Annotated in this window: 56 protein-coding genes (2 of these 56 cut by a window edge); 41 read left to right on the forward strand and 15 right to left on the reverse strand. The window is 54.6% G+C overall.

Annotation, left to right across the window (positions count from 1 at the left end):
- The 3 genes in view from glpA to glpC are tightly spaced (each overlapping or abutting the next) and all read left to right on the forward strand, a layout consistent with a single transcriptional unit that may run on beyond the window.
- A protein-coding gene (gene glpA / locus AC2FC2_RS10015; protein WP_404760592.1) for an anaerobic glycerol-3-phosphate dehydrogenase subunit A crosses the window boundary here: on the forward strand, positions 1-160 show its 3' portion. Its footprint begins 1,484 nt before the window's first position; the window shows 160 of its 1,644 coding nt (coding positions 1,485-1,644); the start codon falls outside the window, past its left edge; it ends in the stop codon at positions 158-160.
- Positions 150-1,421, forward strand: coding sequence for a glycerol-3-phosphate dehydrogenase subunit GlpB (gene glpB, locus AC2FC2_RS10020; RefSeq protein ID WP_490659176.1), 1,272 nt, complete (start codon positions 150-152; stop codon positions 1,419-1,421). The genes glpA and glpB overlap by 11 nt, the downstream gene beginning before the upstream one ends.
- Positions 1,418-2,617: an anaerobic glycerol-3-phosphate dehydrogenase subunit GlpC gene (gene glpC, locus AC2FC2_RS10025; protein WP_209637767.1), complete on the forward strand. Its 1,200-nt coding sequence runs from the start codon at positions 1,418-1,420 to the stop codon at positions 2,615-2,617. Before glpB ends, glpC begins: the two co-directional genes overlap by 4 nt.
- Before the next feature lie 52 nt (positions 2,618-2,669).
- Here the strand turns inward: glpC and AC2FC2_RS10030 are convergent, their stop codons facing one another.
- The 3 genes from AC2FC2_RS10030 to AC2FC2_RS10040 form a co-directional block, all read right to left on the reverse strand.
- Positions 2,670-3,233 (reverse strand): DcrB family lipoprotein, encoded by a 564-nt coding sequence (locus AC2FC2_RS10030; RefSeq protein WP_209637766.1) that lies wholly within the window; start codon positions 3,231-3,233, stop codon positions 2,670-2,672.
- Positions 3,234-3,313: 80 nt separating this feature from the next.
- Complete coding sequence (locus tag AC2FC2_RS10035; protein ID WP_490659161.1) at positions 3,314-3,748, reverse strand: GNAT family N-acetyltransferase; 435 nt, start codon at positions 3,746-3,748, stop codon at positions 3,314-3,316.
- Between the two features lie 43 nt (positions 3,749-3,791).
- Entirely contained in the window at positions 3,792-4,457 is a 666-nt protein-coding gene (locus AC2FC2_RS10040; RefSeq protein ID WP_490659162.1) for a 7-cyano-7-deazaguanine/7-aminomethyl-7-deazaguanine transporter, read from the reverse strand.
- A 399-nt stretch (positions 4,458-4,856) separates the two neighbouring features.
- Between AC2FC2_RS10040 and tusA the strand changes: the two genes are divergently transcribed.
- Positions 4,857-5,102: a sulfurtransferase TusA gene (gene tusA, locus AC2FC2_RS10045; RefSeq protein WP_209637759.1), complete on the forward strand. Its 246-nt coding sequence runs from the start codon at positions 4,857-4,859 to the stop codon at positions 5,100-5,102.
- A gap of 64 nt (positions 5,103-5,166) precedes the next feature.
- On the opposite strand, the gene AC2FC2_RS10050 is transcribed toward tusA, so the two are convergent.
- Positions 5,167-7,482 (reverse strand): zinc/cadmium/mercury/lead-transporting ATPase, encoded by a 2,316-nt coding sequence (locus tag AC2FC2_RS10050; RefSeq protein ID WP_490659163.1) that lies wholly within the window; start codon positions 7,480-7,482, stop codon positions 5,167-5,169.
- A gap of 670 nt (positions 7,483-8,152) precedes the next feature.
- Between AC2FC2_RS10050 and AC2FC2_RS10055 the strand changes: the two genes are divergently transcribed.
- Positions 8,153-9,616: a serralysin family metalloprotease gene (locus tag AC2FC2_RS10055; protein ID WP_209637755.1), complete on the forward strand. Its 1,464-nt coding sequence runs from the start codon at positions 8,153-8,155 to the stop codon at positions 9,614-9,616.
- Positions 9,617-9,671: 55 nt separating this feature from the next.
- The gene (locus tag AC2FC2_RS10060; protein WP_490659164.1) at positions 9,672-10,049 is read left to right on the forward strand and encodes an AprI/Inh family metalloprotease inhibitor; all 378 of its coding nucleotides are present in this window, start codon (positions 9,672-9,674) and stop codon (positions 10,047-10,049) included.
- A gap of 35 nt (positions 10,050-10,084) precedes the next feature.
- On the opposite strand, the gene AC2FC2_RS10065 is transcribed toward AC2FC2_RS10060, so the two are convergent.
- Complete coding sequence (locus AC2FC2_RS10065) at positions 10,085-10,711, reverse strand: lysoplasmalogenase (protein ID WP_209637751.1); 627 nt, start codon at positions 10,709-10,711, stop codon at positions 10,085-10,087.
- Positions 10,712-11,162: 451 nt separating this feature from the next.
- Between AC2FC2_RS10065 and AC2FC2_RS10070 the strand changes: the two genes are divergently transcribed.
- The 3 genes from AC2FC2_RS10070 to AC2FC2_RS10080 all read left to right on the forward strand — a co-directional run bounded on the left by AC2FC2_RS10070 (position 11,163) and on the right by AC2FC2_RS10080 (position 13,550).
- The gene (locus AC2FC2_RS10070) at positions 11,163-11,831 is read left to right on the forward strand and encodes a hypothetical protein (RefSeq protein ID WP_490659165.1); all 669 of its coding nucleotides are present in this window, start codon (positions 11,163-11,165) and stop codon (positions 11,829-11,831) included.
- A complete protein-coding gene (locus tag AC2FC2_RS10075) occupies positions 11,821-13,086 on the forward strand; it encodes an MFS transporter (protein WP_265556395.1) in 1,266 nt (421 codons plus the stop codon). Before AC2FC2_RS10070 ends, AC2FC2_RS10075 begins: the two co-directional genes overlap by 11 nt.
- Before the next feature lie 98 nt (positions 13,087-13,184).
- Positions 13,185-13,550: a DUF2500 domain-containing protein gene (locus AC2FC2_RS10080; RefSeq protein WP_209637745.1), complete on the forward strand. Its 366-nt coding sequence runs from the start codon at positions 13,185-13,187 to the stop codon at positions 13,548-13,550.
- Here AC2FC2_RS10080 and AC2FC2_RS10085 read toward each other — a convergent pair whose 3' ends face one another.
- Together AC2FC2_RS10085 and rsmD are read right to left on the reverse strand one after the other, a co-directional pair.
- Positions 13,551-13,823, reverse strand: a complete 273-nt coding sequence (locus AC2FC2_RS10085) for a DUF1145 family protein (RefSeq protein ID WP_006317223.1) — start codon at positions 13,821-13,823, stop codon at positions 13,551-13,553.
- Positions 13,813-14,433, reverse strand: a complete 621-nt coding sequence (rsmD, locus tag AC2FC2_RS10090; RefSeq protein WP_490659166.1) for a 16S rRNA (guanine(966)-N(2))-methyltransferase — start codon at positions 14,431-14,433, stop codon at positions 13,813-13,815. Before rsmD ends, AC2FC2_RS10085 begins: the two co-directional genes overlap by 11 nt.
- A 222-nt stretch (positions 14,434-14,655) precedes the next feature.
- Between rsmD and ftsY the strand changes: the two genes are divergently transcribed.
- The 4 genes from ftsY (at position 14,656) to rpoH (ending at position 19,065) form a co-directional block, all read left to right on the forward strand.
- Positions 14,656-16,272: a signal recognition particle-docking protein FtsY gene (gene ftsY / locus AC2FC2_RS10095; RefSeq protein WP_490659167.1), complete on the forward strand. Its 1,617-nt coding sequence runs from the start codon at positions 14,656-14,658 to the stop codon at positions 16,270-16,272.
- A gap of 5 nt (positions 16,273-16,277) precedes the next feature.
- Positions 16,278-16,949 carry a cell division ATP-binding protein FtsE gene (gene ftsE, locus AC2FC2_RS10100; protein WP_020824813.1) on the forward strand — a complete coding sequence of 224 codons (672 nt, stop codon included), beginning with the start codon at positions 16,278-16,280 and terminating at the stop codon, positions 16,947-16,949.
- Positions 16,939-17,892 (forward strand): permease-like cell division protein FtsX, encoded by a 954-nt coding sequence (ftsX, locus tag AC2FC2_RS10105; protein WP_209637738.1) that lies wholly within the window; start codon positions 16,939-16,941, stop codon positions 17,890-17,892. The genes ftsE and ftsX overlap by 11 nt, the downstream gene beginning before the upstream one ends.
- 315 nt (positions 17,893-18,207) lie before the next feature.
- Positions 18,208-19,065 carry an RNA polymerase sigma factor RpoH gene (gene rpoH, locus AC2FC2_RS10110; protein WP_020824815.1) on the forward strand — a complete coding sequence of 286 codons (858 nt, stop codon included), beginning with the start codon at positions 18,208-18,210 and terminating at the stop codon, positions 19,063-19,065.
- Positions 19,066-19,124: 59 nt separating this feature from the next.
- On the opposite strand, the gene AC2FC2_RS10115 is transcribed toward rpoH, so the two are convergent.
- The 3 genes from AC2FC2_RS10115 to panM are packed head-to-tail and all read right to left on the reverse strand — an operon-like array spanning position 19,125 to position 22,799.
- On the reverse strand, positions 19,125-21,206 hold the full coding sequence (locus tag AC2FC2_RS10115) for a hypothetical protein (protein ID WP_490659168.1): 2,082 nt from the start codon (positions 21,204-21,206) through the stop codon (positions 19,125-19,127).
- Positions 21,193-22,410: a DUF3142 domain-containing protein gene (locus AC2FC2_RS10120; protein WP_265556390.1), complete on the reverse strand. Its 1,218-nt coding sequence runs from the start codon at positions 22,408-22,410 to the stop codon at positions 21,193-21,195. The genes AC2FC2_RS10115 and AC2FC2_RS10120 overlap by 14 nt, the downstream gene beginning before the upstream one ends.
- The gene (gene panM, locus AC2FC2_RS10125; protein WP_209637732.1) at positions 22,407-22,799 is read right to left on the reverse strand and encodes an aspartate 1-decarboxylase autocleavage activator PanM; all 393 of its coding nucleotides are present in this window, start codon (positions 22,797-22,799) and stop codon (positions 22,407-22,409) included. Before panM ends, AC2FC2_RS10120 begins: the two co-directional genes overlap by 4 nt.
- 406 nt (positions 22,800-23,205) lie before the next feature.
- Between panM and AC2FC2_RS10130 the strand changes: the two genes are divergently transcribed.
- The 11 genes from AC2FC2_RS10130 to ugpQ all read left to right on the forward strand — a co-directional run bounded on the left by AC2FC2_RS10130 (position 23,206) and on the right by ugpQ (position 34,958).
- Complete coding sequence (locus AC2FC2_RS10130; RefSeq protein WP_209637724.1) at positions 23,206-24,321, forward strand: branched-chain amino acid ABC transporter substrate-binding protein; 1,116 nt, start codon at positions 23,206-23,208, stop codon at positions 24,319-24,321.
- Between the two features lie 309 nt (positions 24,322-24,630).
- Complete coding sequence (gene livH, locus AC2FC2_RS10135; protein ID WP_209637722.1) at positions 24,631-25,557, forward strand: high-affinity branched-chain amino acid ABC transporter permease LivH; 927 nt, start codon at positions 24,631-24,633, stop codon at positions 25,555-25,557.
- The gene (locus AC2FC2_RS10140; protein ID WP_209637720.1) at positions 25,554-26,837 is read left to right on the forward strand and encodes a high-affinity branched-chain amino acid ABC transporter permease LivM; all 1,284 of its coding nucleotides are present in this window, start codon (positions 25,554-25,556) and stop codon (positions 26,835-26,837) included. The genes livH and AC2FC2_RS10140 overlap by 4 nt, the downstream gene beginning before the upstream one ends.
- The gene (gene livG / locus AC2FC2_RS10145) at positions 26,834-27,604 is read left to right on the forward strand and encodes a high-affinity branched-chain amino acid ABC transporter ATP-binding protein LivG (protein WP_209637718.1); all 771 of its coding nucleotides are present in this window, start codon (positions 26,834-26,836) and stop codon (positions 27,602-27,604) included. Before AC2FC2_RS10140 ends, livG begins: the two co-directional genes overlap by 4 nt.
- Positions 27,604-28,305 carry a high-affinity branched-chain amino acid ABC transporter ATP-binding protein LivF gene (gene livF / locus AC2FC2_RS10150; protein ID WP_209637716.1) on the forward strand — a complete coding sequence of 234 codons (702 nt, stop codon included), beginning with the start codon at positions 27,604-27,606 and terminating at the stop codon, positions 28,303-28,305. The genes livG and livF overlap by 1 nt, the downstream gene beginning before the upstream one ends.
- 102 nt (positions 28,306-28,407) lie before the next feature.
- Positions 28,408-29,595 (forward strand): aminotransferase-like domain-containing protein, encoded by a 1,188-nt coding sequence (locus tag AC2FC2_RS10155; RefSeq protein WP_265556388.1) that lies wholly within the window; start codon positions 28,408-28,410, stop codon positions 29,593-29,595.
- Between the two features lie 315 nt (positions 29,596-29,910).
- A complete protein-coding gene (gene ugpB / locus AC2FC2_RS10160) occupies positions 29,911-31,230 on the forward strand; it encodes a sn-glycerol-3-phosphate ABC transporter substrate-binding protein UgpB (RefSeq protein WP_209637712.1) in 1,320 nt (439 codons plus the stop codon).
- A gap of 162 nt (positions 31,231-31,392) precedes the next feature.
- Positions 31,393-32,280 carry a sn-glycerol-3-phosphate ABC transporter permease UgpA gene (ugpA, locus tag AC2FC2_RS10165; protein ID WP_209637710.1) on the forward strand — a complete coding sequence of 296 codons (888 nt, stop codon included), beginning with the start codon at positions 31,393-31,395 and terminating at the stop codon, positions 32,278-32,280.
- A complete protein-coding gene (ugpE, locus tag AC2FC2_RS10170) occupies positions 32,277-33,122 on the forward strand; it encodes a sn-glycerol-3-phosphate ABC transporter permease UgpE (protein WP_209637709.1) in 846 nt (281 codons plus the stop codon). The genes ugpA and ugpE overlap by 4 nt, the downstream gene beginning before the upstream one ends.
- 16 nt (positions 33,123-33,138) lie before the next feature.
- A complete protein-coding gene (locus AC2FC2_RS10175; protein ID WP_490659169.1) occupies positions 33,139-34,215 on the forward strand; it encodes a sn-glycerol-3-phosphate import ATP-binding protein UgpC in 1,077 nt (358 codons plus the stop codon).
- The gene (gene ugpQ, locus AC2FC2_RS10180; RefSeq protein WP_490659170.1) at positions 34,212-34,958 is read left to right on the forward strand and encodes a glycerophosphodiester phosphodiesterase; all 747 of its coding nucleotides are present in this window, start codon (positions 34,212-34,214) and stop codon (positions 34,956-34,958) included. The genes AC2FC2_RS10175 and ugpQ overlap by 4 nt, the downstream gene beginning before the upstream one ends.
- Here ugpQ and AC2FC2_RS10185 read toward each other — a convergent pair.
- Positions 34,955-35,284, reverse strand: a complete 330-nt coding sequence (locus AC2FC2_RS10185; RefSeq protein WP_265556386.1) for a hypothetical protein — start codon at positions 35,282-35,284, stop codon at positions 34,955-34,957. The two genes, ugpQ and AC2FC2_RS10185, sit on opposite strands and share 4 nt — an antisense overlap.
- A gap of 155 nt (positions 35,285-35,439) precedes the next feature.
- Here AC2FC2_RS10185 and AC2FC2_RS10190 point away from each other — a divergent pair, with 155 nt between their 5' ends.
- Positions 35,440-36,303, forward strand: a complete 864-nt coding sequence (locus AC2FC2_RS10190) for a carboxylate/amino acid/amine transporter (protein WP_490659171.1) — start codon at positions 35,440-35,442, stop codon at positions 36,301-36,303.
- A 33-nt stretch (positions 36,304-36,336) separates the two neighbouring features.
- On the opposite strand, the gene metR is transcribed toward AC2FC2_RS10190, so the two are convergent.
- A complete protein-coding gene (gene metR / locus AC2FC2_RS10195; RefSeq protein WP_209637700.1) occupies positions 36,337-37,287 on the reverse strand; it encodes an HTH-type transcriptional regulator MetR in 951 nt (316 codons plus the stop codon).
- A 90-nt stretch (positions 37,288-37,377) separates the two neighbouring features.
- On the opposite strand from metR, the gene metE reads away from it, so the two are divergent.
- A complete protein-coding gene (gene metE, locus AC2FC2_RS10200) occupies positions 37,378-39,669 on the forward strand; it encodes a 5-methyltetrahydropteroyltriglutamate--homocysteine S-methyltransferase (RefSeq protein WP_265556384.1) in 2,292 nt (763 codons plus the stop codon).
- A gap of 94 nt (positions 39,670-39,763) precedes the next feature.
- Here metE and AC2FC2_RS10205 read toward each other — a convergent pair whose 3' ends face one another.
- Positions 39,764-40,600, reverse strand: a complete 837-nt coding sequence (locus AC2FC2_RS10205; protein ID WP_490659172.1) for a dienelactone hydrolase family protein — start codon at positions 40,598-40,600, stop codon at positions 39,764-39,766.
- 508 nt (positions 40,601-41,108) lie between these two features.
- On the opposite strand from AC2FC2_RS10205, the gene udp reads away from it, so the two are divergent.
- From udp to hemB, 12 genes are all read left to right on the forward strand, one after another.
- The gene (gene udp, locus AC2FC2_RS10210; RefSeq protein ID WP_209637694.1) at positions 41,109-41,870 is read left to right on the forward strand and encodes a uridine phosphorylase; all 762 of its coding nucleotides are present in this window, start codon (positions 41,109-41,111) and stop codon (positions 41,868-41,870) included.
- 318 nt (positions 41,871-42,188) lie between these two features.
- Positions 42,189-42,971: a tyrosine-protein phosphatase gene (locus tag AC2FC2_RS10215; RefSeq protein WP_490659173.1), complete on the forward strand. Its 783-nt coding sequence runs from the start codon at positions 42,189-42,191 to the stop codon at positions 42,969-42,971.
- Positions 42,972-43,057: 86 nt separating this feature from the next.
- Positions 43,058-43,588, forward strand: a complete 531-nt coding sequence (locus AC2FC2_RS10220; protein WP_209637691.1) for a DedA family protein — start codon at positions 43,058-43,060, stop codon at positions 43,586-43,588.
- Positions 43,589-43,728: 140 nt separating this feature from the next.
- Complete coding sequence (gene rmuC / locus AC2FC2_RS10225; RefSeq protein WP_209637688.1) at positions 43,729-45,276, forward strand: DNA recombination protein RmuC; 1,548 nt, start codon at positions 43,729-43,731, stop codon at positions 45,274-45,276.
- Between the two features lie 79 nt (positions 45,277-45,355).
- Positions 45,356-46,111: a bifunctional demethylmenaquinone methyltransferase/2-methoxy-6-polyprenyl-1,4-benzoquinol methylase UbiE gene (gene ubiE, locus AC2FC2_RS10230; RefSeq protein ID WP_209637686.1), complete on the forward strand. Its 756-nt coding sequence runs from the start codon at positions 45,356-45,358 to the stop codon at positions 46,109-46,111.
- A gap of 13 nt (positions 46,112-46,124) precedes the next feature.
- Positions 46,125-46,733: a ubiquinone biosynthesis protein UbiJ gene (ubiJ, locus tag AC2FC2_RS10235; protein ID WP_209638124.1), complete on the forward strand. Its 609-nt coding sequence runs from the start codon at positions 46,125-46,127 to the stop codon at positions 46,731-46,733.
- Complete coding sequence (gene ubiB / locus AC2FC2_RS10240) at positions 46,730-48,361, forward strand: ubiquinone biosynthesis regulatory protein kinase UbiB (RefSeq protein WP_037423531.1); 1,632 nt, start codon at positions 46,730-46,732, stop codon at positions 48,359-48,361. Before ubiJ ends, ubiB begins: the two co-directional genes overlap by 4 nt.
- An 80-nt stretch (positions 48,362-48,441) precedes the next feature.
- Complete coding sequence (gene tatA / locus AC2FC2_RS10245) at positions 48,442-48,705, forward strand: Sec-independent protein translocase subunit TatA (RefSeq protein WP_020824842.1); 264 nt, start codon at positions 48,442-48,444, stop codon at positions 48,703-48,705.
- A 3-nt stretch (positions 48,706-48,708) separates the two neighbouring features.
- Complete coding sequence (tatB, locus tag AC2FC2_RS10250) at positions 48,709-49,269, forward strand: Sec-independent protein translocase protein TatB (protein WP_209637684.1); 561 nt, start codon at positions 48,709-48,711, stop codon at positions 49,267-49,269.
- A 3-nt stretch (positions 49,270-49,272) separates the two neighbouring features.
- Positions 49,273-50,043: a Sec-independent protein translocase subunit TatC gene (tatC, locus tag AC2FC2_RS10255; RefSeq protein ID WP_404760575.1), complete on the forward strand. Its 771-nt coding sequence runs from the start codon at positions 49,273-49,275 to the stop codon at positions 50,041-50,043.
- Between the two features lie 51 nt (positions 50,044-50,094).
- Positions 50,095-50,877, forward strand: coding sequence for a 3'-5' ssDNA/RNA exonuclease TatD (gene tatD / locus AC2FC2_RS10260; protein WP_490659174.1), 783 nt, complete (start codon positions 50,095-50,097; stop codon positions 50,875-50,877).
- Between the two features lie 14 nt (positions 50,878-50,891).
- Entirely contained in the window at positions 50,892-51,914 is a 1,023-nt protein-coding gene (hemB, locus tag AC2FC2_RS10265) for a porphobilinogen synthase (RefSeq protein ID WP_209637678.1), read from the forward strand.
- A gap of 46 nt (positions 51,915-51,960) precedes the next feature.
- Here the strand turns inward: hemB and rfaH are convergent, their stop codons facing one another.
- On the reverse strand, positions 51,961-52,449 hold the full coding sequence (rfaH, locus tag AC2FC2_RS10270) for a transcription/translation regulatory transformer protein RfaH (RefSeq protein WP_209637676.1): 489 nt from the start codon (positions 52,447-52,449) through the stop codon (positions 51,961-51,963).
- Between the two features lie 244 nt (positions 52,450-52,693).
- Here rfaH and pepE point away from each other — a divergent pair, with 244 nt between their 5' ends.
- The 3 genes from pepE to fre all read left to right on the forward strand — a co-directional run bounded on the left by pepE (position 52,694) and on the right by fre (position 55,756).
- The gene (gene pepE, locus AC2FC2_RS10275) at positions 52,694-53,419 is read left to right on the forward strand and encodes a dipeptidase PepE (RefSeq protein WP_404760573.1); all 726 of its coding nucleotides are present in this window, start codon (positions 52,694-52,696) and stop codon (positions 53,417-53,419) included.
- Positions 53,420-53,483: 64 nt separating this feature from the next.
- Positions 53,484-55,004 (forward strand): 4-hydroxy-3-polyprenylbenzoate decarboxylase, encoded by a 1,521-nt coding sequence (ubiD, locus tag AC2FC2_RS10280; protein WP_209637672.1) that lies wholly within the window; start codon positions 53,484-53,486, stop codon positions 55,002-55,004.
- 50 nt (positions 55,005-55,054) lie between these two features.
- A complete protein-coding gene (gene fre, locus AC2FC2_RS10285; RefSeq protein WP_209637670.1) occupies positions 55,055-55,756 on the forward strand; it encodes an NAD(P)H-flavin reductase in 702 nt (233 codons plus the stop codon).
- Positions 55,757-55,927: 171 nt separating this feature from the next.
- Here fre and fadA read toward each other — a convergent pair whose 3' ends face one another.
- On the reverse strand, positions 55,928-56,622 hold the 3' portion of the coding sequence (fadA, locus tag AC2FC2_RS10290) for an acetyl-CoA C-acyltransferase FadA (protein ID WP_209637668.1). It continues 469 nt past the right edge of the window; the window shows 695 of its 1,164 coding nt (coding positions 470-1,164); the start codon falls outside the window, past its right edge — the gene reads right to left on this strand; the stop codon is at positions 55,928-55,930.

A 56,622-nucleotide genomic window follows, 5' to 3' on the forward strand; every position in this document is an offset into this window, starting at 1 on the left:
TATCGATCAGTTATCACATTTCCTCAATGAGCGTTGGAAAGGGGTACGACCTATCGCTTGGGGGGATGCGCTACGCGAAAGCGAATTTACCAGTTGGGTTTACCAGGGATTGTGCGGGCTTGATGCCCGGGAGGAACAGGAGGCCGATGATGCGATTTGACGTAGTGGTGATTGGCGGCGGGTTGGCGGGCATGACCTGTGCGATTCGCTTGTCGGAGCAAGGCAAGCGTTGTGCCGTCGTCAGTTCAGGCCAGAGTGCCCTCTATTTCTCCTCCGGCTCGCTTGATCTGCTGGCACAGTTACCCGACGGCACGCCGGTAGAGGCTCCCCTGGCAGCGTTGCCTGCGCTTGCCATACAAGCCCCTCAGCACCCCTATTCATTGATGGGGGCGGAACGGGTAGCCACGTTGTCTGACGAAGCAGCACGGTTGCTGCATCGCTGCGGCCTCAGTTTACAGGGGGGCAGCGAACGTAATCATCTGCGCGTTACGCCGCTTGGCACGCGCCGAGCCACTTGGCTAAGCCCGCAGGCGATACCCGTCACGCCGCTGGAAGGGGAGCTTCCATGGCAAAACATCGCGGTAATTGGTATCGAAGGATTTTTAGATTTTCAGCCCCAACTGGTTGCCAGTTCCTTGACGCAGGCGTTGGGGATCAAGGCCGAAGTGGCTCATATGCACCTGCCTGTGCTGGACCGGTTGCGTAACAACCCCAGTGAGTTTCGGGCTGTGAATATTGCCAGAGTGCTGGATCTTGCTGAGAACCTGACATTGATGGCGGATGAAGTGCGTCGACTTGCCGGGGATGCCGAGGCGATTTTCTTGCCCGCCTGCTTGGGGTTGGAAGACGATAAGCCGCTGGCGGCGCTGCAGGCGGCGGTGGGGAAACCTATCCGCGTGTTGCCGACGCTCCCCCCTTCGGTGTTGGGCATGCGCTTGCACCAGGCTCTGCGATCGCGTTTACAGCAGCTGGGCGGCGTTTTTATGCCAGGTGACAGCGTACTGCGGGCAGATATCGACGCTGGGCGTGTGACGGGTCTCTATACCCGCAACCACACCGATATTCCGCTCATTGCGCAACACGTGGTGCTGGCCAGCGGCAGCTTTTTCAGTAATGGGCTGGTGGCGGACTTCGACGGTATACGTGAACCGGTATTGGGGTTGGATGTCGACAGCCGAACCGATCGCGCAGATTGGTGCCATAGCGATCTGTTTGCTCCGCAACCCTATCTGCAATTTGGGGTGCGTACCGATAGCCAGTTACGGGCAATAAGACACGGGGAGCCAGTGAGCAACCTGTTCGCGATTGGTGCGGTGACTGGTGGCTACGATCCGCTGCAGCAGGGTTGCGGCGCGGGTGTTTCGCTGATTGGAGCGCTGCATGTCGCGCAACAGATTGCAGCGCAGGAGGAGCAACCATGAGCCTACAGAAAGACAATAGTTTCGAAAATTGCATCAAGTGTACGGTGTGCACCACCTATTGTCCCGTTGCCAAAGTCAACCCACTCTATCCGGGGCCAAAGCAGGCGGGGCCTGACGGTGAACGTCTGAGGCTCAAGGATCCGGCGTTGTACGACGAAGCGCTTAAGTATTGCACTAACTGCAAACGCTGTGAGGTGGCTTGCCCGTCAGATGTCAAAATCGGCGATATCATTCAACGGGCTCGCGCCGACTATGCCCAAAGCAAACCCACGTTGCGCGATGCCATCCTGAGCCACACCGATATTATGGGCTCGCTATCGACGCCGTTTGCACCGATCGTTAATGCAGCTACCGGGTTGAAACCGGTACGCGCTTTACTGGATAAAGCGTTAAAAATTGACCATCGTCGCGAACTGCCTAAATATTCGTTTGGCACCTTCCGTCGCTGGTACCGCCAGCAAGCGCAGGTCCAGCAGCGTTACGCTGAGCAGGTGGCGTTTTTCCACGGCTGCTTCGTCAATTACAACCATCCGCAACTGGGTAAGGATCTGATCAAGGTCTTTAATGCGATGGATATCGGCGTGCAGCTGCTAAAGCGTGAAAAATGCTGCGGCGTGCCGCTAATCGCCAACGGCTTTATCGCCCAGGCCAAAAAGCAGGCCAAGGTGAATGCAGAGTCGCTGCATGAAGCGGTGCTGGAGCGCGGTATTCCTGTCGTGGCAACGTCGTCGAGCTGTACTTTTACTCTGCGCGATGAATATCCGCATTTGCTGGAGGTGGATACCTCGGCAGTGCGTGAACGGGTAGAGCTGGCGACACGTTATCTGTATCGTCTGATCAATCAAGGACGTCAGTTGCCATTGAAAAACACGCCATTACGGGTGGCTTACCATACGCCTTGCCATATGGAGAAAATGGGCTGGACTGCTTATACGCTGGAATTGTTGCGGCAAATCCCGGGGCTGGAGCTGATCGTGCTGGACTCGCAGTGTTGTGGGATTGCCGGCACCTACGGTTTTAAATCGGAAAACTATGCGACCTCACAGGGGATCGGTGCATCGCTGTTCCGCCAGATAGAGGAAAGTGGCGTAGATGTCGTGGTCACCGACTGCGAAACCTGCAAATGGCAAATCGAAATGTCGACCAGCAAGCGCTGCGAACATCCGATCACTCTGCTGGCGCAGGCATTGGCGTAAGGCACCGCAGGCTGTGTCCCTCCAGGTTCAATGGAGGGACACAGTCGCGTATTTATTTTTTCAGCTTCAGCGTTTTGATGATGCCTTCGGCTTCAGCCTGAGCCTGCTGTTGGTTATCCGCCGGCAGGGTCACCTGAATAGTCAGCATGTTGTTGTTCAGCGTGCCAATCAAGATAGAAGAGTAGGCTTTCTCGCCGCTGCTGGTGATGATGCTGTCTAACTGACGCAGTGGCACGCCGTCAACGTCGATGGCTTTGTTGGTGACCACCTGCAGGTTGGCATCACGCGCACGTTGGGTATCTTCCAGACGTTTGCTCAGCGTTTCCAGGCTGTCGGGGGTTTTGTCGCCGAGGATCACGATCAGCGCACGTTGACCGGTGCTATCGGCGTAGACATGCATGTTGTTTGCCTGATTGCCCAGTTTGCCACTTTGGTCCGCCATGCCAACGGGCAGGGTGAAGGCCAGCGTACCCTCCAGCAAGCTTACCTGTTGCCCCGCGGGGGCGCTGGCAGCAGCATCAGCCGCTGATGCTTTGGTGTCTTTGGTGTCGCCGTCACAGGCCGCCAGGCCAAGCACTAACAGGCTGATACCCATCAATTTTGCTACTTTACGCATTGGGCTTCCTTTTTCCTTTCAGGTAGGGTTTCACTGCCTTATCGCACCCTATTCCAGGGTGAAATGCAAGGCAGATGTTGTCACAAGATTTTCTCAAGTAATAGCCGATAATCAGCCACTTCGCCTTTCTTTTCCAGCTGAACAATCTGATAGTGATGACTGATGAGCATCATCAGCATTGCACGGAACTGATTGCGCGTTTTTACCGCCAACAGTCGATAACCCTGAGCCCGTGCCCACTGCTCTTGCTCCACGAGTAAAGCCTGCGCGACACCATAACGGCGAAACCTCGGCAATACGCCGCCCAGCCAACTGTAGAACACTTTTTCCTGCTGTTGATAACCGAGTTTGAACCCTGCGGGTTGGCCGTCGATCTCGGCGATCAGTGCGTTAGCCGAGGCAGATCCAATACGTTGCTGCAAATCAGCCAGACTGTGTAAGTTACCGAACTCAGGGATGCCTTGGTACAGGCGATGAATTTCTTCGAGGGTGGCGTGGCGGGTGGTCACTGTCATTGGCGGCCTCCGGGTAAGTGCAGGCCGCCAATGATAACACGGGTTAACTCGGTTGCAGGCTACCGTCGTTTTGACGTACAGCGATGCGCTTAAGCAGCATGTTCAACAGCACGCCGTACATTGGCAGGAAGAACAGCATGCAGATCAGCACTTTGAAGCTGTAATCCACCAGGGCAATTTCAACCCAGTTATTGGCCATAAAGGCGTCGCTGCTCTTGTAGAAAGCAATAAAGAAGAACGACAGGGTATCACTGATATTGCCGAGGAACATGGCCGCAGCGGGAGCAACCCACCAGGCGCTGCGTTGACGCAGGCGGTTGAATACGTGGACGTCAAGGATCTGACCGAGTACGTAAGCCATAAAGCTGGCGACGGCGATACGCGCAACAAACAGATTAAAGCTGCCCAACGCGGCAAAACCCTGCCACTCGCCCTGATAGGTCACCGTGGAGATCACGTACGAAATAAACAGCGCCGGCACCATCACCGAAAGAATGATACGCCGCGCCAGTGATGCGCCAAAAATACGTACTGTCAGATCGGTAGCCAGGAAAATAAACGGGAAGGTGAATGCACCCCAGGTGGTATGAAAGCCGAAAATGGACATCGGCAACTGCACCAGGTAGTTGCTGGAGGTAATGATGACAATATGGAACAGCGATAGCCAGACCAACGCGGTAAAGCGCTGCTGAGCAGTAAACGAATACATGTTGTAGCCTTTTTAATAATGGGGTGAGGGAACCCAAAAATGTCTTGTCTGTGCAACGAAATAAGCTGCGCGGGCGCATGATACGCGTTTGCGCAACCAATGCAACGGTTAGTGGGCCAAATAAGCGGCGAATAATGCAGCAGCACTGTGATTCGGCCCCAGCCTGAAAGGTCACGCCTCCAACAACCGTTCTCTGTGTTGTCAGGTGCCCACTATGGGCTGCACCCTCCGCCGTGATAACGGCAGTTGGGGGCAGTGACGGCACCACATTTCATCGGGAGACGCAGCCTCTTTAACGCAAACGTTAACGCATCTTGCGCAGAAAAACTACCGGCGTAAACTAGGCGCTAATGAGATGCGGCGAGCGTTCGCCGATCGTTTTTGAACGAGAAAAAATGCATGACTGACTTATTTTCCCAGGCTGACCAGACGCTTGATGCGCTGGGATTGCGCTGTCCAGAACCGGTAATGATGGTGCGCAAAACCGTGCGCCATATGGATAACGGTGAAACCTTGTTGATTATTGCTGACGATCCGGCGACAACCCGCGACATTCCGGGGTTCTGCCGTTTTATGGAACATACGCTGGTGGCGCAGGAAACCGATAAGGCACCGTACCGCTACCTGTTACGTAAGGGCGTCTAACCTCTGCCCGGGGAATAGATGGCGTGGCCCATTCCTGGGCCACGTGGTTACAGTGTGTTATTGCCTAGTCGCGTTTCTTCAGTAGCCGCAGCGCGTTGGCGGTGACCAGCGCGGTGGCGCCAGAGTCTGCCAGTACGGCCAGCCACAGCCCGGTCAGGCCCAGCAGCGTGGTGATCAGAAATACCCCTTTCAGTCCCAATGCAATGGTGATGTTCTGCCGGATATTGGCATGCGTGGCGCGTGAGATGCGGATCATTTCCGCCACACCCAGCAGGCGATTATGAGTCAGCGCGGCATCGGCTGTTTCCAGGGCCACATCGGTACCGCTGCCCATCGCGATGCCAATGCTGGAGGCTTTCATCGCCGGGGCATCGTTGATGCCGTCGCCGATCATCGCTGTTGGACGCAATTCGCTCAGTTCCGTCACTACCTTCACTTTATCTTCCGGCAACAATCCAGCCCGGTAATCCAGCCCAAGCTCAGAGGCAATTGCCGCCGCCGCACGTGGATTATCGCCGGTTAACATGACCCCGTTGATCCCCAATGCATTCAGTTCGGCAATCGCCTGTTTGGCGTCGCTGCGCAAGGTGTCGCGTAGCGCCAACAGGCCGATAGGGACACCCTCTTCCAGTACCACCACCGCTGTCTTACCGGCATTTTCCAGCCGCTCCACCTGCTGGATACCCTGTTGTTGCAGCAAACCTGCGGCCAGCTTGGCAGGTGCGCTGATCAGCAGGGTTTTACCGTCGACAATACCTTCTACCCCTACGCCAGCCAATGCTCGACGGCCTTGTGCCAGTGGCAGAGGTGCACCGTATTGCTCGGCGCGTTTGATAATTGCTTGCGCCAACGGGTGATGGGAACCTGCTTCAACCGCAGCGGCAAGGGTCAGTAATTGTTGTTCACTGATGCCGTTGAGCGGGAGTACATCGGTGACTGTGGGTTTGCCTTCAGTCAGCGTGCCGGTTTTATCGAAAGCAATGGTTTGTACCTGGCCCAATTGTTCCAACGCCGCACCGCCTTTAATCAGCGCACCACGGCGGGTGGCGGCGGCCAGCCCGGATGTGATCGCCGCCGGGGTGGAGATCACCAGTGCACAAGGACAACCGATCAGCAGCAGGGTCAGGCCACGATAAATCCAGGTATCCCAGGGTTGTGAATACATTAACGGTGGTACCAGGATCACTGCGATAGCCAGCAGCATGATAGCTGGGGTGTAGTACCGGCTGAAACGATCGAGGAAACGCTCGATCGGTGCTCGGCGTTCTTCAGCTTCTTCAATCAGTTGCAGAATGCGGTCGATGGCGTTTTTGCCAGGTTCAGAAACCACTTTCATCTGCGCGGCCTGATCGACCGACAAACTGCCCGCAGCGACTTTTTGACCCTGCTGGCGTTCGACGGGCACCGACTCGCCGGTCAGGGCGCTTTCGTCGAAGCTGGCGAACGCATTGATCAGTTCGGCATCTGCCGGCAGGCGGCCACCGGGGGCAATTTCAATCACATCGCCAGGGCGTAGGCTGGATACCGGTACCCGTTTGCGCTGCGTGCCTTGAAGCAGCAGGGCGTCTTCCGGTACCAATTCCATCAGTGCTTTCACGCCGCGGCGCGCGCGGTTAGCGGCATAGGACTCCAGCATTTCACCGACCATAAACAGCAGCAGCACCATCGCCGCTTCGGCCGTTGCACCGATAAACAGTGCTCCGATGGCGGCCACGCTCATCAGCGTTTCAATGGCAAATGGCGTACCGGAGCGGATCAGTCGAACCGCTTTGGTCGCGACCGGTGCCAGACCTACCAATGTGGTGGCGATAAAAGCAATGCGGCTCAGTTCAGGGTTGACCATGCTGAGCGCCCAACTGACGATCATCAGCGTGGTAAGCAACAGTAGCGGACCGAACTCGCCAAGGCGCGACGATTTTGGCTGTTCGGCTTGGGCTGTTTGCGCCCCGAGCAGGGTAAATCCGGCTTGTTTTACCGCGTCCTGAATACGCAGGCTAATATCGGATTGCGCGTCGACAACCAATTTTTCTGTGGCGAACAGCACGCGAGCGTTGTCGACGCCGGGGATGGCGGTCACCGCGTTTTCAATTTTTTTGGCGCAGCTTGGGCAGTCCATACCTGTAACTTTCCAGCTATAGCGCTGACTTCCGGAGAGAGGGGCGGCAGCTAGCCTGTCACTTTCCTCATCCGGATCCTCATGATCTTCCGTGCTGCAACTTCCAGCGCCATGATCATGTGCGTGCGTATGTCCGCTGTGGCTGTCGCCACTCTGTTTTTCACTGCTGCAACCGTGCTGGGTTTTACTGTGGCTGTGATTGCACCCACAACCGCCTTCCGCATGATGGTGTTCTTGATGATTATGGTTTTCATGGTGAGTCATAGCGTCCCCCTCCGGGCCGTTAATGAAGTTCATTGGGCAGACTCTACACCCTGGAGCCAACTCCAGAGTCAAGCAGGGGATGAGAATTATTGCTAACTGTGAGACGGAGGGGGTTTTTACGTCAGTGACGTACGTTTCAACGTATTGACTGGCTTAATAAGCACATTTCGGTCTGGTGAAACACGGCCGTTAGTCAAAATAAGAAAATGTTATTCCTATACAAACTAAAAAGTCCCGTCGGCTAATAATAAAGAGTTATTAATCTATAACTCTTTAGCTAAATTTAACTTTATGTCACTTAAATGCCAGCACGATCCGCTTGCACCTACAGGCCGCATTTTTGTTGAAGTTTGTTGCCAACTTATGAAGTTTAAGTTTCATTTACATTGTAAATAACGGCAAAAACCAGCATAACTCTCCTTCGCTACATGAATATATAGCTGATTATTTTATGTTCAGTTTCCAACCCCTGCCTATAATTGGAATCGATTACCATTTATGGCGGTAATCTTATTTGCTGATATATATGCATTAATTCTGTCTAACACACTGCCGGTAACGGCGCATAAGTCCCTTCCCGCTAGTTGCCGGATCGTTCTCCGTCGCTGACGGGCAGGTTATGTCTATCTGTCTGATTGATAACGATCAGCTAATGAGTGGAATCGAACCAATGCAATCTACTAAAAAGGCAATTGAAGTTACTGAATCGGCTCTTGCGGCGACCGGCTCCGGCTATAATGCTGTAGACGATCTGTTGCATTACCACGAACGTGGCAACGGGATTCAGGTTAATGGCAAGGACTCATTTTCTACCGAACAAGCTGGGCTGTTTATTACCCGCACCAATCAAACCTGGAACGGTTATAAAGTTTTTGACCAGTCGGTTAAATTAACTTTCTCTTTCCCGGACTATAAATTCTCTTCCACCAACGTTGCCGGCGATACCGGGCTGAGCAAGTTCAGCGCGGAACAGCAGCAGCAGGCCAAACTGTCGCTGCAGTCGTGGTCTGACGTGGCCAATATTACTTTTACTGAAGTTGCCGCCGGCCAAAAGGCCAATATCACTTTTGGCAACTACAGCCAGGATCGCCCTGGTCATTACGACTACGGCACGCAGGCGTATGCGTTCTTGCCGAACACGATCTACCAAGGGCAGGATCTGGGTGGTCAGACTTGGTACAACGTCAACCAGTCCAACGTTAAGCATCCCGCCAGCGAAGATTATGGCCGCCAGACGTTTACTCACGAGATTGGCCATGCATTGGGCCTGAGCCATCCGGGTGATTACAACGCCGGAGAAGGCAATCCAACCTATAACAACGCCAGTTATGCCGAGGATACTCGCGGGTTCAGTCTGATGAGCTACTGGAGTGAAACCAATACCGGCGGTGATAACGGCGGTCACTACGCTGCGGCACCGTTGCTGGATGACATTTCAGCCATTCAGCACCTGTATGGCGCTAACCTGTCGACCCGTACCGGTGACACGGTGTATGGCTTCAACTCCAATACCGGCCGTGATTTCCTCAGTACGACCAGTAATTCGCAAAAAGTGATCTTTGCGGCCTGGGATGCGGGTGGTAATGACACCTTCGATTTCTCCGGTTACACCGCCAATCAGCGCATTAACCTGAACGAAAAGTCCTTCTCCGACGTGGGCGGGCTGAAAGGTAACGTGTCTATCGCCGCCGGCGTGACGATTGAAAATGCGATTGGTGGTTCGGGCAATGATGTGATCGTCGGGAATGCGGCCAATAACGTGCTGAAAGGCGGCGCGGGCAACGACATTCTGTTCGGCGGTGGTGGGGCCGATGAGCTGTGGGGCGGTGCAGGCAAGGATATTTTTGTCTTCTCTGCGGTCAGCGACTCTACGCCAGGTGCGTCTGACTGGATCAAGGACTTCCAGAAAGGCATCGATAAGATCGATCTGTCATTCTTCAATCAGGGTGTATCGAGCAGCGATCAGATCCACTTTGTTGATCATTTCAGCGGCGCAGCGGGCGAAGCTTTACTGTCCTACAATGCGTCAAATAACGTCAGCGATCTGGCATTGAACATCGGTGGCCATCAGGCACCGGACTTCCTGGTGAAGATCGTGGGCCAGGTAGACGTTGCCACTGACTTTATCGTGTAACAGTGAAGATAATAGCGCCCGGCGCACTCTGGCCGGGCGTTATGCAGGAGTCGATATGAAAGGCCGCTTAGCCTGTGCCGCCGCGATGGCGGGGGGCATGATTGTTACGGGGACCGTTATGGCCAGCAGTTTAGTTCTTCCCACCGCGCAGTCTCTGGCGGGGCAGTGGCAAGTCGCCGATGCTGAACACCAGTGTCAGATCGCGTTTTTAGCCAGCGAGCAGAGTGAAACCAACGGCTACCAATTAGTGGATCGGCAGGGGTGTTTGAAAAAGGTGCTTACGGCTGAGGTTGTAGGTTGGCGCCCTGCGCCCGATGGTATCGCTTTGCTGCAGGCGGACGGCAGCACATTGGTCTTCTTCTCGCGAGACGGGGATATTTATCGTAATCAACTTGGTGCAGATGACGGTTTGACGCTGAAGGCGTTGGCATAATACAGCGGGTTCGATAGCCGAACCCGCCCTGAGCATTACAGGTACAACGAACGTACGATCAGGAAATGGCCGGAAAAGTAGCAGAACGCCACGAGCGCATCCGCTGCACGGAAGGTAAAGCGATAGCGATTAATCAACCACACGATGTTGGCAAGCAGCAGGAGAGAGGTTCCGGCCAGCAGAGAGAAACCGAAATCTGTGCTGCGCATAAAGTATTGTTCACCTGCCAACCACACCATCAGCAGCGTCATTGCGACCAACGTGGCGATAGGCCAGCGCATTTCTTCCAGTCGGGTCCAGATGGTTGCCAATAACAGCATGCCGATTACCAGCAATGCCAACGGCAGCGGCCAAAACAGACTGAAGGTCATCTGACTCGCGAAACTCAGGGTATAGAGTAAGTTAGACAGGAAAAAAGCCCCGATGGCGTAAAGCACGCGCTCTCGCGGCAACAACAACAGGGCGTCGCCGATCAGTGTTGCCACCAGACCCAGGACAATCAGATAACCTGCGGCACCCAGTACTGGCGCTTGCCAGGCCAAAAGCAGCAGTAATAGCAGGGTAACCGGTTTAAACACCCAGCGTTGCCAGCGCGGCCCGCGGTAGGAGGCATCGACGAACAGCCAACCGGAAAAGAATACGGCAAGGAACGGCCAACTCATTATGTCTTCCTTATTCATTATGGGAGCCGCAGCATCCGGCTCTAAATTGTCACCAGTGTCACTTCCTGATTGCAGTGTAGGCAGCACGGCTGCAATCGACAATGCTTTCTTGCGAGTGAAGGGTAACTCATCTGGCGTGATCAGGAATGATCTATAGCGAAGGTGCATCAGGAAAATGGCACCTATTGCGCGTATTTGTCCCCTTGGAAAGTGGTGCTTTATAACAAGACCTCAGATGACTCGACCGAATCATAAGAAAATAGAATATATCAGTGATGGCGCTGCTCGCGGAAGGGTTCCGAGGTGTTGGGAACTAAAACAAAAAAATAAATCAAACGTGGATATTGCTTAAAACTTATTAAATTAATAAACATTGTTTACATTTTTAATGCTTAATTAACATTCTTTTTGCCCCGTTACGACGGAGATTGAACAGGAGGTTAATAGGCTAATGGGTCGGGAGCGGCTGGTATTGGCCGACTCGCCCGAGAGTTATCAGCGTTCGCATATCGATTGGCCCTTGGTACCGCATTATGCTCAGTTATTATTGCCTGGCTGCGGGGGCAGTGTGGCCGCTGAAAAACGTTATCCCGTGGGGCGTGCCCGCTTACATTGCAAGGCTGGTCGCCTGACGGTAGAGGACATGGAGGGTGCTTTTCACGAGGACTTGCTTTGTGTCAACAGCACTGCGCTGCATCAATTGCTGTTTCAACTGGCGGGAGATATGTTGCCACGCCACGAGCCACGCCGCATTCGCGTGAACCGTACCCTGTACAAGCGGCGTACCTGGGCGTTTAACATCGGTGGGTGGCCTGAAGCAGTTTCCGATGAGTTTCTGGCGTTTATCCAGTGGCGTGAATGGCAGCAGCAACAGGCACTACCGCGTTGGGTATTTATCAAGTGTGACAGCGAACCTAAACCTTTATTTATCGATTTCGATAATCCGCTTTCTTTAGACACGCTGACGACGGCGCTGAAAAAAGCACGGGTGATTCACGTATCGGAAATGCTGCCGACACCTGATGAGCTATGGCTCAATGATGCTCGTGGCCGCGTCTGTTGCGAGATACGTACCACATTCTCCCCCATTAAGCAGGAGGCTTCTGAGAATGCCAAATGAACAGGTTTCTAGCGTAGCGGTACAGGAAGCGAAAAAAAGCTTCGCCATGCTGTTCTTAACGATTTTTATCCCCTTCGGTATGGGCCATTTTATCTCTTACCTGTACCGTACCGTGAACGCCGTGATTTATAACGACCTTGCCAATGAGTTACACCTGCCGGCGGAAAGTTTGGGGGTGTTGACCGGGGTCTATTTCCTCACGTTCGCCGCGGCTCAATTGCCCCTTGGTGTGATGCTGGATCGCTATGGTCCCCGGTCGGTGCAAAGCCCGATGCTGTTGATCGCGGCTGCCGGCTCAGTGATTTTTGCAATGTCACATAGCGAGGCGGGGTTGCTGATTGGGCGTGGTTTGATCGGCTTGGGTGTTGCCGGTTCCCTGATGAGTGCCATCAAGGCATGCTCAATCTGGCTGCCGGTAGACAGGCTGCCACTCAGTACCGCCTGTCTACTTTCTGTTGGCGGTTTGGGAGCCATGGCGTCGACGACGCCGTTGCATGCAGCGTTAACGTGGATTACCTGGAGAGAAGCATTCCTGCTGTTGGCTGTATTAACCGTATTGGTGAGTGCGGTGATTCATTTTTCGGTACGTGGTGCCTTTACCCCGAAAAATACGCGTTTTAGCGATATGTGTCGCGAAGTGGGACGCTTATATCGCTCATGGACTTTCTGGCGATTAGGGCTCTATTCGGTGTTTGCCCACGCGACTTACATGGCGATCTTGGCGCTTTGGATGGGCCCTTGGCTACACGATGTTGCTGGCCTGAGCAATGCACAAATGGCCAATGCATTGATGCTAGGTACGGTCGCTATGGTTGCAGGATCACTCAGTTTTGGCTGGTTGACGGATTACCTGCGTAAATATGCCGTGCAGCCGATTATGATTTGTGGCTGCGGCGTAGCGATTTTTGTGCTGTTTCAGGTGCTGATGTTAAGCGGGATTTCCGTATCACCTTATGTAATCACGATGGGATTCAGTTTCTTTGGTACGGCAGCGACCATGAACTATGCCATTGTGGCTCAGTCCGTCGAACCTGCGCTAGCTGGCCGGGTAAGCGCTTCATTTAATCTGGTTGTCTTCGTGTTGGCATTTGTCGTGCAATGGCTGGTGGGCGCGGTGATCGGCAATTGGGCTACGGTGGCTGGTAGCTACCCGGTGGTCGCTTACCAGTGGTCGTTGGCCTTATTGATCGCGCTGCAATTGCCCGGTTTGCTGCTGTGGCTAACCTTTAAACCCTGGAAACTCACGCGCGCTTAATGTGTCTGGTGAGGTAATGACAAAAAACGGGTGGCACTCCAACGTGAAAGTTGTTGTTATGGTTATGCTGATACAGCCAACAGGGAATAGAAATTAGGATGAGCAAACCGCCACTGTTTTTTATTGCTGTGATTGCATTGATCGCTGTGCTGGCGACACAGCGCTATTTTCATCAGCGCCGGCTGGAAGCGGAGAACGATCGCGCATCGGTGCGCAATCTGCAGGTCATCGTGAGCGATAAGCACGAATTTCCCGTCGCCAAGACCCGCTCGCCACAGCGTGAAACCATGGTCAACGAACCAATGCACTATGAGGTTGTGTTCAGCCCATTGGATGGCGGTGAGGCGATTCGGCTACGGTTGAAACAGTGGCAATACAATCCGATCGAAAAGGGCACTCAGGGCATGCTGAGCATGCAAGGAACGCGTTACCTCTCCTTTACCGCCCAGCCTGCGCCGCAATAACTATTTTCTTTTGATGGGGGGCTGTTTTTTCTGCCAGGCCAGAAGCTCGAAAACGCCAAAAATGAAGATCTTGGCTTCCTGCCAGTAGCTTATCGGTTGATCTTTCGGTTGAGTGGACTTCAACAAAACTAATTGCAGCCCGTGCATCACCACCATAAAGAACAGCGCCACGTCGATGAAGTACTTCAGCGGCTTGGGAAAAGGGTGGAACAGATTGGAGAGCAGAAAGCCCCACACGCACAGCATCAGCAGGCGACCCAGATTAATCAGCATTGTCGGTTTTCTCTTGCGAACGGATATAAAGACGGTAAGCCACCTGACCGGCGACTTTTTCACGGTGTAGCTGCCAATTGGCCGGGACGTCAGTTGCGGCGCTTTCGGCTTCGGCTTCTACGTAAATCCAGGCCTCATCGGCCAGCCAGCCTTGGTGCTCCAGCAGCGCAATAGTTTCAGCCAACAGCCCTTTGCGAAACGGCGGATCGAGGAACACCACGTCAAAGGGTTGGGCATTGCGTGCCAGCCAGGTCAGGGCGTTAGTGTTGACCACATCGCCTTTCCCTTGCAGCAGCGCCAGATTTTTCTCCAGCTGTTGTGCCACTGGGCGTTCGAACTCCAACAAGGTGACGCTGCCGGCATAGCGCGATAAGGCTTCCAGCCCGAGTGCACCGCTACCGGCAAAACAATCCAGGCAGCGTGCGCCCTGGATCACCGGTGCCAGCCAGTTGAACAGAGTTTCACGAACGCGATCGGTCGTCGGGCGCAGCCCCGGGCTGTTCGGTACGGGCAGTTTTCGTCCGCGCCATTGGCCACCGATAATACGGATCTGCCCGGCCGCAGCCTGGGACGGTTTTTTTGCCGATACCCGTGGCGATATTCTTGTCATAGGTTTGCTTTATTTCTTTCTATGGCCGTGAGGCCGCATGATTTAACGAAAAGTTGTCTCTATTCTACCGGTGAGACGCGCCGGGGGAAACGGTAAAACTTTGTTGCCTGATTTCACAGCGGAAAGCATACCGGATGCGTGTTGCTGCGCGAGGGAAAGTGATAGACTCGGCGGAATAATTATCAGTATAAGCAAGCCTTCGGTACGGAGTAGAGTCATAACATGGCAAAAGATAAGAAACGCGGATTTTTCTCCTGGCTGGGCTTTGGCCAGAAGGAAGAAGAGCAACAGCAACCTGAGACGTCGGTAGAACCGGCGGATAATCAGGCCGTGGAGACGCCGGCTGAACCGGTTGCCCCCAAGCTGGATGACCAGCTCCCCGCCCAGGAATCTGAACCTGCCGCTTCCGTAGATACCCCAGGAGAATGGGACGGTAGCCTGACCGGTGAACATATAGCAGAAAGCGTGCCGGTTGTTGCCGAGCACCCTGCACCGGCAGACACGTTGGCGGAAGACATTGTTACCGTTACTGAACAGGTGGCCTTAGAACAGAAGCCGGCAGCAGTAGAAGAGACCGCAGAGCCGATTACTGACGTTGAGCCAGAACCGGTTGCAGTGGTTGTACCTGAGCCGGTGATTGTGTCTGAACCCGAAGTGGTTGAGCCTGAGCCGGTTATCGAGGTTGCGCCGGACGTGGTCGAGCCTGAGCCGGTTATCGAGATTGCGCCGGACGTGGTTGAACCGGAGCCCGTTGTTGAGGTTAAGCCGGAAGTGACTGCATCGGAGCCAGAGCCTTTACCGGCTAAGGTGGCTTTGGAGCCGATTATCGCCGCCCCTGTCGTTGCAGAAGACGTTGAAGAAGAAAAAGAACCTGAGCTGCAGGCACCTGTAGTGACTCAGGAGCAAGAACGCCCGACCAAAGAAGGCTTCTTTGCCCGCCTGAAACGCAGCCTGGTAAAAACCAAGCAAAATTTGGGTTCAGGCTTCATCGGCCTGTTCCGCGGCAAGAAAATCGACGACGATCTCTTTGAAGAATTGGAAGAGCAATTGTTGGTTGCCGACGTTGGCGTGGAAACCACGCGTAAAATCATTACATCCCTGACTCAACATGCCAGCCGCAAGCAACTGAAAGACGCCGAGGCGTTGTACGGTAAGTTGAAGGAGGAAATGTCTGAAATTCTGGCTAAAGTTGATCAGCCACTGGATGTTGGCGGTAAAAACCCGTATGTCATTCTGATGGTTGGGGTGAACGGCGTCGGTAAAACCACCACTATCGGTAAACTGGCTCGCCAATTCCAGGCTGAAGGCAAATCGGTGATGCTGGCGGCAGGGGATACCTTCCGTGCGGCGGCCGTGGAGCAACTTCAGGTGTGGGGTGAACGTAACCGTATTCCGGTTGTGGCGCAGCATACTGGCGCGGACTCTGCCTCGGTGATTTACGATGCTGTGCAGGCCGCCAAAGCCCGTGGTATCGACGTACTGCTTGCCGATACGGCGGGGCGTTTGCAGAACAAAGCGCACCTGATGGAAGAGCTGAAGAAGATCGTCCGCGTCATGAAAAAACTGGACGACCAGGCCCCCCATGAGGTTATGCTGACTCTAGATGCCAGCACCGGACAGAATGCTGTCAGCCAGGCGAAATTATTTAATGAAGCCGTGGGCTTAACCGGTATCACACTGACTAAATTGGACGGTACCGCCAAGGGCGGGGTGATCTTCGCCATTGCCGATCAGTTCTCTATCCCGATTCGTTACATCGGCGTTGGGGAAGGCATCGAAGATTTGCGGCCGTTTAAGGCTGACGATTTTATTGAGGCACTTTTTGCCCGAGAGGATTAATACGGATGATTCGCTTTGAACAGGTCAGTAAAGCTTATCTGGGCGGACGGCAGGCACTGCAGGGGGTAGATTTCCATCTACGCCCGGCAGAGATGGCGTTTCTGACCGGCCATTCCGGCGCGGGTAAAAGTACCCTGCTTAAACTGATTTGTGGTATCGAAAGGCCAAGCGCCGGCCATATCTGGTTTGGTGGGCACGACATCAGTCGGTTAAAAAACCGTGAGGTGCCGTTCCTGCGCCGCCAGATCGGCATGATTTTCCAGGATCACCATCTGCTGCTGGATCGCACGGTGTATGACAACGTGGCAATGCCACTGATCATCGCGGGTGCCAGCACCGAAGACATTCGCCGCCGCGTTTCCGCTGCGTTGGATAAGGTTGGGCTGTTGGATAAGGCGAAAAACTTCCCCATTCAACTTTCGGGTGGTGAACAACAACGTGTGGGCATCGCCCGTGCGGTGGTGAACAAGCCTGCCGTGCTGTTGGCGGATGAGCCAACCGGTAACCTGGACGATGCGCTGTCTGAAGGCATTCTGCGTCTGTTTGAGGAATTTAACCGTGTCGGCGTTACCGTACTGATGGCTACCCACGATACCGGGCTGATTGCTCGTCGCAATTACCGTATTCTGCGTCTGAGTCAGGGTCGCATGGCTGGAGGAGCGCATCATGGCGAATAATGCAAAAACCGCCAAGAGCAAAGCGCTGCGCGGCGGCTGGCGTGAACAATGGCGCTACGCGTGGATGAACGCCATCAAGGATATGCTGCGTCAGCCGTTGGCGACGTTGCTGACGGTAATGGTGATCGCCATTTCCCTGACGTTACCGAGTGTGTGCTACATCGTGTGGAAAAACGTCAGCACCGCGGCGACCCAGTGGTACCCAACGCCGCAGTTGACGGTGTATCTGGATAAATCCCTCGATGACGACGCGGCGGTGAAAGTGCTCGACGCCATCAAGGCGGAAGCCGGCGTAGAGAAAGTGAATTACCTGTCGCGTGAAGAGGCCCGGGGCGAATTCCGCAACTGGTCCGGATTTGGCGGCGCACTGGATATGCTGGAAGAGAACCCATTGCCGGCGGTCGCGATTATCACGCCGAAAATGAGCTTCCAAAGTTCAGATACCCTTAATACCCTGCGCGATCGCGTGGCAGCGGTACAGGGTGTGGATGAAGTGCGGATGGATGACAGCTGGTTTGCCCGTCTGGCCGCACTGACCGGGCTGGTGGGGCAAGTGGCCGCGATGATCGGCGTGCTGATGATTGTGGCGGTCTTCCTGGTGATCGGCAACAGCGTGCGGTTGAGCATCTTCAGCCGTCGCGACACCATAAACGTGATGAAACTGATCGGCGCGACCGACGGCTTTATTCTGCGGCCGTTCCTGAATGGCGGTGCGATGCTGGGTTTCTTCGGCGCATTGCTGTCGCTGTTCTTGTCCGGTGCGATGGTGTGGCGGTTGGAGTCGGTAGTGACCGGCGTGGCCAAGGTCTTTGGTACCACCTTTACGTTACACGGTTTAGGTTGGGATGAAGCCTTGTTGCTGCTGATTGTCTCTGCGATGATCGGCTGGATCGCCGCCTGGTTAGCCACCGTGCAACATTTACGTCGATTTACACCACAATAACGTTTTTTTGGTATACTCTTCTTCTGCTGCTCTGAGCGTGTTGCGGGAGAAGAGTTACCGACAATAACTTAAGCATCATCCAGTCTCTTCTTTGCGCACAAATTCCCTATCGGCTTAAGTCTTCGTCACGTATTGTCATGCACAGCGTGATCGAAAAACTGTGAACTAATAGGGCGGAACGCGGTCAAAATCTGCAGCAAAATGTTATGGTGCCCGGCGTGTGGACCGCTTTTGCAATAGCAACTGCCGTAGAATCAATCATTTCCCCGCCGTGATAATCACCTGCATGACCTGTTTTTTCAAGAGAGGGTTTGAATGACCAAAGAAATGCAAACTTTAGCTTTAGTGCCCCAGGGCAGTTTGGAAGCCTATATTCGGGCCGCCAACACCTATCCTATGCTGACGGCAGAGGAAGAGCGGGAGCTGGCTGAACGGCTGCATTATCAGGGCGATCTGGAAGCCGCTAAGCAGCTGATCCTGTCTCACCTGCGCTTTGTCGCTCATATTGCCCGGAATTATTCTGGTTATGGCTTGCCGCAGGCGGACTTGATCCAGGAAGGTAATATCGGCCTGATGAAAGCTGTTCGCCGCTTCAACCCAGAGGTTGGGGTGCGTTTGGTTTCCTTTGCTGTGCACTGGATCAAGGCAGAAATTCACGAGTACGTACTGCGTAACTGGCGTATCGTCAAAGTTGCCACGACTAAGGCTCAGCGTAAGCTGTTCTTTAACCTGCGTAAAACCAAGCAGCGTTTGGGCTGGTTCAATCAGGATGAAGTGGAACTGGTGGCCCGTGAATTGGGTGTGACCAGTAAAGACGTGCGTGAGATGGAATCCCGCATGGCGGCGCAGGATATGACTTTCGATCCAACACCGGATGATGAAGCCCGTGATGGTCAATCGATGGCACCTGTGCTGTACCTGCAGGATAAAAGCTCGGACTTCGCCGAGGGTATCGAGGAAGATAACTGGGAAAGCAACGCAGCAGACAAACTGGCCTACGCGCTGGAAGGTCTGGACGAGCGTAGCCAGCATATCATCCGCGCCCGTTGGTTGGATGACGACAACAAGTCTACGCTGCAAGAGCTGGCCGATCAGTACGGCGTTTCCGCTGAACGTGTGCGTCAGCTAGAAAAGAACGCCATGAAGAAACTGAAAATGGCGATCGAAGCCTAATTCCGCATAAGCGTTAAAAAGCCCGGCTAGCCGGGCTTTTTTGTGCCTGAAATTCGGCGTTATCGCGTTACGGCGGAGAAGTCCGGTGCAGGGCAGTCATAACCAAATTTGTTGGCCCAGCTATACCGGGTCCCGGTAGTGATATAGCGCTGATACAACGCTCGACCCGTTTTGGCATCACGTTTGATCACCCACCCGGCAGCATTACACAGCACGGCGGCATAGGCTTGGCTCGCCGGTGGCAGTAAGTCAGCCGCCTGTTGAGCCAGATCGACCGCTTGCCAACGGTAGTGCAGGAAGCGATTGTCTTGCGACGGCAATGCCGCTTTAGCTCGCGCGGCTTCTGCGCTGCTGATCCAACTTTTATGCTTCAGCGCTCGGGTATCAAAAGCATCGCCCAGATAGGAATAACCTGCGTCATAAATGGCGTAATCCGGTGTCATTTCATAACCGGTAAACTCCAGTCCTTGGGTGCGCAGCAGCGTTGCGGCTTGATAATAGGCTTTGGCCCGCACCAGTTTGTCGGCAGTTTTGTCCTGGGCTGTTTTCAGCGTATCTGCGTACTGTTGGGCAACCTGACGGTAGTTAGGGATGTCAAAATAGCCCATTGCCTCTTGAGGGCGTTGGGCACGCATCAGCCGCCGCGCCAGCAGTTCGCGTAGTTGCACGTCCGGTGTAAGCGTTTGGCCGTTATACTCGTCCGGATTAACAGGTTTCAGCGGTGTAGCAGGTGCCGGCACATGCTTATCGACAAAGCCTTTAAGTTCGTCGACGGTAAGCACGCGCTCTGCCACGTCGGCGACGTCCGCCCAGTAAATATCTTTGCCGCGATACAAGAAGTCCATGGCTTGCAGATAGTCGCCGCGATCCAGGGCCAGGATGGCCTGTTCCCCCGCAACCCGGCACTCGGGTACGAGGGTTTCTGGCGTAAAGTCCGCATTGCGCTGTTCACCCCAGCTTTCACTGGATGGGAAAGCGGCTGCTGCTTTGGCGTAGTCTGCGGTAGCGGTTTTAACATCCCCGTCCCGCAACGCCATCTTGGCACGGAGCCACCAGGCCAGGCCGCTGTCTCCGGCGTGTTTCAGCAGGCTGGCTGCCATCGGATATTGCCCTGCGCGGTACGCGAGTGCCGCCAGTCGATCGCTGCCGCTGAAACCGCTTTTCACCGAGGCATCCAACAGCGTCAGAATTTGGCTGACAATCTGTGTAGAACGGCTGCCGGTGCCGTCAGTGTCTGCCATTTGCAAATTACTGCTGCGGGCAAACAGTTCAATGGTCACCAACTGTTGGATCAACGGATCGGTAATGGTCTGTTTAAGCACATCGAAGTGGTCAGGGTTGACCAGATAGCTGGAGACGTACTGCAACGACAACCCACCGTCTTGGTCGCCTTGTGCCGCCTGCTGCGCATACAGATGAGCCGCTTGAGCGACCTCACCCAACCACAGGTGGATACGTGCTTGCTGGCCAAGGCTGCTTAGCGCCAGTTGATCAGGGTCAGTCGTGCCGCTTTTCACCCGCTCAATCACCTGCTGGAATGCGGCTAACGCTTGCTCGAGCTGCGGTTTACCAGGGTGTTTGACCGCCACGGCCGATGCGCCAGTTTCATTCTCTGGCGTGCCGTGATCACCCATTAGCAACCGGCCGAGTGAATATTGTGCCCGCAGTCCCCAGTCGCCCTGGTCTGCGGCGGGTAGCGCCAGTACCTGCTGGAAATACTCACCCGCGCGTGGGTCTTCACCGGCAAAAGCCACTGCGCCCAGTTGATAAAGACGGGCGGCGTCAGATAACCCTTGAGTATTGACAGCATCGGCCTCTTCAACGGTCTTGGCCGCCCGCATTTTATCGATGATGAGGGTTTCCGGTGACAGTGGCATAGGTTTCGGCGGCATGGCCGGCGGTGGCGCTTTCCACAGCGGTAGCTGCTTATCCACGGCGACCAGACGGCCTGCTTCAAAAGCGAAGTTACCTTCCGGCATGTACAGCAGTGTGCCGTTGCGATCGACCAGCAGGCGATTAGGGAAGTCCGGCCCGCAAGCATAGCTGTTAATCGGCATCGCCAACGCAGAACCGATCAGGGCTGCCAGAGAGAGAGAACGTCCGCAGAGACTCCGTCCGGCGTGCGCATTAAGGTATGACAAGGGTGCCTCCTGGCATCAGTTGTTGGCATCGCAGCCAGCCCAGCGGCCGGGATTGTCCGGCGCGAAGCTGGTCGCTGTGAATGAGCACAAAGCGTTGCCGTTGAGGCTCGCTTTCCAGCCGGTAGTTGCCTGCCGCGTCCGCCGCCAGGCACTCACCCGCGGTGATGATGATTTCATGTGGCAATGGGGCGTCAACAGGGCCGTTATTGTGAATTATCAGATCATTTAGCCCATTTTGCTGTGGTTGAGGGCTAAATTTTACCTGCCAGCTGGCGTCGAGCGGTTGCTTTTCTATTACCGCCCGCAGCGTAGCCAGCGACCAGGCGCGGCGATCGTCAGCCAAGGGCAGTCGGAACCAGATAATCCCACGCAAGCGCGGCGTGGTCCGCGAATTCAGTTGATGCAGAAAATCAGCCACCTGTTGCGGTGCAACGGTTAGCTCACGCGATGTGCCTGCAACGCGCAATGACGCTTCGCTTTCAACCTGGGCACCCTGAGCATCGACCCCCATCAGACCCATACCGTAGGCTGGTAATGCCACCCGGAAAGGTTTTGGTGTGATTTTCGCGTATTGATTTACCCAACGCAGTGCCAGCGGGCTGACGAAGAGCCCTTGCTGAGGCGACAGCACCGCATGCACTTGCAGTACCGAACTGTCGACTTGTTGCAATACACCGGGCAACGCGGCTGAGCCGATCCAGGTCGGTAATGCCGTGATGCCTAGCGCTAAGGTATGGGGCAATTGCTGACGCAGTTGCTGCAAGAAATGTTGATACGCGGGCAGTCGAGCGGTTGCGGCGTCATGATCTATTTCAACGCCGATGACACGCAGCCCGGCGCGTTGCCACTGCTGCACTGTTTCGAGTAGACGCTGGCGAATGGCAGACTCATCCAGTTGCGCCAACTGCCCGTCCAGACGGACCACCAGCCACAACGGGCGGCCATCTTGTTTCAGTAACGGGAGGTTGACCGGGATTTCCCGCCAGCCTTCACGCGGGTGGGCTTGCATTCCCAGCACCCGCAACACGGGGAACAAATCACGGCTTTGCGCCAATGCGGCGGCATGCTGTGGGGTCCAGACCCGTTGCCAGACATAAACCTGGTTATCCCAAGGTTGTGATAACCCTAGCGCCTGATGACGGCCACCGAACCATGAGGTTAACGCCAGCGCCAGTACGAATAGCGTTATTAGCCCCCGCTTCATTGCTGCCAGAGTTCGCCTTGCTGAGTGAAACCGCAGGCGCGCATAAAGTTATCCACCTCACCGCGTTCGCGGGGCGTCAGGCCTGCAGTTGAAAGCTGCCAGTGCGTTATCTGCGGCAATTGGCGCTGCGCGTCCTGCACCAGATAGAGGCCAACCCCACGGCGGCGTGTGACTTCGCGCACCAGCAGATCCCGTAACTCGGCCTTTTCACCCTCTATCGCAATTTTCACTGCGCCTAACAGTCGCTCGTTAAAACGGGCGGCGAACAGCGCTTTGCCATCGTTCAGCCAGCTCTGCCACTCTTCCGGCTGCTGATGCGGCCAGATTTTGCCGAGGTCGATAAGATCTTGCGGGGACAGCGCGGTCAGGCGCTCAATGGTCAGTTTCATGCAGAATTTCCGCGCAGTTAAATGATGCCGACAGTGTAATAGATCTTGTGCAGAGCGTTGTGTAAGTTTTTCTGTACGATTACTGCGCAAAATGTTTTTTGCACGGACCATTTTCCGAGTAAATAGTTAGTAAATGGATTGTTAACCAGCACGATGCGCTACGCCACGGGCTAAATGGCGCGGATTTAATCCGAATTTTATCCTGTTTACACCGCTTGTTTCTGAGCAATGAAGTTGATTTGCAGAAGAAAATTCCTGTTTAATGATATGAAAAATAAAGTCTTATTAGAAAATATTGCCTGTAAAATACCTAAATCATTATTACTTATGAATAAAAGCAGTAAATAAGGGTCAGGTGCGGGTAAACACAACAGGTACGTTCACAACGACAGATGGGGATTTGCGGATGAAATTAACAAAAGGTAAGGCGCTGTTGGCGGGTTGTATTGCGATGGCTATCGGTCATACGGCAATGGCGAAAGACATTAAAGTGGCCATTGTTGGGGCGATGTCAGGCCCAGTCGCACAATATGGCGACATGGAGTTCACCGGTGCTCGTCAGGCCATTGCCGATATCAATGCCAAGGGCGGTATCAAGGGCGATAAGCTGGTGGGTGTGGAATACGATGATGCCTGTGATCCGAAACAGGCGGTCGCAGTCGCTAACAAGGTGATCAACGACGGTATTCGCTATGTGATTGGCCACCTGTGCTCGTCTTCGACGCAGCCGGCTTCCGATATTTATGAAGATGAAGGCGTGATCATGATTACCCCGGCGGCCACCAACGCCGATCTGACCACCCGTGGTTACAAGATGATCATGCGTACGACCGGCCTGGACTCCGATCAGGGCCCGACGGCGGCGAAATACATCCTCAGTGAGATCAAGCCTAAGCGCATTGCCGTGGTTCACGACAAGCAACAGTATGGTGAAGGTCTGGCACGCTCGGTGCGTGATAGCCTGAAAAAGCAGGGTACCGACGTGGTGATGTTTGAAGGTATCACGGCCGGCGATAAAGACTTCTCCACTCTGGTGGCGCGTCTGAAGAAAGAAAACGTCGATTTCGTTTACTTCGGTGGCTACTACCCAGAAATGGGCCAAATCCTGCGCCAGGCAAAACAAGCCGGCCTGACGACCCGCTTTATGGGGCCTGAAGGTGTGGGTAACTCTTCACTGTCTAACATTGCCGGCGCGGCTTCTGAAGGCATGCTGGTGACCTTGCCTAAACGCTACGATCAGGTGCCAGCCAACAAACCTGTTGTTGATGCGCTGAAAGCCAAGAAGTTGGATCCGACCGGTCCGTTTGTCTGGACTACCTACGCCGCACTGCAATCTCTGACCACCGGAATGGAACGCAGTGGCAGCCAGGAACCGGCTGATATCGTCAAGGATCTGAAAACCGGTAAGCCGGTGGATACCGTGATGGGGCCGTTGAGCTGGGATGAAAAAGGCGACCTGAAAGGCTTTGAATTTGGCGTGTTTGAATGGCATGCCGACGGCACATCAACGCCGATTAAATAATATACCCGTCGTCTTTCACGTTGCAGCGTTGTTGGCTTCACGGGCGCACCCCAGTCACTTAGCTTTCTAAGCTCCTGGGGATTTACCCGCTTGCCGCCTAGCTGCAACGCGAAATCCATTGGGTATAAGCGTTTTTAATGATTGTCATTTCAGGTTTGCTTTACCCAAAATAATTGGAGTTGCATCAAGGCGGCAAGGGAGTGAGTCCCGATGAGCTTACTTAAGTAAGTGATTCGGGTGAGTGAGTGCAGCCAACACAGATGCAGCTTCAAGTATGATGGGTATAAAAGCGAAGCCAAGGGTCAGAGTATGTCAGAGCAGGTTCTCTATTTTCTGCAGCAGATGTTCAACGGCGTCACGTTGGGCAGCACCTATGCATTGATCGCCATCGGTTACACCATGGTCTACGGCATCATCGGCATGATCAACTTCGCCCATGGCGAGGTGTATATGATCGGCAGCTATGTCTCCTTTATTGTGATCGCCGCCCTGATGATGCTCGGTATCGACGTCGGCTGGTTGCTGATTGGTGCCGCTTTCCTGGTGTCGATCGTCATTGCCAGCGCCTATGGCTGGAGCATCGAACGAGTGGCCTATAAGCCGGTGCGTAATTCCAAGCGGCTGATCGCACTGATTTCCGCCATCGGGATGTCGATATTCCTGCAAAACTACGTCAGCCTGACACAGGGATCGCGCGATCTGGCGTTACCAAGCCTGGTCACCGGCCAATGGGTACTGGGTGAAAGCAACGGTTTCGCGGCCACTATCAGCACCATGCAGTTGATTATCTGGGGCGTGACCTTCCTGGCGATGCTGGCGCTGACGATGTTTATTCGCTATTCACGTATGGGCCGCGCCTGTCGTGCCTGCGCCGAGGATTTGAAGATGGCCAGCTTGCTGGGCATCAACACCGACCGGGTGATCTCACTGACCTTCGTTATCGGTGCGGTAATGGCAGCGGTCGCCGGTGTACTGCTCGGGCAATTCTACGGGGTGATTAACCCCTATATCGGCTTTATGGCCGGTATGAAAGCCTTTACCGCGGCAGTGCTGGGCGGTATCGGCAGCATCCCCGGCGCGATGATTGGGGGTTTGGTTCTGGGCGTGGCGGAAGCGCTGACTTCGGCTTACCTGAGCACTGAATATAAAGACGTGGTGTCATTTGCGCTGCTGATTGTCGTGTTGTTGATCATGCCAACCGGCATCCTTGGACGTCCGGAGGTTGAGAAGGTATGAAACTCAATCTGCTCAATGCGTTGATCGCCACTCTGGTGCTGTTTGTGATGGCTTCATTCCTGATGGGAATGCAGCTGAGCCTCGAGGGTACCAAACTGGTGGTGCATGGCGCGGCGGAAGTCCGCTGGATGTGGATCGGTATCGGCTGCGTCATCGTGTTTTTCTTCCAGTTGCTGCGCCCGCTGATGCAGCACGGGCTGAAAAAAATCTCAGGCCCGTCATTCGTATTACCGAGCTTTGACGGTACGACGGCACGCCAGAAACTGCTGGCGGCAGCGATTATTGTCGCTGCGGTTGCTTGGCCGTTTTTGGTGTCGCGCGGCACGGTGGATATTGCCACGCTGACGCTGATCTACGTGATGCTGGGGTTGGGGCTGAATGTGGTGGTTGGGCTATCCGGCTTACTGGTGCTGGGCTACGGTGGTTTCTACGCCATAGGCGCCTACACCTATGCGCTGTTGAACCATTACTATGGCCTCGGCTTTTGGGAAAGCCTGCCGCTGGCGGGCATTGTTACCGCTATCTTTGGTTTCCTGCTCGGCTTCCCGGTGCTGCGTTTGCGTGGAGACTACCTGGCGATTGTGACGCTGGGCTTCGGTGAAATCGTGCGTATCCTGTTGTTGAACAACACCGAGATCACCGGCGGGCCTAACGGCATCAGCCAGATCCCGAAACCGACCTTCTTTGGGCTGGAGTTCAACCGCAGCGTGCGTGATGGCGGTTGGGATACTTTCCACAACTTCTTTGGCCTGAAATACGATCCGAGCGATCGCATCGTGTTCCTGTATCTGGTGGCGCTGCTGCTGGTGGTGCTGACGCTGTTCGTGATTAACCGCCTGCTGCGCATGCCGCTTGGGCGCGCCTGGGAAGCCCTGCGTGAAGACGAAATCGCTTGCCGCTCATTGGGCCTCAGCCCGACCAAAATCAAGCTGACCGCCTTTACCATCAGCGCCGCCTTCGCCGGTTTTGCCGGTACGCTGTTTGCCGCGCGTCAGGGCTTTGTCAGCCCGGAATCCTTTACCTTCGTCGAGTCGGCCTTTGTATTGGCGATCGTGGTATTGGGCGGCATGGGGTCGCAGTTTGCTGTGATCCTGGCGGCGATTCTGCTGGTTGTGTCGCGCGAATTGATGCGGGATCTTAACGAATACAGCATGTTGCTGCTGGGTGCCCTGATGGTGTTGATGATGATTTGGCGGCCGCAGGGGCTGCTGCCGATGAAGCGGCCACAGTTAAAACTGAAGACGGCGGATATCCACGCAGGTAAGGGGGAGCAAGCATGAGCATGCAACCTTTACTGAAGGTCGAAGGGTTGTCGATGCGTTTCGGCGGCTTATTGGCGGTCAATAACGTGGCGCTGGAGCTCAATGAAGGCGAGATTGTTTCGCTCATCGGCCCGAATGGCGCGGGTAAAACCACGGTGTTTAACTGCCTGACCGGTTTCTACCGCCCGACCGGCGGCACCATCAAACTGCGCGAACGCCATCTGGAAGGGTTACCTGGCCAGACGATTGCCCGTATGGGCGTAGTGCGAACTTTCCAGCACGTGCGGCTGTTCCGTGAAATGACCGTGATTGAAAACCTGTTAGTTGCACAGCATCAACATCTGAAAAGCGGCGTTTTCGCCGGGCTGTTGAAAACCCCGGCCTTTCGCCGCGCCGAAGCCGACGCGCTGGAACGCGCCTCGGTGTGGCTGCAACGGGTTGGCCTGTTAGAGATGGCTAACCGGTCTGCAGGTAACCTGGCGTACGGCCAACAACGTCGCTTGGAGATTGCGCGCTGCATGGTTACACGGCCGGAGTTGCTGATGCTGGATGAGCCGGCGGCGGGTCTGAACCCGAAGGAAACCGACGAGCTGGATCACCTGATTATCGAACTGCGTCATCAGCATAAGGTCTCGGTGTTGCTGATTGAACACGATATGAAGTTGGTGATGGGCATTTCCGATCGCATCTACGTGGTAAACCAGGGTACGCCGCTGGCACAGGGCACTCCGGCAGAAATTCGTAACAACCCGGACGTGATCCGGGCGTATTTGGGGGAAGCTTAATGTTGTCATTTAATCAGGTGTCCGCCCATTACGGCAAAATCCAGGCGTTGCATCAGGTTAGCCTGAACATCAATCAGGGTGAGATTGTCACCCTGATTGGCGCGAACGGTGCCGGTAAAACCACGTTACTCGGCACGCTGTGCGGTGAACCGCGTGCCAGCGAGGGGAGTATCACTTTTCTCGATCAGGACATTACCCAGTGGCAAACGTCGCGCATCATGCGTGAGGCCGTGGCGATTGTGCCTGAAGGGCGGCGGGTGTTTTCGCGCATGACCGTGGAAGAGAATCTGGCGATGGGCGGTTTCTTTGCCGATCGTCATCAGTATCAGCAGCGAATTGAACGGGTATTCAGCCTGTTCCCGCGCCTGTTGGAGCGCCGTACTCAGCGCTCTGGCACCATGTCCGGCGGTGAACAGCAGATGTTGGCGATTGGTCGTGCGCTGATGAGTCAGCCGAAGTTACTGTTGCTCGATGAACCCTCTCTGGGGTTGGCGCCGATCATCATTCAGCAGATTTTTGACATTATTCAGCAACTGCGCGAAGAGGGTATGACGATCTTCCTGGTGGAGCAAAACGCCAATCAGGCGCTGAAATTGGCCGATCGTGGTTATGTACTGGAAAACGGGCGCGTGGTGTTGGAAGATACGGGAGCCGCATTGTTAGCAAACGAAGCAGTTAGGTCGGCGTATCTGGGCGGTTGAAATACCCGTCAAAGCCGTAGGGGACGAATATATTCGTCCCGAGTGATTCGGCCGCAATATACAGCGCCCCTACAAAGTTTTTAACGATTACGAGAAGAAGAAATGAACACAGAAGGGTTACTCGCGCAGCGCATCGTAAAAGTAAAAAGCTCGGCAATTCGTGAATTGCTCAAGCACAGTAAGATGGAAAATGTCATTTCGCTGGCGGGCGGCATCCCCTCTGATGCCCTGTTTGATTTCGAAGGGTTGAGTATCGCAACCCATCAGGCAATCACTGAGCAACCGAAGAGTGCCTTCCAGTATGGCTTGACCGAAGGTAGCCCAGTGCTGCGCGAGCGTATCTGTGCGCTGTGCGCCCAGCGCGGTGTTTCTGCTACCGCCGACGAAGTGATGGTGACTGCGGGTTCCCAGCAGGCGCTGGATCTGGTGATGCGTGCCATCGTTAACCCAGGCGACGTGTTTGTGGTGGAGCGCCCGACGTATCTGGCGGCATTGCAGACGCTGGAACTGGCAGAGGCCAACATCATGTCGGTGTCATCCGACAGTGATGGCATGGTGGTTGAAGAACTGGCAGAACTGCTCAAGACACAGCGCATTAAAGGTGTGTACGTTGTGCCTAATTTCGGCAACCCAAGCGGCATTACGCTGAGTGCACCGCGCCGCGAGCTGTTAGTGAAGCTGGCGGCCGAGCACAACTTCCTGATTATTGAGGATGACCCGTACGGTGAGCTGCGTTTCACCGACGAGCGTAACGCCACCTTGCACCAGGTTTCCCAACAGTTGCTGGGCCATACCGATAATATTATCTACACCTCGACCTTCTCCAAGATCCTGGCACCGGGCTTGCGTTTGGGTTGGGCGATTTTGCCGCCGTTTTTGCTGCATAAAGTGGCGATCATCAAGCAGGCGGCAGATCTGCATGCCAGTGCGTTGTCACAGAGCATTGTAGAATGTTATCTGGGACTGGATCGTTTACCGGCGCAGATCGAAAAGATCCGTGCGGCGTACAAGCAAAAAGGTGAGATCCTGGCCGGCCTGGTGGAGAAAGAGTTGGGCGAGCATATCAGCTTCGATATGCCGAAAGGCGGAATGTTTCTGTGGGCGCGTTTCCGTCAGCCGTTCAACGCCACCGAATGGCTGAAAACCACTCTGCAACAGGGCGTGGTATTTGTGCCAGGAGAATACTTCTTCTCTGACAACCCGGACCGTTCGACTTTCCGCCTGTCGTTTGCCACGGCCACTGAACAGCAGATGCAAGAAGCTGTAGCCCGCCTGCGTCGCTCACTGTAATTCCCGCGGCGGCGGGGGAGTATTCCCTGCCGCTGACATCAAACCGCAACCTGCACTTCACCCTCTCGTCACATTACTGTCATCTCACGGTTATTTTTCTGTCATTCGAACATGGCATGTTAGCTTCCGAACAAAAAACTGATTCTTTTCGCTCACGCGCTTATTGCCCCAATAGATTTCACGTTGCAGCAAGGCGGCAACCGCCATAATTCCCTGGAGCTTACAGAGGTAAGTGACAGGAGTGATGAAGGGAAGCCAACGCAGCGGCAACTGGAAAGATGCAGGGGATACACCAGCTTTTTTCAGGAGTTAGGCATGCTCACCTACGCTATTCGCAAAACTACGCTGTGCGTCGCGTTGACCCTGGCGGTCAGCACTCATGCACTGGCGGCGACCGAAATCCCGTTCTGGCATTCGATGGAAGGCGAACTGGGTAAAGAAGTGGACTCCCTGGCGGACCGCTTTAACCAATCGCATCCCGACGTCAAAATTGTTCCGGTTTATAAAGGTAACTACGAACAGAACCTGGCGGCGGGCATCGCAGCCTATCGCTCTGGTAAAGCGCCGGCGATTTTGCAGGTGTATGAGGTGGGCACGGCAACCATGATGGCCAGTAAGGCGATCAAGCCAGTGTATGAAGTGTTTAAAGATGCCGGTATCAATTTTGATGAGTCGGTGTTCGTGCCGACGGTGGCAGGTTATTACACCGACAACAAGAGCGGTCACCTGCTGTCTCAGCCGTTCAACAGCTCTACCCCGGTACTGTATTACAACAAAGATGCCTTCAAAAAGGCTGGCCTGAACCCGGACCAGCCACCAAAAACGTGGCAAGAGCTGGCTGCGGATACCGCTAAACTGCGTGAAGCCGGTATGAAGTGCGGCTACGCGAGTGGCTGGCAGGGTTGGATCCAACTCGAGAACTTCAGTGCCTGGCACGGTGTGCCGTTCGCCACGGAAAATAACGGGTTCGGTGGCACCAGCGCTCAGTTGACGTTCAACAAACCGCTTCAGGTCAAGCATATCCAACTGCTGGAAGACATGAACAAGAAGGGTGATTTCACCTACTTTGGCCGTAAAGACGAATCTACCGAGAAGTTCTACAGCGGTGATTGCGCCATTACTACCGCCTCCTCCGGTTCGCTGGCAGATATTAAGCACTACGCCAAATTTAACTACGGTGTAGGCATGATGCCTTATGACGCTGATGCCAAAAATGCACCACAGAACGCCATCATTGGTGGCGCGAGTTTGTGGGTGATGAACGGCAAAGATGCCGCTACTTACAAGGGTGTCGCTGAATTCCTGCAGTATCTGGCCCAACCGGAAATCGCTGCCGAATGGCATCAGAAAACCGGTTATCTGCCGATCACAACCGCAGCGTACGACCTGACCAAGCAACAGGGCTTCTATGAGAAGAACCCTGGGGCTGATGTAGCAACGCGTCAGATGCTGAACAAGCCGCCATTGCCTTTCACCAAGGGCCTGCGTCTGGGTAATATGCCGCAGATCCGTACCGTCGTGGATGAAGAGCTGGAAAGCGTGTGGACCGGCAAGAAAACGCCACAACAGGCGCTGGATGCCGCTGTGCAGCGTGGTGATGTCCTGCTGCGTCGTTTCGAGTCTCAGACTAAGTAATAACGGCTACTGCGTTTCGCCATTCTGGGATTGGGCAGTGCTCGCTTTCCTCGTGGACGTTGTGTCCGCGCCGGAAGCCGTGCGCTGTCCGTACCCAGACTGGCTTTGCTCGCGACGCCATGGGCCGAGTCGCCCGTCTTTTGTCTTCATGAGTCCCTGATTATGAGCTCACATCGTCCCGGTTTCGGCTGTAGCTGGTTGCCCTATGTATTGGTGCTGCCGCAGCTGTTGATTACCGCAATCTTCTTCCTGTGGCCTGCCGGTGAGGCGCTGTGGTATTCAGTGCAAAGCCTCGATCCGTTTGGTCTGTCCAGCCAGTTTGTCGGGCTGGATAACTTTACCCAGTTGTTCCACGACCCGTACTACCTCGATTCGTTTTATACCACGCTGATTTTCAGTTTCCTGGTCGCAGGTATCGGGCTGGTGGTGTCGTTGTTCTTCGCCGCGTTGGTGGATTATGTGCTGCGCGGCAGCCGGATTTACCGGACGCTGATGATTTTGCCTTATGCCGTGGCCCCTGCGGTGGCGGCGGTGCTGTGGATCTTCCTGTTTAACCCGGGTCTGGGGTTGATTACCCACTTCCTCAATGGGGTGGGCTACAACTGGAACCATGCGCAGAACAGCGGACAAGCGATGTTCTTGGTGGTGCTGGCGTCGGTATGGCAGCAAATCAGCTATAACTTTCTGTTTTTCCTGGCGGCGTTACAGTCCATTCCGCGCTCTCTGGTCGAAGCGGCAGCCATTGACGGTGCTGGCCCGGTACGTCGTTTCTTCAACCTGGTATTGCCGTTGATCACGCCGGTGAGCTTTTTCCTGCTGGTCGTGAACCTGGTGTATGCCTTCTTCGATACCTTCCCGGTGATCGATGCCGCGACTGGCGGCGGGCCGGTACAGTCCACGACCACGTTGATCTACAAGATCTACCGCGAAGGCTTTGCGGGCCTGGATCTGTCCAGCTCAGCGGCGCAGTCGGTGATCCTGATGCTGTTGGTGATTGGTCTGACGGTGATCCAGTTCCGTTTTGTCGAACGTAAGGTGCGTTACCAATGATTGAGAACCGACGCGGGCTGGATATCTTCAGCCACGTAATGCTGATTATCGGCGTGCTGGTGGTGTTGTTCCCGCTGTACGTGGCCTTTGTCGCCGCTACGTTGGACGATAAAGAGGTGTTTCAAGTGCCGATGACCCTTATCCCGGGGGGGCATCTGTGGGAAAACATCAGCAACATTTGGCAGGGCGGTGTGGGCAACCTTAAGGTGCCGTTTTCGCTGCTGTTGCTCAATAGCGTGATCATGGCGTTGGCCATCACCTTCGGCAAAATTGTGGTGTCGGTGCTGTCGGCCTACGCCATCGTGTATTTCCGTTTCCCGCTACGCAGCCTGTTTTTCTGGCTGATATTCCTCACCCTGATGCTGCCGGTGGAAGTGCGCATTTTCCCAACGGTAGAGGTGATCTCCAACCTCAACCTATTGGACAGCTACACCGGCCTGACGCTGCCGCTGATGGCATCTGCGACGGCCACCTTCCTGCTGCGACAATTCTTTATGACGCTACCGGACGAGCTGCTGGAAGCCGCGCGTATTGATGGCGCTGGGCCGATGCGCTTCTTTTGGGACATCGTACTGCCTCTGTCGAAGACCAACCTGGCGGCATTGTTTGTCATTACCTTTATCTACGGCTGGAACCAGTACCTGTGGCCGATCCTGATCACCAGCGATGCCTCAATGGGTACTGCGGTGGCGGGCATCAAAAGCATGATCTCCACCTCTGGTGCCCCGACCCAGTGGAATCAGGTTATGGCGGCGATGATTCTGACTTTAATCCCACCGTTGGCGGTGGTTCTTCTGATGCAGCGCTGGTTTGTGCGCGGTCTCGTCGACAGCGAGAAGTAATGAGAGAAATGTTCACATGGCAGGTTTAAAACTACAGGCAGTCACCAAATCCTACGACGGAAAAACGCCGGTGATTAAGCAGATCGATCTCGACGTGGCGGACGGTGAATTTATCGTGATGGTCGGTCCGTCCGGCTGCGGTAAATCGACGCTATTGCGCATGGTCGCCGGGTTGGAACGTACCACCAGCGGCGATATTTACATCGACAGCCAGCGCGTGACGGATATGGAGCCCAAAGATCGCGGCATCGCGATGGTGTTCCAAAACTACGCGCTGTATCCACACATGAGCGTGTATGACAACATGGCCTATGGCCTGAAAATTCGCGGTTTTGGCAAACAGCATATCCAACAACGGGTCGAAGACGCGGCACGTATTTTGGAGCTGGAGCCGCTGTTGCAACGCAAACCGCGTGAGCTTTCCGGTGGCCAGCGTCAACGGGTGGCCATGGGGCGCGCTATCGTGCGTGAGCCCGCGGTGTTTCTGTTTGATGAGCCATTGTCTAACCTGGATGCCAAACTGCGCGTGCAGATGCGTCTGGAATTGCAGCAATTGCATCGCCGACTGAAAACCACCAGCCTGTACGTGACGCACGATCAGGTGGAAGCGATGACGCTGGCGCAGCGGGTGATTGTGATGAACAAAGGCGTGGCGGAGCAAATTGGTACACCGAGCGAGGTTTATCAGCGCCCGGCATCGTTGTTTGTCGCCAGTTTTATTGGGTCACCGGCCATGAACCTGTTGCCCGGAACGTTGAGCGCTGACGGCAGCCAGCTGCGGTTGGCGGATGGCATGATGCTGAAATTACCGCAGGCAAAAGCACAGTGGGGGGGACGCCAGTTGACGCTCGGCATCCGCCCGGAGCATATTCAACTGGCCCCTGATGAACAGGGTGGCGTGCCCTTGACGATGCAAACGCTGGAGCTGTTGGGGGCGGACAATTTGGCTCATGGGCAGTGGGGCGGGCATGGTGTGATCGCCCGGCTTTCGCATGAGGCTATGCCGGCAGCGGGCTGCACGCTATATTTGCATCTGCCTGCACAGGCGCTGCACTTTTTTGATACCGATAGCGGATTACGGATGGAACAATGACCACAGCCTGGCCTTATCCACATATTGTCGCCCATCGCGGCGGCGGTTCTCTGGCGCCGGAAAATACCCTCGCGGCGATCGACGTTGGCGCGCGTCACGGCCACAAAATGATTGAGTTCGACGCGAAGCTGGCGCAGGACGGGCAAATTTTTCTCTTGCATGACGATACCCTGGATCGCACCAGCAACGGCTGGGGTGTGGCGGGTGAGTTACCTTGGGACAAGCTGGTTCAACTCGATGCCGGCAACTGGTATAACTCCGCCTACAAGGGCGAACGTTTGCCTTTGTTGTCTGAGGTGGCTGAACGCTGTTTGCAGCATGGCATGATGGCGAACATTGAAATCAAACCCACTACTGGCAGTGACGACGAAACAGGTCGGGTGGTGGCGCTGGCGGCACGCCTGCTGTGGCAGGGGCAGACCGATCCTTTGCTCTCTTCGTTCTCGGTTGAAGCGCTTGAGGCGGCACAACGCACCGTACCGGAATTGCCGCGTGGTTTGTTGCTGGATGAGTGGGATGACAACTGGCAAGCGCTGACACAACGGTTGGGTTGTGTGTCATTACACATCAACCATAAAGAGCTGACTGCCGAACGCGTTGCGACACTGAAAGCCGCAGGCTTGCGCATTCTGGTTTATACCGTTAACCAGCCGGCGCGTGCGCGCCTGCTGTTGAACTGGGGCGTTGATTGCATTTGTACTGACCGGATCGATTTAATCGGGCCTGATTTTCCAAACGGTTAACCTCTGTTTACAGGCGTCGGCAGCGGCGCCTGGGGTACCGAAGGTGTGGTGCGATCGAACGGGTTGCGCGGTTGGTTACCATTTGGCAGCAGTTGGCCACCGTTCGGCGAATTTCGCAGCAATTGTTGTTGGTTGTTGTCAAATTGCCGCTGTTGCTGCAAACGGCGCTGATCCAACTGCTGGTTATTCAGCATACGCTGTTGTTGTACGTGTTGATTACGTTGGTTGAGAAACTGCTGCTGCGAGCTGAGATCGGTGACACCGTTGGCCGCAGTGGCCAATCCTGACACTAATAACAGGCTGTACAGCATGTGATAGCTTTTCATGGCATTTACCTCGACTTCGTTTTCATTAAGCCTAACCTATTGGTGAAAACTTGCTGATAGTTTGTATTTTGCGCAGATGTAAACTGCCTTTTCGTCGCGACCTATCCCGCCATCCGTTACAATCGCCCTTTCCGACTTTCTAGGGTGAACCCATCGTGCTGCTTCTGGTAATTACTACCATCCTGTGGGCGTTCTCTTTCAGCCTCATTGGCGAATATCTGGCGGGCCATGTCGACAGCTGGTTCTCGGTGCTGATGCGCATTGGCCTTGCGGCACTGGTGTTCCTGCCTTTCCTGCGTTGGCGCAATATAAAACCGAAAGTAATTCTGATGTACATGCTGGTGGGGGCCTGTCAGCTTGGCATCATGTACCTGTTCAGCTTCCGTGCGTACATGTATTTAACTGTGCCAGAATTCTTGCTGTTTACCGTACTGACGCCGCTGTATGTCACGCTGATTTACGATCTGATCAGCGGTCAACGCTTGCGCTGGAGCTATGTGCTCAGTGCATTGCTGGCGGTATTGGGGGCGGCGATCATCCGCTACCATCAACTGAGTGAACATTTCTGGTGGGGATTACTGCTGGTGCAGGCGGCGAATATCAGCTTTGCCATCGGCATGGTGGGTTACAAGCGCTTGATGGAAGTGCACCCGTTGCCACAGCATACCGCGTTTTCCTGGTTCTACCTGGGGGCGTTAGTGGTGGCGGTGGTAGCCTGGTGCTTGTGGGGCAACCCAAATCAGTTACCGACGACCGATCTGCAATGGGGCATTCTGGTGTGGCTGGGCGTGGTGGCCTCTGGGCTGGGTTATTTCATGTGGAACTACGGCGCAACGCAGGTGGATGCAGGAACCCTGGGTATCATGAATAACATGCATGTGCCTGCTGGGTTGCTGGTAAATCTAGCCATCTGGCAGCAACAGCCACACTGGCCAAGTTTTATTATCGGTGGGGCAGTGATTGTTGCTTCCCTGTGGGTACATCGCCGTTGGGTGGCGCCCAAAATAATCAGTAAATAGACAGGGCTCCTCAAGCGCAGGAAGCCCTTATCGTCAAGGTTGTGAAGCCAGCGGTTTAACGCTGGTGACACCGGCGCCTGGGCGTTCGGCATCACGCACGAAAGGCAGATGATTACAGGCGTGCTGGCGTGCCGAACGGATAAAGGCTTCCGTTACTGCCTGCCGTTGCTCCCCGTCGCGCACGGCGGCATACAAGCGGCTCCACAGACCGTCGCCCAGGGTTTTGGTCACAACCAATCCCTGGCGCTCAAAGCTTTCCACCACCCAGTGCGGCAACGCTGCAATCCCCATCCGTGCTGACACCATCTGGATAAGCAACAGGGTGTTATCCACGTTTTTCAATGCCGGGTTAATGCCTGCCGGTTGCAGAAAATGGCGCCAGATATCCAACCGTTGGCGCTGTACCGGATAAATCATCAACGTTTCGTCGCTCAAATCCTCAGGCGTAATGTGCAACTTGCTGGCCAGCGGATGATCCGGTGCCAACACCAGTCGCACTTCGAAATCAAACATCGGCGAATAGTGCAGACCGCTGCGCGGCAGAATATCGGAGGTCAGTACCAGATCCAGTTCACCCTGTTGCAAGGCGGGTTGAGGATCAAAGGTGACGCCAGACTTGAAGTCCATCACGACCTGCGGCCAGCTCTGACGGAAATTATCCAACGCTGGCGTCAGCCACTGAATACAACTGTGGCACTCGATGGCGATACGCAACGTTGTCTGATGAGGTTCGTGACACGCCTGCAACGCCTGCTGAATTTGCGGCAGCACCTGTTCTGCCAGCTGCAACAGGATCTCTCCCTGCGCGGTAAAGCGCAGCGGTTGGCTCTTGCGAACGAACAGTTTGAAGCCCAGACGTTGCTCCAGATCGCTGAACTGATGTGACAGTGCAGACTGTGTCTGATGGAGTTGGGCCGCGGCGGCCGCTAGCGAACCGGTATTGCGCAGAGCCTGCAGCGTCCGTAAGTGTTTCAGTTCGATCATGAGAGTCCTTCACAGTGACAGTGAATAAATTGCGCTTGTGGTGAATACAGTACCTGCGGATTATGGATGTGTAAACATCTGGACGGCTAAATGGGGAATATGACGATGGCAATTTTAAATCACACACTGGGTTTTCCTCGCGTTGGGCTACGACGTGAACTGAAAAAAGCACAGGAAAGCTACTGGGCAGGCAGCTCAACGCAGGAAGAACTGCTGGCAGTTGGCCGCGAGCTGCGTGCTCGTCATTGGCAACAGCAACAGCAGGCCGGGGTGGATTTGGTGCCGGTCGGCGATTTCGCTTGGTACGACCATGTATTAACCACCAGTTTACTGCTGGGTAACGTACCGGCGCGTCATCAGAATCAAGACGGTTCCATCGATCTCGATACCTTGTTCCGTCTTGGCCGTGGTCGCGCGCCGACCGGGGAACCGGCAGCAGCGGCGGAAATGACCAAATGGTTTAATACCAACTACCACTACATGGTGCCTGAGTTCCATAAAGGCCAGCAGTTCAAATTGGGTTGGACTCAATTACTGGATGAAGTTGACGAAGCCTTGGCCTTGGGCCACAAAATTAAACCGGTGCTGCTGGGCCCGGTAACCTACCTGTGGTTGGGCAAAGTGAAGGGCGAGCAGTTTGACCGCCTGTCGCTGCTGAAAGAGATCCTGCCGGTTTATCAGCAGGTGTTGGCGGAACTGGCAAAACGCGGCGTTGAATGGGTGCAGATCGACGAACCTGCGCTGGTGCTTGAACTGCCACCAGAATGGCTAAATGCCTTCAAACCGGCTTATGACGCGCTGCAGGGCCAGGTCAAACTGTTGCTGACGACCTACTTCGACAGCATTGGTCACAACCTGGATACCGTCCGTGAACTGCCGGTACAGGGGCTGCATGTTGATCTGGTTGCCGGGCACGATGATATCGCCGCCTTAAACCAGGCTCTGCCAAAAGAGTGGCTATTATCTCTGGGCGTCATTAATGGGCGCAACGTTTGGCGCGCCGATCTGAGCACCTGGTTCGAACGCCTGCACCCCTTGGTTGGCAGCCGCCCGTTGTGGATTGGTACCTCTTGTTCACTGCTGCACAGCCCAATCGATCTCAGCGTGGAAACCCGCCTGGATGAAGAAGTGAAAAGCTGGTTTGCCTTCGCCCTGCAAAAATGTGCCGAAGTGGCTCTGCTGAGCGCGGCACTGAATGCGCCTGGCGCCGCCAAACAGGCTGAGCTGGACGCCTACAGCGCGCCAATCCGTGCCCGCCGTCAATCCAGCCGCGTGCACAATGCGCAGGTAGGCCAGCGTCTGGCTGCGATTACCGCACAGGACAGCGAACGCCAGCGCCCTTACGCCGAACGTGCTCAGGCACAGCGTGAGCGCTTCAATCTGCCGGCCTGGCCGACAACCACTATTGGTTCATTCCCACAAACTACCGAAATTCGTGGCCTGCGTTTGGACTTCAAGCAGGGGCGCCTGGACGGCAGCAACTACCGCACCAGCATCAGCGAACACATCAAACAGGCGATCGTTGAACAAGAACGTCTGGGTCTGGATGTGTTGGTACACGGCGAAGCCGAGCGTAATGACATGGTGGAATATTTCGGCGAGAACCTCGACGGCTTCGTCTTCACGCAAAACGGCTGGGTGCAAAGCTACGGTTCCCGTTGCGTGAAGCCGCCAGTCATTATCGGAGATATCAGCCGACCGCAAGCCATCACCGTTGAGTGGGCGAAGTATGCCCAGTCGCTGACAGACAAGCCGGTAAAAGGCATGTTGACCGGTCCGGTGACCATTCTTTGCTGGTCATTCCCGCGTGAGGACGTGACCCGTGAAGTGATTGCCAAACAGATCGCTCTGGCGCTGCGTGATGAAGTGGAAGATCTGGAAAAGGCCGGTATCGGTATCATCCAGATTGATGAACCTGCACTGCGTGAAGGTCTGCCGCTGCGTCAATCTGACTGGGCAGCTTACCTGAACTGGGCGGTAGATGCGTTTAAACTGAATGCCGCTGTGGCGCAAGATGACACGCAGATCCACACCCACATGTGTTACTGCGAGTTTAACGACATCATGGATTCGATTGCCGCGTTGGATGCTGACGTGATCACCATCGAAACCTCGCGTTCCGATATGGACCTGTTGGAAGCCTTCAAAGAGTTTGAGTATCCAAACGAAATCGGGCCGGGCGTGTATGACATTCACTCGCCAAACGTGCCAAGCGTGGAATGGATCGAAGCGTTGTTGCGTAAGGCCGCGCAGAACATCCCGGCAGAGCGCCTGTGGGTTAACCCAGACTGCGGCCTGAAAACCCGCGGTTGGCCGGAAACCCGCCAATCATTGGCCAACATGGTGTTGGCTGCACAGCGCTTGCGTGAGCTGCAGGATTAATCGTCGCAAAAAATGGAGTGAGGGTTTGATGTGATGATTCAGGGCGCCTCGGCGCCCTTTCTTATGCCCTCAGCCGTTGCTGAGGGACTGGGCGTTATTTAATGCCAGGTACGCCATGCTGAGCAAACCATGCCAGCATGCGCTGCCAGCCATCTTCTGCCGCTTCGGCGTCATAACTTGGACGGTAGTCGGCATTGAAGGCGTGGCCGGCTTCAGGGTAAACCACGATTTCTGCGCTGGCGTTAGCCGCACGGATCGCCTGGCGCATGCTCTCTACGGTATCCAGTGGGATACTGCTGTCCTGACCGCCGTACAGCCCAAGCACGGGGGCGGAGAGCTGCGTGGCGATATCGACCGGAAACTTTGGCGAGTTAAGCGTTTTTTCACCCACCAGTTTGCCATACCAAGCGACGGCAGCCTTTAACTGCGGGTTATGGGCCGCATACAGCCAGGTAATACGCCCGCCCCAGCAAAAACCGGTAATGGTCAACTTGCCTGCGTCCCCGCCGTGACGGGTCGCCCAATGTGCTGCATGATCCAAATCCGCCAATACCTGGCGATCTGGCACTTTGTTCACCAGCTTTTGAAACAGTTCACCGATGTCGGTGTAATCTTTGGCATCCCCCTGACGGAAATACAGCTCAGGTGCAATCGCCAGATAGCCTTGCTTTGCCAAACGACGGCACACGTCCTGGATATGTTCATGGACGCCAAAAATTTCCTGTACCACCAGCACAACCGGGAATGGGCCACTGTGATCTGCCGGTTTGGCGATATAGGCCGGCAGATTGTCGCCCTGCGAAGGAATGGTGGTTTCCCCTGCATGAATGCCTTGTTCATCGGTAAGAATGGTTGAGGCAGCCAACGGTGTTACGGCAGGGGTGAATCCCCCCTGAGCCTGTTTTAATGTCATCACATGATCGGTTTTCATTGCGGTCTCCGTGCAATAGAGAAAAGCGCTGAGATTAACTATAGGAAAGATTACGCGTTATTGGCATCGAGTTGAGCATTTTCGGTCAAGTCTGTAAAAAACGGTTAATTATCTGGCTTTACTGCATTTTTGTTGTCTTTTTATCATGCTATTACGCATGTTGACACCTAGGAGTGCCATAAGGTGCGTTAGCTGCCGTTTATATGGCTAAGTTGCCGATAAACGGGGCGTATTTTCTGAGGTCGCGTAAATAGTGGGCTAGAGAACAGGCCTTTGCGATCGGAGACGCACCGCGGGAAACGGCCGTACAGTTTGTCAGCTAGACTTGTGGCAACTGAGGTGCATATATCGGCCTTTTGGCTTATTTTTGTGACCATAGTCACGAAAATTATGTAGATTGCATTTTGTTTCTTTATTCAAAGTGATGGTCGTCACTAAATTGAGTGGCGATTTTCAGTAGAGTACTTTTTTGTTCCTCCCAATAAACATGATCTATGAGGAGTCTCGCATGTCTCAATCTGACGTTTTTCATCTCGGCCTCACTAAAAACGATTTACAAGGGGCCCAGCTTGCCATCGTTCCTGGCGATCCACAGCGCGTAGAGAAAATTGCCAAGCTGATGGAAAATCCGGTGCATCTGGCTTCCCATCGTGAATTTACCTCATGGCGTGCAGAGCTGGACGGTAAGGCCGTTATCGTCTGCTCCACCGGTATCGGTGGCCCGTCTACGTCTATCGCCGTTGAAGAGCTGGCGCAGTTGGGTATCCGGACCTTCTTGCGTATCGGCACCACGGGCGCGATCCAGTCAAACATCAATGTCGGTGACGTGCTGGTGACCACTGCGGCAGTTCGCCTTGATGGCGCGAGCTTGCACTTTGCACCGATGGAATTCCCGGCCGTGGCCGATTTCACCTGTACCACTGCATTGGTCGAAGCGGCTAAAGCTGCGGGTGCGACCACGCACATTGGCGTTACCGCGTCTTCCGATACCTTCTATCCAGGTCAGGAACGTTACGATACCTACTCCGGTCGCGTGGTTAGCCGTTTCAAAGGCTCGATGGAAGAGTGGCAGTCGATGGGTGTAATGAACTATGAAATGGAATCGGCCACGCTGCTGACCATGTGTGCAAGCCAAGGCCTGCGTGCGGGTATGGTTGCCGGTGTGATCGTTAACCGCACCCAGCAAGAAATCCCGAATGCGGAAACCATGAAAAACACCGAAAGCAAAGCGGTGCAGATCGTGGTTGATGCGGCACGCCGCCTGCTGTAATTCCTCTGCAATTCAATGGGCCGTCCCGCGGCCCGTTTTGTCATTCAGTCGTAATCTGTTACGGTTATAACCCATCGTCTTTCACGTTGCAGCGTTGTTGGCTGCCGTCAGTTATGTGGCCCGTTCTTGGGTCAAACCCCTTACGGGGCCGCTGCGAGCAGCGTTCAAATCTGCTCCCGGCAGATTTGTCACCCCAGTGACTTACCTGAGTAAGCGCCTGAGGGTGCCCGACCTGGCCACCTCTTTAATCCGTTGAGCCCGGTTCTACCGATGCTATCAGAGGTTGCGTTTTTTCAGACAGTAACAACGAGGACGTCTATGACCGCACAGATCCTGCTTCATCCTTCATTGGCACCGCTTGATGGCGGCATTAATTTTCGTGATCTTGGGGGCAATAGCGTCACCGATGGTCGCCGTATCAAACGTGGCCTGTTGTTTCGTTCCGGCTCGCTAGAGCGCCTGACGGAAAATGACTGCACTTTCCTGGCCGGCGTGCCTGTTCGTTCGGTGCTGGATTACCGTGATGCCGATGAAGTGCAGGCCAAGCCTGATGTTCTGTGGCGCGGTGCCGATTATCATCATTTCCCGGCCAACCCGCTGAGCAATGAAGTCAACGCCAATTTGGAAATGCTAAACAGTGAAACGCTCGCCGGTTTCGATGCCCAAATGTTTATGCTGGAACTGTACCGCCGATTACCGTTCGGCAATGCGGCGTATAAACAGTTGGCACAACTGCTGAGTAAGGCGGATCACGGGGCGATCGTCCAGCATTGTGCGGTCGGCAAGGATCGCACGGGAATAGGATCGGCGTTGGTGTTATTTGCACTGGGAGCTGATGAAGCGACGGTTGTGGAAGATTACCTGTTAACTGAAACCACGCTGGCAACGTTCCGTGAACACATGCTGGATCAACTGTCGATTCGCCTGAATGATTCTGCGTTGAAACAGTTTGCTTACGTGCTCAGCGCCCGTGAAGAGTTCCTGATGACCGCACTGAGTTGTATTCGTGAGCAACATGGCTCTACCGATCGTTGGCTTGAAGCGGAATACGGCTTGGGCCAGGAACAGCGTGAAGCGCTGCAGGCGTTTTACCTCGAGTAAACCGTGCTGATGTTTAACCGGGGTTTAATCTGCCCCGGCTGGCATTCAGTATTCTTGGGGGATAAATCCCATATCAGGAGCCTGTATTGAGCCTCAATGACATTATCCACTGGGTCAGCGAAACCGTGCGCCAGCACGAAAACTGGGCCATCCCGATTATCTTCTTCTTGGCATTTGGCGAATCGCTGGCTTTCTTGTCGCTGTTGTTACCGGCTACGGTGATTTTGCTCGCCTTGGGGGCGCTGATTGGCGAAAGCGGCATCGCATTTTGGCCGATTTGGGCTGCTGCGGCTGCCGGTGCATTCTTCGGCGATTGGCTTTCTTACTGGATTGGCTACCACTATCAGGATCGCGTTGCGCACATGTGGCCGCTATCGCGCAATCCGCAATTATTGACGCGGGGCCATGCGTTTTTTGAACGTTGGGGTGTCCTGGGTATTTTCATCGGTCGCTTTTTCGGCCCATTGCGTGCCGTGGTACCGCTGGTTGGTGGCATTTGCGGCATGCCCCAGCGTTATTTCCAGGTGGCCAATGTCACGTCGGCGATGATCTGGGCGTTCGGTATCCTCGCGCCGGGTGCGTTTGGCATTAAATGGTTAAGCCAGTGGTTTAGCTAATCTTTAGCTGAGTTGCGCAGCGTTTCGCAATATTACGCCATCGAGACACAATCAAGCTGGACATCCATACAGCCTCCCCTTAACGTGACGGGCAATAGGCGTATAAAAAGCCGGAACAGTCAGGTGTAACAGGAGGCAGGGTGGATACCAGTTTAATTTACGGTATAGGTGGGGTAGCTATCGGTCTGCTATTGGGGTGGCTTATTGCCAGCTTGCGTGTGCAACAGACACAGGCACAGCATGAAACCGAGCTACGACTGCTGGAACAATCGCTGCAACAGGCGCAGCAGGAAACCGCATCCCGACAGGAAGTACTGCAGCGTAATGAGCAACACATGCGCCAGACTGAGCTGGAATTACGTAATCTGCACAGTCAGTTGGCGGCCGGGCATGAAAAGCTTCAGCAGCTTAATCACTGGCGTACAGAATGTGAGCAGTTGAACCAGGAACTGCGAGCCCAACGTGAAGTGAACAGCGCTCAGGAAGCCGAGTTGCGTGAGGTGACAATCCGTCTGGAAGAAACCCGTATGGCGGCGGAGGAAAAACAGCGTCTATTGATTAACAGCGAACAACGCCTCACCACCCAATTCGAAAATTTGGCCAACCGCATTTTTGAACATAGCGGGCGCAAGGTGGACGAACAGAATAAGCAAAGCTTGGATCGCCTGTTGCTGCCGCTGCGTGAGCAACTGGACGGTTTCCGCCGTCAGGTGCAGGACAGTTTCGGCCAGGAAGCACGCGAACGCCATACTTTGACCCACGAAATACGTAATCTGCAGCAGCTCAATGCGCAGATGGCGCGCGAAGCCATCAACCTCACCAAGGCTTTGAAAGGGGATAATAAAACTCAGGGTAACTGGGGTGAGGTGGTACTGAGCCGGGTGCTCGAAGCCTCTGGCCTGCGTGAGGGACATGAGTATGAAACCCAGGTTAACGTGCGGGTGGATCACCAGAGCCGCATGCAACCCGATGTGATCGTGCGTTTGCCTCAGGGCAAGGACGTGGTGATCGATGCAAAAATGTCGTTGGTGGCCTACGAACGTTACTTCAATAGTGAAGATGAAGCAGAGCGTGAGGCGGCGTTGAATGAACATATTGCTTCGTTGCGCGGCCATATCCGCCTGCTTGGACGCAAGGATTACCAGCAATTGCCTGGCCTGCGTTCGCTGGACTACGTGCTGATGTTTATTCCAGTGGAGCCGGCCTTCCTGTTGGCTATCGACCGTGAGCCGGAGCTGATTAGCGATGCACTAAAACACAACATCATGCTGGTCAGCCCAACCACGCTATTGGTGGCATTACGCACCATCACCAATCTTTGGCGCTATGAGCATCAGAGCCAGAATGCACAACGCATTGCTGACCGGGCGGCACGGCTGTATGACAAAATGCGGCTGTTCGTTGATGATATGTCATCGCTGGGACAGAGCCTGGACAAGGCCCAGGGGAGTTATCGTCTGGCGATGAACAAACTGAGCGAAGGCCGTGGTAATCTTATCGGGCAGACCGAGGGGTTCCGCGCACTGGGGGTTGAGGTGAAAAGGCCGATCAATCCGCTGCTGGCTCAGCAGGCCAGCGCGCAGCATGATGAAGAATTTGAGGCGGCGGACGACGATAACGTTGACGCGCTGCCGGAGGCGGAAGGCGACGACGCCGTCGAGGAGCCACGCTCCGCATCGCAGGGATGACAACCGCTGCGAGGTGGGGTATTCCGTGGGGTTCTGGTACACTCCACCACACTAAATTGACTGAATAGCAGGCAGGACAATGGCAGATCAACCGCAGGAAACCACCGATTTCGGTTTTCGCACCGTAGCTCGAGACGAAAAGCAGGCCATGGTGGCAGACGTTTTTCATTCGGTAGCCGCAAAGTATGACGTGATGAACGACCTGATGTCGTTTGGCATCCACCGTATCTGGAAGCGTTTTACCATTGATTGCAGCGGCGTGCGCCGTGGGCAGCGGGTGTTGGATCTGGCCGGTGGCACCGGTGACCTGGCCGCCAAGTTCTCTCGCATGGTCGGTGAACAGGGGCAGGTGGTGCTGGCGGACATTAACGATTCCATGCTGAAGATGGGGCGCGAGAAACTGCGCGATCGCGGCATTGTCGGCAACATCAGCTACGTACAGGCCAATGCCGAAGCGTTGCCGTTCCCTGATAACTATTTTGACTGCATCACCATTTCCTTTGGCCTGCGCAACGTCACCGACAAAGACAAAGCGCTGCGCTCGATGTTCCGTGTGCTCAAGCCAGGTGGCCGTCTGTTGGTGTTGGAGTTCTCCAAACCCTTGCTGGCACCACTGAGCAAAGCCTATGACGCTTACTCGTTCCACGTGCTGCCGAAAATCGGCGAGCTGGTGGTCAAGGATCCGGAAAGCTACCGCTATCTCGCCGAGTCGATCCGCATGCATCCCGATCAGGAAACGCTGAAGGGCATGATGGGGGCCGCCGGTTTTGACAACGTGACCTATTTTAACCTGACCGGCGGTATTGTGGCCCTGCACCGTGGCTTCAAGTTCTGATATGGATATGCCGATGCTGTTAACCCCGTTGTTGACCGGCGTACTGGAAACATCCCTCAACAGTCTGCTGTTCCGCGATCGCAGCATGAAGGCGGCTCGTCAGCGGCTGGCCGGCAAGGTTTTACGTATTGAGCTGCAGGAACTTGCCTCTCCGCTGGTGTTGATCTTCAGTGAACAGCGTGTGGATGTGCTTGGTCAGTCTGATGACACTGCCGACTGCACGGTGCGCAGCCGTATTTCGGTGCTGCTTAAATTGCGGGATCGCCAACAGCTTTCGCCATTGATGCGCAGCGGCGACTTGATTGTCGAAGGCGACATTCAGGTCGTGCAACAACTGGTTGGGTTGCTTGATCTGGCAGAGTGGGATCCGGCGGAATGGCTGGCACCTTACATTGGCGATATTGCCGCGCAGGGTGTCACGCAGGTTCTGGGCAAGGGCGCGAACCTGCTGAAAGCAGGCTTACAGCGTCAGCAGCATTATGTGGCTGAAACACTGACGGAAGAGTGGCGTGTAGCACCGGGCCCATTGGAAGTTGTGTGGTTCAATGAAGAGGTTGATGCCACCGTTCGCAACGCCGATGCGCTGATTGCCCGTATGGACAAGTTGGAGGGTAAACGATGACCCCTGGCGAACTACGCCGCCTGTATTTGATCGTCCGCGTTTTTCTCAGCTATGGCCTGGATGAACTGATCCCCAAGATGCGTTTGACGTGGCCACTGCGATTTGGCCGCCGCCTGCTTTTCTGGATGCCAAACCGCCATGCAGATAAACCCTTGGGTGAGCGTCTACGTCTGGCTTTGCAGGAGTTGGGGCCGGTATGGATTAAGTTTGGCCAGATGATGTCTACTCGTCGCGACCTGTTCCCACCACAGATCGCCGATCAACTGACGTTGTTGCAGGACCGGGTTGCTCCTTTCGACGGTGCGCTAGCGCGTAAGCATATTGAATTGGCGATGGGCGGCCCGCTGGAAACTTGGTTTGATGATTTTGACCAACAGGCGCTGGCCTCGGCATCGATAGCCCAGGTGCATACCGCGCGGCTAAAAACGACCGGGCAGGAAGTGGTGCTGAAGGTGATTCGGCCGGATATCGGGCCAATCATCAAGGCCGATGTGCGCCTGATGTATCGTTTAGCGGCTTGGGTGCCCAAGCTGATGCCGGATGGTCGACGCCTGCGTCCGCGTGAAGTGGTGCGCGAGTATGAAAAGACTTTGCTGGACGAGCTGAATCTGCTGCGTGAAGCGGCTAACGCCATCCAGTTGCGTCGCAATTTCGACGGTAGTCCTATGTTGTACGTGCCGGAAGTGTATTCGGACTACTGCCGCGAAAGCGTGCTGGTCATGGAACGCATTTACGGCATCCCTGTTTCGGATATTGAGACGCTGGAAAAGCAGGGCACCAACATGAAACTGTTGGCTGAACGTGGGGTTCAGGTATTCTTTACCCAGGTCTTCCGTGACAGCTTCTTCCATGCAGACATGCATCCCGGTAATATTTTCGTCAGCTATGAACATCCTGAAGACCCCTGCTATATCGGCATCGACTGCGGTATTGTTGGCTCGTTGAACAAGGACGATAAACGCTATCTGGCGGAAAACTTTATTGCCTTCTTCAATCGTGATTACCGCAAGGTTGCGGAGTTGCATGTTGATTCTGGCTGGGTACCGCGCGATACCAACGTCGAGGATTTTGAGTTCGCTATCCGTACCGTGTGTGAGCCGATCTTCGAGAAGCCGTTGGAGGAAATTTCGTTTGGCAACGTGCTGTTGAACCTGTTCAATACCGCGCGTCGATTCAATATGGAAGTGCAACCCCAACTGGTGTTATTGCAGAAGACCTTGCTGTATGTTGAAGGTCTGGGCCGACAGCTTTACCCACAGTTGGATTTGTGGACGACGGCCAAGCCGTTCCTGGAAAGCTGGATGCGTGACCAGGTCGGTATACCGGCAGTGATCCGCGCCCTGAAAGAAAAAGCGCCGTTTTGGGCAGAGAAACTGCCTGAACTGCCTGAATTATTTTACGATAGTCTGCAGCAGCATAAGCTGTTGCAACAAAGTGTTGATAAGCTGACTAATCAGATGCAGGCCCAGCGTGTTCGTCAGGGACAATCGCGTTATTTGTTCGGCGTTGGCGCTACACTGATAGTCAGCGGTACGATTTTGCTATTGGGCGAGGTTGCTGTATTCCCCGCATGGCTGATAGCAGCCGGCATCGTTTCCTGGCTGATAGGCTGGAAGCGAACTGCCTGAATTGGTTAGAAACTCTGGTAAAATCTGCCGTATAATGCGACGGATTTTGAAAAAACCCTGTAAAAATAGAGGTAATTGCAATGGGCGGTATTAGTATTACGCAATTGTTGATCATCGCAGTGATCGTGGTGCTGCTGTTTGGTACCAAAAAGCTCCGTACCCTGGGGTCCGATCTCGGTGCATCAATCAAGGGTTTCAAAAAGGCGATCGGCGATGACAACACGCCGCCGACCAACACGGCTGAGAAAAGCAGCCTGGATGACGCTGACTTCACGGCCAAGCCTATTACCGATAAGCAGCCGGAAGTGAAAGCGGAAGAGTCGAAGAACAAAGAGCAGGTATAAACCGTGTTTGACATTGGGTTTAGTGAACTGTTGCTGGTTCTGGTTATTGGCCTGGTGGTACTCGGGCCGGAACGGCTACCGGTAGCGGTAAGAACAGTTTCGGGCTGGATCCGCGCGCTGCGTTCGTTGGCGGCTTCGGTGCAGAACGAACTTACTCAGGAACTGAAACTGCAGGAACTGCAGGACAGCCTGAAAAAGGTAGAGAAGGCAGGCATGCAGAATTTGTCGCCAGAGTTAAAGGCGTCAATGGATGAGCTGAAAGACGCGGCGGAATCGCTGAAACGTTCTTATCAGGGCGACAGCAAGACCGAGCCAGCACACACTATTCATAACCCTCTGGTCACCGACCCGGAAGCCATTCATGATGGCGTGACGCCGGCAGAGGCTGCGGCTGTTGCGTCGTCTCCGGCTGCAGTACCGGAGCCGGCGGTTACGGCAACGCCGCAGGTTGAACAGCCGGCAATCACGCCCGCTAAACAACCGGTAGCGTCAGCCGTTCAGGCAAACCCAGAACCTGTTGCGGATAAAACCCCCGCGTCTCACCAACCTAGTGGCGATCGTTAAAACATGGCTGTTGAAGATACCCAACCCCTTATCAGTCATCTGATAGAACTGCGTAAGCGGTTGTTAAACTCAATTATCAGCATACTGGCGATCTTCCTGGTGCTGGTGTTTTTCGCCAATGACATCTATCAACTGGTGTCTGCACCGTTGATCAAGCAGCTACCTGCCGGCGCGAGCATGATCGCCACCGACGTGGCCTCACCGTTCTTCACGCCGATCAAGTTGACCATGATCGTTTCGGTGTTTGTCGCTGCACCCGTGATTCTGTATCAGGTCTGGTCATTTATCGCACCGGCGTTATACAAGCATGAACGCCGATTGATGATGCCCTTGTTGGTGTCGAGCAGCCTGCTGTTTTATCTCGGCATGGCGTTTGCCTACTTTATCGTGTTCCCGTTGGCGTTTGGTTTTTTTGCCAAGACCGCACCCGCCGGGGTGATGATTGCGACCGACATCAATAACTACCTTGATTTCGTCATGGCGCTGTTTATGGCGTTTGGCGTTGCGTTTGAGGTGCCTGTTGCCATTATTCTGCTGTGTTGGAGTGGCGTCACTTCACCGGAAGATTTGAAAAAGAAACGTCCGTACGTGTTGGTAGGGGCTTTCGTGGTTGGCATGTTGTTGACGCCACCGGATGTGTTCTCGCAAACCCTGCTGGCGATACCGATGTATCTGTTGTTTGAAGTGGGTGTGTTCTTTGCCCGTTTCTATACGGGTAAACGTCGTCCGCAGCCGGAAGAAGAAGATGAGGGCGATGAGCCCCCTGCATCTTGATTTCTGTTTGTCTAAAGCCGCCCGCTGGGCGGCTTTTACTTTGGGAAAACCATGTTTGATATCGGCGTCAATCTCACCAGTTCACAGTTTGCCAAAGACCGCTCAGCCGTGCTGGAGCGCGCACGCGTCGCCGGCGTGAAAGGGATGCTGATTACCGGTACGGATCTGCCGGAGAGTCAGGCCGCCAGTGAGCTGGCCCTGTTACATACCGGCTATTGTTGGTCCACCGCGGGCGTGCATCCACATCATGCCAGCAGTTGGGACGAGCGGGTTGCTGAACACATACATGAATTGGCCTCTCGGCCGCACGTCGCGGCAGTGGGTGAATGTGGTTTGGATTTTAACCGTAACTTTTCCACGCCAGAGCAACAAGAAAAGGCATTCAGCGCTCAACTTGCGTTGGCCGCAGAGCTGGCGATGCCGGTATTTCTTCATTGCCGCGATGCGCACGCACGTTTTGCCGCGCTGTTGGCACCCTGGTTAGATAAACTGCCCGCGGCAGTGGTGCACTGTTTTACGGGTACTGCTGAAGAATTAGAAGGCTGTTTGTCGCTAGGCTTGTCGATCGGTATTACCGGTTGGGTCTGTGATGAACGGCGTGGCTTGGAATTGCGTGCACTGCTACTGCAGATCCCGGCTGAGCGTCTGTTGTTGGAAACCGACGCCCCCTATCTGTTGCCCCGAGATTTACATCCGAAACCTGCATCTCGCCGCAACGAACCCTGTTTTTTGCCTCATATCGTCCGGCAGGTGGCCACCTGGCGACACGAAGACCCCGAATGGCTGGGGCAGAAAACTGATGAGAACGCCCGCCGGCTGTTCCGGCTGGAATGAGTTAGGAGAAAACTATGAGCTATGCATTTCCGGGTACCTTCCCAGGTCGTCGTATGCGCCGCGTGCGCCGTCATGATTTCAGCCGTCGCCTGGTGGCGGAGAATCAACTGACGGTTAACGATCTGATCTACCCGGTATTTGTCATGGAAGGCAATAACCGTCAGGAAGCCGTATCATCCATGCCCGGTGTATCACGCATGAGCATCGATCTGCTGATTAAGGAAGCGGAAACTATCGCCAAACTGGGTGTGCCAGTGATCTCCCTGTTCCCGGTTATTGAGCCAGGCCTGAAGTCACTGCATGCGGAAGAAGCCTATAATCCAGACGGTTTGGTGCAGCGTACGGTACGCGCGTTGAAAGACGCGGTGCCTGAGTTGGGTATTTTGACCGACGTAGCGCTTGATCCTTACACCACTCACGGTCAGGACGGCATCATTGATGAGCAGGGTTATGTCATCAACGATATCACCAAAGAAATTCTGGTCCGTCAGGCGCTGTCTCATGCGGAAGCTGGGGCAGAAATCGTGGCGCCAAGCGACATGATGGATGGCCGTATTGGTGCGATTCGCGATCGGTTGGAGCATCAGGGCCTGATTAATACTCAGATCATGGCTTACTCTGCAAAATATGCCTCTTGCTACTATGGCCCATTCCGCGATGCACTGGGCTCAAGCGGCAATCTGAAAGGCGGCAACAAGAAAACCTACCAGATGGACCCTGCCAACAGCGACGAAGCGTTACAGGAAATTGCGCAAGACCTGCAGGAAGGCGCGGATATGGTCATGGTTAAGCCGGGTATGCCTTATCTGGACGTTGTGCGCCGAGTGAAGGATACCTTTGGTGTGCCGACTTTTGCCTATCAGGTGTCTGGTGAATATGCGATGCACATGGCAGCGATTCAGAATGGTTGGTTGCAGGAACAGCCAGCGGTGATGGAATCGCTGATGTGCTTTAAACGCGCTGGGGCTGACGGTGTGCTGACCTACTTTGCCAAGCGAGTCGCTCAGTGGATGCATGACGACGCGATGCAACGCTAAGACAGCAGTAAGCAAAAAACAAAGGCGCCCTGGGCGCCTTTTTGCATTACAACTTTTGAAACTGCCGGTTATCGATACTCTGGGTAACCTGCTTGTTTATCAGGTTCAGTAGCAACATTGAACGTGCCTCGCCGTCAGGCTCAGTGTAAATGGCTTTGAGCCCTTCAAACATGCCGTCGACGATCAACACGCTATCGCCCGGTTGCGGTGTTTCCGGATCAAAGTAGGTTTCGCAGGTATGCGTCTGCAACTCTTCGATGACCTTCTTCGGGATGGTGGCCGGCATTGAGCCAAAGCGCACGAAGTGGCTGACACCACGTGTTGCGCTGATGGTCGTGGTATGGATGCATTCCGGATTGAATTCCACAAACAGGTAGTTGGGGAACAGGGGTTCGCTGACCGCAATGCGTTTGCCGCGTACGATCTTTTCCAACGTAATGATTGGGCTCAGGCACTTCACTTCCTGCCGCTCCAGATGTTCCTGCGCCCGTAAAAGTTGGCCGCGTTTACAATACAGTAAGTACCAAGATTCCATAATTTCACATGCCTTTCTGCCAGCCGGTAAGCATATCAAAAGCCATTACGGATACATAGTGGTGCAAGTTTCAGCATGTAACTGCCGCTATCTACATGAATCATTAGCAATTAGCGAAGAGTCACACACTTATTCGCACGGCTCGGGTATAACAGAGGGCTAAAAATTTGTTACCGTCGCAGTATGCCTTGGCATGAGATTGCCAGATGTGACGCTATTCATCGTTTTTGATTGAGGGGGAGAAATGGAGTTGTTTCTGTTGAGTAACGGCAAGCTGTCCGGTGAGGATGAGCTGCTGGGCTATGCCAAGAACCACCTTTTGGCGATGATCGCACGTCGCGGTATCACGTCTGCCGTATTTATCCCTTATGCCATGATCCGCAGTGATTACGATCAGCGTGCGCAGGAGCTGTCGCAAACGTTGGGTATCAAAGTGACCAGCATTCACCATGCCGAGTCTCCCGCTGCCGCGGTTGAACAGGCGGAGTGCATTTTGGTCAGCGGCGGCAATACCTGGATGTTAAACCAGATGTTGCACGAGAAGGGTTTGATCATCCCTATCCAACGGGCTGTGCGTGAACGTAGCATACCCTATGTGGGCTGGAGCGCCGGTTGCAACGTTGCTACGCCGAGCATTCGTACCACCAATGACATGCCGGTGCGCAACAGCGTCGTGCTGCCGGCATTGAACCTGTTCCCGGTGCAGATCAACCCGCACTACATTGATGCCCATATCAGTGGCCACATGGGCGAAACGCGTGATGAGCGCCTGGCGGAGTTTTGCGCGGTCAATCCAAGTGAGTCTGTCGTGGCGTTGCGTGAAGGCAGTCTGCTGCACATTGAGGGGAATGATTTACGTTACTTCAGTGCCAGAAATCAAGGTTTCAAGGTGTTCCGCCACGGCGTGGAGACCCAGGAGCATCATGATACGCAGGCGTTACAACCGTTGGTGCCGTTCACGTGTCACTGAGAACCGGCGATGTCTTTACCGGTGTTTAACAAAAGTGCAGCAACAACCGTGAAGAGGGCTTATAATGCCCTCCTCACTGGCCGTTATAATGATCAGCATGAAATACCGTGACTTACGCGATTTCCTCTCGTTGCTGGAAAAGAGAGGGGAACTAAAACGCATCAGCCAGCCGATTGATCCCTATCTGGAAATGACAGAAATTGCCGATCGTACTTTACGTGCGGGCGGCCCGGCGCTGCTATTCGAAAACCCCAAGGGGTACGACATGCCGGTGTTGTGCAATCTGTTCGGCACCGCCAATCGCGTTGCGATGGGTATGGGGCAGGAGGATGTCAGCTCGTTGCGCGAAGTCGGCAAATTGCTGGCGTTCCTGAAAGAGCCAGAGCCACCAAAGGGCTTTCGCGATCTGTTTGATAAGCTGCCGAAGTTCAAGCAAGTGTTGAACATGCCGACCAAGGTATTGGGTTCAGCACCTTGCCAGGAACAGGTATGGCAGGGCGATGATGTCGATCTCAGCCGTATCCCGGTGATGCACTGCTGGCCGGAAGATGCTGCGCCGCTCATCACATGGGGATTGACCGTTACCCGCGGGCCGCAGAAAGAACGGCAAAACCTGGGTATCTATCGCCAACAGGTACTGAGCAAGAATAAAGTCATCATGCGCTGGTTGTCGCATCGCGGCGGCGCGCTGGATTATCTTGAATGGTGCCAGGCGCATCCCGGGGAGCGTTTCCCGGTTGCCGTTGCCTTAGGTGCGGACCCTGCCACTATTCTCGGTGCAGTGACGCCAGTGCCGGATACCCTGTCTGAATATGCCTTTGCCGGGCTGCTGCGCGGCAATAAGACCGAAGTGGTCAAGTGTATCTCTTGCGACCTGGAAGTACCTGCCAGTGCGGAAATCGTGTTGGAAGGTTATATTGAGCCGGGTGAAATGGCACCGGAAGGTCCCTATGGCGATCATACCGGTTACTACAACGAGATAGATCACTTCCCAGTCTTCACCGTCACCCACATCACTCAACGCCGCGACGCTATTTATCACTCGACCTACACTGGCCGTCCGCCGGATGAGCCAGCGGTGTTAGGCGTGGCGTTGAACGAAGTATTTGTGCCTATATTGCAAAAGCAATTCCCGGAAATTGTCGATTTCTATCTGCCGCCTGAAGGCTGTTCTTACCGCCTGGCGGTGGTGACTATCAAGAAACAGTATGCCGGTCATGCCAAACGCGTAATGATGGGGGTCTGGTCATTCCTACGGCAGTTTATGTACACCAAGTTCGTTATCGTCTGTGACGATGACGTCAATGCACGCGACTGGAATGATGTGATCTGGGCAATTACCACCAGAATGGATCCGGCAAGGGATACCGTTATGGTGGAAAATACGCCGATCGACTATTTGGACTTCGCCTCGCCGGTTTCCGGTTTGGGATCGAAGATGGGGCTGGATGCCACGAATAAATGGCCGGGTGAAACCCAGCGCGAATGGGGCCGTCCGATTCAGATGGATGAAAAGGTGCGTGCGCGTATCGATGACATCTGGGATGAGCTTGCAATTTTCAGTGACAGAGAACCGACGCTATAGCGACAGGCTTTGTTCTCAGTTTTGCATTGATGACCCGACAGAGGGAACGCATGACAATATTGAGCTGTAAAGTGACCTCCGTAGAGGCCATTACCGATACGGTTTATCGGGTACGTTTGGTGCCAGAGGCGCCGTTTTCTTTCAAGGCAGGGCAGTATTTGATGGTGGTGATGGATGAGCGTGACAAGCGTCCGTTCTCACTGGCATCGACCCCGACAGAGCAGGACTATATTGAGCTGCACATCGGCGCTTCGGAACTGAATCTGTACGCCATGGCGGTGATGGATCGCATTCTGAAAGAACAGGCGATTACCGTTGATATGCCACACGGTGACGCGTGGTTGCGTCAGGAAGGCAGCCGTCCGCTGGTGTTGATTGCCGGTGGTACAGGTTTCTCCTATGCTCGCTCGATTCTGTTGGCCGCGTTGGAGCAACAGCCGAATCGCGATATCTCTATCTATTGGGGCGGACGTGAGCTCAAGCACCTGTATGATTTGAGTGAGCTGGAAGCACTGTCGGTGCAACACCCTAATCTGAAAGTGATCCCGGTAGTTGAGCAACCGGAAGAAGACTGGCGTGGCCGTAGTGGCACTGTGCTCAGCGCGGTATTGCAGGATTTCGGTACCCTGGCGGAGCACGATATTTATATTGCCGGGCGTTTCGAAATGGCAAAAATCGCTCGCGAGCGTTTCTGTGCCGAACGTGGCGCGTTGGAAGCGCACATGTTCGGGGATGCTTTCTCGTTTATCTGATCTGCGGGATAGGCGGAAAGCGGGGTGGCCGGTGGCCGCCCCGTTTTTATTTGGGGGCCGGTGAATAACAGGCATAAAAAAACCCGCCCCTGACAGGCGGGAAGTACGGCAACTAAACGTGGTGGGATGCTGCGGTTTAAAAAGTGACGCAGTCATCCCAAGTAGACACAGCTAAACGCGTTCAAAGACGGTAGCGATCCCCTGGCCCAAACCAATACACATGGTCGCCAGACCAAACTGCACGTCACGGCGTTCCATGTTGTTCAGCAGTGTGGTCGAGATGCGTGAGCCTGAGCAGCCCAACGGGTGGCCTAAAGCAATGGCACCGCCGTTCAGGTTAATCTTGTCGTCGATGCTGTCCAATAACCCCAGATCCTTGATGCAAGGCAGCGACTGGGCGGCAAAGGCTTCATTCAGTTCGAACAAATCAATGTCCTGCACGGTCAGTCCAGCGCGTTTCAGCGCCAGTTTGCTGGCAGGCACTGGCCCATAACCCATGATGGATGGGTCGCAGCCGACGACGGCCATCGAACGTATACGGGCACGGGCTTTCAGACCGAGCGCTTTGGCACGTGATTCGCTCATCAACAGCATGGCGGATGCACCGTCGGACAATGCCGAAGAGGTACCGGCCGTCACTGTACCGTTGACGGGATCGAATGCCGGGCGCAATGCAGCAAGGCTGGCGACGGTCGTTTCTGGACGAATCACTTCGTCGAAGTCATAACGGGTCAGTACACCGTCGGCATCATGCCCGGTAGTTGGGATGATTTCATTCTTGAAATAGCCGGCTAAGGTGGCGGCATGCGCGCGTTGGTGCGAGCGTGCGGCGAACTCATCCTGCATCTGGCGGCTGATATTGTGTA

The organism is Serratia sp. CoH_122_TC_1 (genome assembly GCF_058191755.1).

Bases quoted from the DNA above. Each gene is read 5' to 3' on its own strand.
- glpB (WP_490659176.1), top strand. From the start codon at position 150: ATGCGATTTGACGTAGTGGTGATTGGCGGCGGGTTGGCGGGCATGACC.
- glpC (WP_209637767.1), top strand. From the start codon at position 1,418: ATGAGCCTACAGAAAGACAATAGTTTCGAAAATTGCATCAAGTGTACG.
- AC2FC2_RS10030 (WP_209637766.1), bottom strand. From the start codon at position 3,233: ATGCGTAAAGTAGCAAAATTGATGGGTATCAGCCTGTTAGTGCTTGGC.
- AC2FC2_RS10035 (WP_490659161.1), bottom strand. From the start codon at position 3,748: ATGACAGTGACCACCCGCCACGCCACCCTCGAAGAAATTCATCGCCTG.
- AC2FC2_RS10040 (WP_490659162.1), bottom strand. From the start codon at position 4,457: ATGTATTCGTTTACTGCTCAGCAGCGCTTTACCGCGTTGGTCTGGCTA.
- tusA (WP_209637759.1), top strand. From the start codon at position 4,857: ATGACTGACTTATTTTCCCAGGCTGACCAGACGCTTGATGCGCTGGGA.
- AC2FC2_RS10050 (WP_490659163.1), bottom strand. From the start codon at position 7,482: ATGACTCACCATGAAAACCATAATCATCAAGAACACCATCATGCGGAA.
- AC2FC2_RS10055 (WP_209637755.1), top strand. From the start codon at position 8,153: ATGCAATCTACTAAAAAGGCAATTGAAGTTACTGAATCGGCTCTTGCG.
- AC2FC2_RS10060 (WP_490659164.1), top strand. From the start codon at position 9,672: ATGAAAGGCCGCTTAGCCTGTGCCGCCGCGATGGCGGGGGGCATGATT.
- AC2FC2_RS10065 (WP_209637751.1), bottom strand. From the start codon at position 10,711: ATGAGTTGGCCGTTCCTTGCCGTATTCTTTTCCGGTTGGCTGTTCGTC.
- AC2FC2_RS10070 (WP_490659165.1), top strand. From the start codon at position 11,163: ATGGGTCGGGAGCGGCTGGTATTGGCCGACTCGCCCGAGAGTTATCAG.
- AC2FC2_RS10075 (WP_265556395.1), top strand. From the start codon at position 11,821: ATGCCAAATGAACAGGTTTCTAGCGTAGCGGTACAGGAAGCGAAAAAA.
- AC2FC2_RS10080 (WP_209637745.1), top strand. From the start codon at position 13,185: ATGAGCAAACCGCCACTGTTTTTTATTGCTGTGATTGCATTGATCGCT.
- AC2FC2_RS10085 (WP_006317223.1), bottom strand. From the start codon at position 13,823: ATGCTGATTAATCTGGGTCGCCTGCTGATGCTGTGCGTGTGGGGCTTT.
- rsmD (WP_490659166.1), bottom strand. From the start codon at position 14,433: ATGACAAGAATATCGCCACGGGTATCGGCAAAAAAACCGTCCCAGGCT.
- ftsY (WP_490659167.1), top strand. From the start codon at position 14,656: ATGGCAAAAGATAAGAAACGCGGATTTTTCTCCTGGCTGGGCTTTGGC.
- ftsE (WP_020824813.1), top strand. From the start codon at position 16,278: ATGATTCGCTTTGAACAGGTCAGTAAAGCTTATCTGGGCGGACGGCAG.
- ftsX (WP_209637738.1), top strand. From the start codon at position 16,939: ATGGCGAATAATGCAAAAACCGCCAAGAGCAAAGCGCTGCGCGGCGGC.
- rpoH (WP_020824815.1), top strand. From the start codon at position 18,208: ATGACCAAAGAAATGCAAACTTTAGCTTTAGTGCCCCAGGGCAGTTTG.
- AC2FC2_RS10120 (WP_265556390.1), bottom strand. From the start codon at position 22,410: ATGAAGCGGGGGCTAATAACGCTATTCGTACTGGCGCTGGCGTTAACC.
- panM (WP_209637732.1), bottom strand. From the start codon at position 22,799: ATGAAACTGACCATTGAGCGCCTGACCGCGCTGTCCCCGCAAGATCTT.
- AC2FC2_RS10130 (WP_209637724.1), top strand. From the start codon at position 23,206: ATGAAATTAACAAAAGGTAAGGCGCTGTTGGCGGGTTGTATTGCGATG.
- livH (WP_209637722.1), top strand. From the start codon at position 24,631: ATGTCAGAGCAGGTTCTCTATTTTCTGCAGCAGATGTTCAACGGCGTC.
- AC2FC2_RS10140 (WP_209637720.1), top strand. From the start codon at position 25,554: ATGAAACTCAATCTGCTCAATGCGTTGATCGCCACTCTGGTGCTGTTT.
- livG (WP_209637718.1), top strand. From the start codon at position 26,834: ATGAGCATGCAACCTTTACTGAAGGTCGAAGGGTTGTCGATGCGTTTC.
- livF (WP_209637716.1), top strand. From the start codon at position 27,604: ATGTTGTCATTTAATCAGGTGTCCGCCCATTACGGCAAAATCCAGGCG.
- AC2FC2_RS10155 (WP_265556388.1), top strand. From the start codon at position 28,408: ATGAACACAGAAGGGTTACTCGCGCAGCGCATCGTAAAAGTAAAAAGC.
- ugpB (WP_209637712.1), top strand. From the start codon at position 29,911: ATGCTCACCTACGCTATTCGCAAAACTACGCTGTGCGTCGCGTTGACC.
- ugpA (WP_209637710.1), top strand. From the start codon at position 31,393: ATGAGCTCACATCGTCCCGGTTTCGGCTGTAGCTGGTTGCCCTATGTA.
- ugpE (WP_209637709.1), top strand. From the start codon at position 32,277: ATGATTGAGAACCGACGCGGGCTGGATATCTTCAGCCACGTAATGCTG.
- AC2FC2_RS10175 (WP_490659169.1), top strand. From the start codon at position 33,139: ATGGCAGGTTTAAAACTACAGGCAGTCACCAAATCCTACGACGGAAAA.
- ugpQ (WP_490659170.1), top strand. From the start codon at position 34,212: ATGACCACAGCCTGGCCTTATCCACATATTGTCGCCCATCGCGGCGGC.
- AC2FC2_RS10185 (WP_265556386.1), bottom strand. From the start codon at position 35,284: ATGAAAAGCTATCACATGCTGTACAGCCTGTTATTAGTGTCAGGATTG.
- metR (WP_209637700.1), bottom strand. From the start codon at position 37,287: ATGATCGAACTGAAACACTTACGGACGCTGCAGGCTCTGCGCAATACC.
- metE (WP_265556384.1), top strand. From the start codon at position 37,378: ATGGGGAATATGACGATGGCAATTTTAAATCACACACTGGGTTTTCCT.
- AC2FC2_RS10205 (WP_490659172.1), bottom strand. From the start codon at position 40,600: ATGAAAACCGATCATGTGATGACATTAAAACAGGCTCAGGGGGGATTC.
- udp (WP_209637694.1), top strand. From the start codon at position 41,109: ATGTCTCAATCTGACGTTTTTCATCTCGGCCTCACTAAAAACGATTTA.
- AC2FC2_RS10215 (WP_490659173.1), top strand. From the start codon at position 42,189: ATGACCGCACAGATCCTGCTTCATCCTTCATTGGCACCGCTTGATGGC.
- ubiE (WP_209637686.1), top strand. From the start codon at position 45,356: ATGGCAGATCAACCGCAGGAAACCACCGATTTCGGTTTTCGCACCGTA.
- ubiJ (WP_209638124.1), top strand. From the start codon at position 46,125: ATGCTGTTAACCCCGTTGTTGACCGGCGTACTGGAAACATCCCTCAAC.
- ubiB (WP_037423531.1), top strand. From the start codon at position 46,730: ATGACCCCTGGCGAACTACGCCGCCTGTATTTGATCGTCCGCGTTTTT.
- tatA (WP_020824842.1), top strand. From the start codon at position 48,442: ATGGGCGGTATTAGTATTACGCAATTGTTGATCATCGCAGTGATCGTG.
- tatC (WP_404760575.1), top strand. From the start codon at position 49,273: ATGGCTGTTGAAGATACCCAACCCCTTATCAGTCATCTGATAGAACTG.
- tatD (WP_490659174.1), top strand. From the start codon at position 50,095: ATGTTTGATATCGGCGTCAATCTCACCAGTTCACAGTTTGCCAAAGAC.
- hemB (WP_209637678.1), top strand. From the start codon at position 50,892: ATGAGCTATGCATTTCCGGGTACCTTCCCAGGTCGTCGTATGCGCCGC.
- rfaH (WP_209637676.1), bottom strand. From the start codon at position 52,449: ATGGAATCTTGGTACTTACTGTATTGTAAACGCGGCCAACTTTTACGG.
- pepE (WP_404760573.1), top strand. From the start codon at position 52,694: ATGGAGTTGTTTCTGTTGAGTAACGGCAAGCTGTCCGGTGAGGATGAG.
- ubiD (WP_209637672.1), top strand. From the start codon at position 53,484: ATGCCCTCCTCACTGGCCGTTATAATGATCAGCATGAAATACCGTGAC.
- fre (WP_209637670.1), top strand. From the start codon at position 55,055: ATGACAATATTGAGCTGTAAAGTGACCTCCGTAGAGGCCATTACCGAT.